General features: G+C 67.1%; 46 protein-coding genes and 1 pseudogene. 25 read left to right on the top strand and 22 right to left on the bottom strand.

Going from position 1 to position 47,455, the window contains the following annotated elements; genetic code table 11:
- A pseudogene (locus ACFQ50_RS16545) lies at positions 1-1,713 on the top strand (pyruvate dehydrogenase (acetyl-transferring), homodimeric type); the annotation flags it as partial.
- Between the two features lie 73 nt (positions 1,714-1,786).
- On the opposite strand, the gene ACFQ50_RS16540 reads toward ACFQ50_RS16545, so the two are convergent.
- Positions 1,787-1,972: a YegP family protein gene (locus ACFQ50_RS16540; RefSeq protein ID WP_377993398.1), complete on the bottom strand. Its 186-nt coding sequence runs from the start codon at positions 1,970-1,972 to the stop codon at positions 1,787-1,789.
- 142 nt (positions 1,973-2,114) lie between these two features.
- Between ACFQ50_RS16540 and nboR the strand changes: the two genes are divergently transcribed.
- Positions 2,115-2,735 carry a nicotine blue oxidoreductase gene (gene nboR / locus ACFQ50_RS16535; protein WP_377996735.1) on the top strand — a complete coding sequence of 207 codons (621 nt, stop codon included), beginning with the start codon at positions 2,115-2,117 and terminating at the stop codon, positions 2,733-2,735.
- Between the two features lie 24 nt (positions 2,736-2,759).
- Here nboR and ACFQ50_RS16530 read toward each other — a convergent pair whose 3' ends face one another.
- The 7 genes from ACFQ50_RS16530 to ACFQ50_RS16500 form a co-directional block, all read right to left on the bottom strand.
- Positions 2,760-3,410, bottom strand: a complete 651-nt coding sequence (locus ACFQ50_RS16530) for a uracil-DNA glycosylase (RefSeq protein ID WP_377996734.1) — start codon at positions 3,408-3,410, stop codon at positions 2,760-2,762.
- Positions 3,410-4,390 carry an aldo/keto reductase gene (locus ACFQ50_RS16525; protein ID WP_377996733.1) on the bottom strand — a complete coding sequence of 327 codons (981 nt, stop codon included), beginning with the start codon at positions 4,388-4,390 and terminating at the stop codon, positions 3,410-3,412. Before ACFQ50_RS16525 ends, ACFQ50_RS16530 begins: the two co-directional genes overlap by 1 nt.
- Before the next feature lie 57 nt (positions 4,391-4,447).
- Positions 4,448-7,318, bottom strand: coding sequence for a molybdopterin-dependent oxidoreductase (locus ACFQ50_RS16520; protein ID WP_377996732.1), 2,871 nt, complete (start codon positions 7,316-7,318; stop codon positions 4,448-4,450).
- A gap of 2 nt (positions 7,319-7,320) precedes the next feature.
- Positions 7,321-8,241, bottom strand: a complete 921-nt coding sequence (locus ACFQ50_RS16515) for an FAD binding domain-containing protein (protein ID WP_377996731.1) — start codon at positions 8,239-8,241, stop codon at positions 7,321-7,323.
- Complete coding sequence (locus ACFQ50_RS16510) at positions 8,232-9,620, bottom strand: XdhC family protein (RefSeq protein ID WP_377996730.1); 1,389 nt, start codon at positions 9,618-9,620, stop codon at positions 8,232-8,234. Before ACFQ50_RS16510 ends, ACFQ50_RS16515 begins: the two co-directional genes overlap by 10 nt.
- Positions 9,621-9,797: 177 nt before the next feature.
- Positions 9,798-11,354, bottom strand: a complete 1,557-nt coding sequence (locus ACFQ50_RS16505; RefSeq protein ID WP_377996736.1) for an NCS2 family permease — start codon at positions 11,352-11,354, stop codon at positions 9,798-9,800.
- Between the two features lie 15 nt (positions 11,355-11,369).
- Positions 11,370-11,864 (bottom strand): nucleoside deaminase, encoded by a 495-nt coding sequence (locus ACFQ50_RS16500; RefSeq protein ID WP_377996729.1) that lies wholly within the window; start codon positions 11,862-11,864, stop codon positions 11,370-11,372.
- A 434-nt stretch (positions 11,865-12,298) separates the two neighbouring features.
- On the opposite strand from ACFQ50_RS16500, the gene ACFQ50_RS16495 reads away from it, so the two are divergent.
- Complete coding sequence (locus ACFQ50_RS16495; RefSeq protein ID WP_377996728.1) at positions 12,299-13,693, top strand: 8-oxoguanine deaminase; 1,395 nt, start codon at positions 12,299-12,301, stop codon at positions 13,691-13,693.
- 101 nt (positions 13,694-13,794) lie between these two features.
- Positions 13,795-15,033 carry a non-homologous end-joining DNA ligase gene (gene ligD / locus ACFQ50_RS16490; RefSeq protein WP_377996727.1) on the top strand — a complete coding sequence of 413 codons (1,239 nt, stop codon included), beginning with the start codon at positions 13,795-13,797 and terminating at the stop codon, positions 15,031-15,033.
- Between the two features lie 97 nt (positions 15,034-15,130).
- Here the strand turns inward: ligD and ACFQ50_RS16485 are convergent, their stop codons facing one another.
- Positions 15,131-15,304, bottom strand: coding sequence for a hypothetical protein (locus ACFQ50_RS16485; protein WP_377996726.1), 174 nt, complete (start codon positions 15,302-15,304; stop codon positions 15,131-15,133).
- A 377-nt stretch (positions 15,305-15,681) separates the two neighbouring features.
- Here ACFQ50_RS16485 and pucL point away from each other — a divergent pair, with 377 nt between their 5' ends.
- The gene (pucL, locus tag ACFQ50_RS16480) at positions 15,682-16,590 is read left to right on the top strand and encodes a factor-independent urate hydroxylase (protein ID WP_377996725.1); all 909 of its coding nucleotides are present in this window, start codon (positions 15,682-15,684) and stop codon (positions 16,588-16,590) included.
- Between the two features lie 256 nt (positions 16,591-16,846).
- Positions 16,847-18,328 carry a nucleobase:cation symporter-2 family protein gene (locus tag ACFQ50_RS16475; RefSeq protein ID WP_377996724.1) on the top strand — a complete coding sequence of 494 codons (1,482 nt, stop codon included), beginning with the start codon at positions 16,847-16,849 and terminating at the stop codon, positions 18,326-18,328.
- Positions 18,329-18,500: 172 nt separating this feature from the next.
- Here ACFQ50_RS16475 and ACFQ50_RS16470 read toward each other — a convergent pair whose 3' ends face one another.
- Complete coding sequence (locus tag ACFQ50_RS16470) at positions 18,501-19,256, bottom strand: IclR family transcriptional regulator (RefSeq protein WP_377996723.1); 756 nt, start codon at positions 19,254-19,256, stop codon at positions 18,501-18,503.
- 212 nt (positions 19,257-19,468) lie between these two features.
- On the opposite strand from ACFQ50_RS16470, the gene ACFQ50_RS16465 reads away from it, so the two are divergent.
- The 6 genes from ACFQ50_RS16465 (at position 19,469) to ACFQ50_RS16440 (ending at position 25,758) form a co-directional block, all read left to right on the top strand.
- Positions 19,469-20,926 carry an NAD-dependent malic enzyme gene (locus ACFQ50_RS16465; RefSeq protein ID WP_377996722.1) on the top strand — a complete coding sequence of 486 codons (1,458 nt, stop codon included), beginning with the start codon at positions 19,469-19,471 and terminating at the stop codon, positions 20,924-20,926.
- Between the two features lie 23 nt (positions 20,927-20,949).
- On the top strand, positions 20,950-22,548 hold the full coding sequence (aceB, locus tag ACFQ50_RS16460; RefSeq protein ID WP_377996721.1) for a malate synthase A: 1,599 nt from the start codon (positions 20,950-20,952) through the stop codon (positions 22,546-22,548).
- Between the two features lie 3 nt (positions 22,549-22,551).
- A complete protein-coding gene (locus ACFQ50_RS16455) occupies positions 22,552-23,826 on the top strand; it encodes a DUF6986 family protein (RefSeq protein ID WP_377996720.1) in 1,275 nt (424 codons plus the stop codon).
- A 10-nt stretch (positions 23,827-23,836) separates the two neighbouring features.
- On the top strand, positions 23,837-24,649 hold the full coding sequence (locus tag ACFQ50_RS16450; RefSeq protein WP_377996719.1) for a bifunctional allantoicase/(S)-ureidoglycine aminohydrolase: 813 nt from the start codon (positions 23,837-23,839) through the stop codon (positions 24,647-24,649).
- Between the two features lie 161 nt (positions 24,650-24,810).
- Positions 24,811-25,167: a VOC family protein gene (locus tag ACFQ50_RS16445; RefSeq protein WP_377996718.1), complete on the top strand. Its 357-nt coding sequence runs from the start codon at positions 24,811-24,813 to the stop codon at positions 25,165-25,167.
- Between the two features lie 318 nt (positions 25,168-25,485).
- Complete coding sequence (locus ACFQ50_RS16440; protein WP_377996717.1) at positions 25,486-25,758, top strand: hypothetical protein; 273 nt, start codon at positions 25,486-25,488, stop codon at positions 25,756-25,758.
- 2 nt (positions 25,759-25,760) lie between these two features.
- Here the strand turns inward: ACFQ50_RS16440 and ACFQ50_RS16435 are convergent, their stop codons facing one another.
- Complete coding sequence (locus ACFQ50_RS16435) at positions 25,761-26,447, bottom strand: HAD family hydrolase (protein WP_377996716.1); 687 nt, start codon at positions 26,445-26,447, stop codon at positions 25,761-25,763.
- Between the two features lie 35 nt (positions 26,448-26,482).
- The gene (locus ACFQ50_RS16430; RefSeq protein WP_377996715.1) at positions 26,483-28,288 is read right to left on the bottom strand and encodes a glycoside hydrolase family 15 protein; all 1,806 of its coding nucleotides are present in this window, start codon (positions 28,286-28,288) and stop codon (positions 26,483-26,485) included.
- A 186-nt stretch (positions 28,289-28,474) separates the two neighbouring features.
- Between ACFQ50_RS16430 and ACFQ50_RS16425 the strand changes: the two genes are divergently transcribed.
- Both ACFQ50_RS16425 and ACFQ50_RS16420 read left to right on the top strand, forming a co-directional pair.
- The gene (locus tag ACFQ50_RS16425; protein WP_377996714.1) at positions 28,475-29,212 is read left to right on the top strand and encodes a DUF72 domain-containing protein; all 738 of its coding nucleotides are present in this window, start codon (positions 28,475-28,477) and stop codon (positions 29,210-29,212) included.
- A 52-nt stretch (positions 29,213-29,264) separates the two neighbouring features.
- Positions 29,265-30,338: an App1 family protein gene (locus tag ACFQ50_RS16420; protein WP_377996713.1), complete on the top strand. Its 1,074-nt coding sequence runs from the start codon at positions 29,265-29,267 to the stop codon at positions 30,336-30,338.
- A gap of 35 nt (positions 30,339-30,373) precedes the next feature.
- On the opposite strand, the gene ACFQ50_RS16415 is transcribed toward ACFQ50_RS16420, so the two are convergent.
- Positions 30,374-31,927, bottom strand: coding sequence for a GH1 family beta-glucosidase (locus ACFQ50_RS16415; protein WP_377996712.1), 1,554 nt, complete (start codon positions 31,925-31,927; stop codon positions 30,374-30,376).
- Positions 31,928-31,986: 59 nt separating this feature from the next.
- Entirely contained in the window at positions 31,987-32,385 is a 399-nt protein-coding gene (locus ACFQ50_RS16410; RefSeq protein WP_377996711.1) for a VOC family protein, read from the bottom strand.
- Between the two features lie 138 nt (positions 32,386-32,523).
- Here ACFQ50_RS16410 and ACFQ50_RS16405 point away from each other — a divergent pair, with 138 nt between their 5' ends.
- Positions 32,524-34,131, top strand: a complete 1,608-nt coding sequence (locus tag ACFQ50_RS16405) for an AAA family ATPase (RefSeq protein WP_377996710.1) — start codon at positions 32,524-32,526, stop codon at positions 34,129-34,131.
- 34 nt (positions 34,132-34,165) lie between these two features.
- Here ACFQ50_RS16405 and ACFQ50_RS16400 read toward each other — a convergent pair whose 3' ends face one another.
- The gene (locus ACFQ50_RS16400) at positions 34,166-34,471 is read right to left on the bottom strand and encodes an MmcQ/YjbR family DNA-binding protein (RefSeq protein WP_377996709.1); all 306 of its coding nucleotides are present in this window, start codon (positions 34,469-34,471) and stop codon (positions 34,166-34,168) included.
- A gap of 5 nt (positions 34,472-34,476) precedes the next feature.
- Positions 34,477-35,253, bottom strand: coding sequence for a phosphatase PAP2 family protein (locus tag ACFQ50_RS16395; RefSeq protein WP_377996708.1), 777 nt, complete (start codon positions 35,251-35,253; stop codon positions 34,477-34,479).
- Between the two features lie 153 nt (positions 35,254-35,406).
- On the opposite strand from ACFQ50_RS16395, the gene ACFQ50_RS16390 reads away from it, so the two are divergent.
- The 3 genes from ACFQ50_RS16390 to ACFQ50_RS16380 all read left to right on the top strand — a co-directional run bounded on the left by ACFQ50_RS16390 (position 35,407) and on the right by ACFQ50_RS16380 (position 37,659).
- Positions 35,407-35,628 carry a hypothetical protein gene (locus ACFQ50_RS16390; RefSeq protein WP_377996707.1) on the top strand — a complete coding sequence of 74 codons (222 nt, stop codon included), beginning with the start codon at positions 35,407-35,409 and terminating at the stop codon, positions 35,626-35,628.
- Between the two features lie 113 nt (positions 35,629-35,741).
- Complete coding sequence (locus tag ACFQ50_RS16385; RefSeq protein ID WP_331575395.1) at positions 35,742-35,939, top strand: hypothetical protein; 198 nt, start codon at positions 35,742-35,744, stop codon at positions 35,937-35,939.
- A gap of 133 nt (positions 35,940-36,072) precedes the next feature.
- Positions 36,073-37,659 (top strand): alkaline phosphatase D family protein, encoded by a 1,587-nt coding sequence (locus tag ACFQ50_RS16380; protein WP_377996706.1) that lies wholly within the window; start codon positions 36,073-36,075, stop codon positions 37,657-37,659.
- A gap of 83 nt (positions 37,660-37,742) precedes the next feature.
- Here the strand turns inward: ACFQ50_RS16380 and ACFQ50_RS16375 are convergent, their stop codons facing one another.
- Complete coding sequence (locus ACFQ50_RS16375; protein WP_377996705.1) at positions 37,743-38,615, bottom strand: NAD-dependent epimerase/dehydratase family protein; 873 nt, start codon at positions 38,613-38,615, stop codon at positions 37,743-37,745.
- Positions 38,616-38,903: 288 nt separating this feature from the next.
- Between ACFQ50_RS16375 and ACFQ50_RS16370 the strand changes: the two genes are divergently transcribed.
- Entirely contained in the window at positions 38,904-39,647 is a 744-nt protein-coding gene (locus ACFQ50_RS16370; protein WP_377996704.1) for an ANTAR domain-containing protein, read from the top strand.
- Between the two features lie 30 nt (positions 39,648-39,677).
- Here the strand turns inward: ACFQ50_RS16370 and ACFQ50_RS16365 are convergent, their stop codons facing one another.
- Complete coding sequence (locus ACFQ50_RS16365) at positions 39,678-40,229, bottom strand: Hsp20/alpha crystallin family protein (protein WP_377996703.1); 552 nt, start codon at positions 40,227-40,229, stop codon at positions 39,678-39,680.
- Between the two features lie 371 nt (positions 40,230-40,600).
- On the opposite strand from ACFQ50_RS16365, the gene ACFQ50_RS16360 reads away from it, so the two are divergent.
- Positions 40,601-41,062: a hypothetical protein gene (locus ACFQ50_RS16360; protein WP_377996702.1), complete on the top strand. Its 462-nt coding sequence runs from the start codon at positions 40,601-40,603 to the stop codon at positions 41,060-41,062.
- Positions 41,063-41,149: 87 nt separating this feature from the next.
- Here ACFQ50_RS16360 and ACFQ50_RS16355 read toward each other — a convergent pair whose 3' ends face one another.
- Positions 41,150-41,764 (bottom strand): TetR/AcrR family transcriptional regulator, encoded by a 615-nt coding sequence (locus ACFQ50_RS16355; RefSeq protein ID WP_377996701.1) that lies wholly within the window; start codon positions 41,762-41,764, stop codon positions 41,150-41,152.
- Positions 41,765-41,906: 142 nt separating this feature from the next.
- On the opposite strand from ACFQ50_RS16355, the gene ACFQ50_RS16350 reads away from it, so the two are divergent.
- From ACFQ50_RS16350 to ACFQ50_RS16340, 3 genes are all read left to right on the top strand, one after another.
- Entirely contained in the window at positions 41,907-42,143 is a 237-nt protein-coding gene (locus tag ACFQ50_RS16350; RefSeq protein ID WP_377996700.1) for a hypothetical protein, read from the top strand.
- Positions 42,144-42,297: 154 nt separating this feature from the next.
- Complete coding sequence (locus ACFQ50_RS16345) at positions 42,298-42,771, top strand: sensor histidine kinase (RefSeq protein WP_377996699.1); 474 nt, start codon at positions 42,298-42,300, stop codon at positions 42,769-42,771.
- Positions 42,772-42,827: 56 nt separating this feature from the next.
- Positions 42,828-43,493 (top strand): nucleoside/nucleotide kinase family protein, encoded by a 666-nt coding sequence (locus ACFQ50_RS16340; RefSeq protein ID WP_377996698.1) that lies wholly within the window; start codon positions 42,828-42,830, stop codon positions 43,491-43,493.
- Here ACFQ50_RS16340 and ACFQ50_RS16335 read toward each other — a convergent pair whose 3' ends face one another.
- The 3 genes from ACFQ50_RS16335 to ACFQ50_RS16325 are packed head-to-tail and all read right to left on the bottom strand — an operon-like array spanning position 43,494 to position 45,592.
- Entirely contained in the window at positions 43,494-43,739 is a 246-nt protein-coding gene (locus tag ACFQ50_RS16335) for a hypothetical protein (RefSeq protein ID WP_377996697.1), read from the bottom strand.
- Positions 43,740-43,790: 51 nt separating this feature from the next.
- Positions 43,791-44,504: a DUF4386 family protein gene (locus ACFQ50_RS16330; protein WP_377996696.1), complete on the bottom strand. Its 714-nt coding sequence runs from the start codon at positions 44,502-44,504 to the stop codon at positions 43,791-43,793.
- Positions 44,505-44,545: 41 nt separating this feature from the next.
- A complete protein-coding gene (locus ACFQ50_RS16325; protein ID WP_377996695.1) occupies positions 44,546-45,592 on the bottom strand; it encodes an LLM class flavin-dependent oxidoreductase in 1,047 nt (348 codons plus the stop codon).
- A gap of 142 nt (positions 45,593-45,734) precedes the next feature.
- On the opposite strand from ACFQ50_RS16325, the gene ACFQ50_RS16320 reads away from it, so the two are divergent.
- Together ACFQ50_RS16320 and ACFQ50_RS16315 are read left to right on the top strand one after the other, a co-directional pair.
- Positions 45,735-46,571, top strand: a complete 837-nt coding sequence (locus tag ACFQ50_RS16320) for an alpha/beta fold hydrolase (RefSeq protein WP_377996694.1) — start codon at positions 45,735-45,737, stop codon at positions 46,569-46,571.
- 323 nt (positions 46,572-46,894) lie between these two features.
- A complete protein-coding gene (locus ACFQ50_RS16315) occupies positions 46,895-47,410 on the top strand; it encodes a hypothetical protein (RefSeq protein WP_377996693.1) in 516 nt (171 codons plus the stop codon).
- Positions 47,411-47,455 lie beyond the last annotated feature (45 nt).

The following is a 47,455-nucleotide window of genomic DNA, read 5'->3' as shown; positions in this document are numbered from 1 at the left end:
CGCGAACACTTCTTCGGGAAAACCCCGCAGACCAAGGACCTCGTCGCGGACCTCTCCGACGACGAGATCTGGAACCTCAAGCGCGGCGGGCACGACTACCGCAAGGTCTACGCCGCGTACAAGGCCGCCACCGAATTCAAGGGCAAACCCACCGTGATCCTGGCCAAAACGGTCAAGGGCTACGGCCTCGGACCGCACTTCGAAGGCCGCAACGCCACCCACCAGATGAAAAAACTCACCCTCGACGACCTGAAGGAATTCAGGGATTACCTCCGGATTCCCATTTCCGACGCCCGGCTCGAAGAGGATCCCTACCGCCCGCCGTACTACCACCCCGGCCCGGACGCACCCGAGATTGCCTACCTCTTGGAGCGGCGGAAGGCTTTGGGCGGCTCCGTACCCGAACGCCGTCCCGGCCACGGTGCAGTGGAAATGCCGGACGCCAAAACGTTCGACGTCGCCAAGCGCGGTTCGGGCAAGCAGCAGGCAGCCACCACCATGGCCTTCGTCCGCCTGCTCAAGGACCTGCTCCGCGACAAGAAGTTCGGACACCGGATTGTCCCCATCGTGCCGGACGAATCGCGGACCTTCGGCATGGACGCGTTCTTCCCCACCGCCAAGATTTACAACCCGGGCGGCCAGAACTACCTGTCCGTGGACCGGGACCTGGTCCTGGCCTACAAGGAATCCGCCCAGGGCCAGCTGATCCACCCCGGCATCAACGAAGCCGGCGCCGTGGCAGCCTTCACCGCCGCCGGCACCGCCTACGCCACCCACGGCGTACCCCTGGTCCCGGTCTACGTGTTCTACTCCATGTTCGGCTTCCAGCGCACCGGCGACGCCTTCTGGGCCGCCGCCGACCAGATGACCCGCGGCTTCATCATCGGCGCCACCGCAGGACGGACCACCCTCACCGGCGAAGGCCTCCAGCACGCCGACGGCCACTCCCCCCTGCTGGCCTCCACCAACCCCGCCGTGGTCACCTACGACCCCGCCTACGGCTACGAAATGGGCCACATCGTCCGCGACGGCCTCGAACGCATGTACGGGCCAGCCTCCGACGGAGACAATGCCGACCGCAACCTGATGTACTACCTCACGGTCTACAACGAGCCGATCGTCCAGCCCGCCGAACCGGAAAACCTCGACGTCGAAGGTGTCCTCAAGGGCATCTACAAGCTTGCGGCCGCCAGCACCGAAGGCCCCAAGAGCCAGATCCTCGCCTCCGGCGTCTCCGTCCCCTGGGCCCTCGAAGCCCAGCGGATCCTCGCCGAAGACTGGGGCGTCTCCGCCGATGTCTGGTCCGTCACCTCCTGGAACGAACTGCGCCGCGACGGCCTCGCCGCCGAAGAGGAAGCCTTCCTCAACCCCGGCAAGGACGCCCGCCAGCCGTTCGTCACCAAACAGCTCGAAGGCGCCCAGGGCCCCGTCGTGGCCGTGTCGGACTACATGAAGGCCGTCCCGGACCAGATCCGGCAGTTCATCCCGAACGAGTTCGCCACCCTCGGCGCCGACGGCTTCGGCTTCTCCGACACCCGCGCCGCCGCCCGCCGGTTCTTCAAAAACGACATCCACTCCATCGTCGTCAAAACCCTCCAATTGCTGGCGGCGAGGGGCGAAGTGCAGGAGGGCGCGCCGTCGTACGCCATGGACCGCTACAAGCTCCTGGACGTCACGGCGGGAACAACAGGAGGAGCCGGCGGCGACGCCTGAGCACCGGAGCACAAAAAACGACGGCGGCCCGCACCTGATGGTGGGGGCCGCCGTCGTGGTTTTTTGGGTTAGGTCAGGGACGCCGGCGGTCGACGACGAAGCCTGTGGCTGCACTCTCCCTGACTGCCGTGATTCCGGCGGTGACTGCCTTGATGTTGGAAAAGCTGGGCGAAACCGCAACCACGGTCCCGTCGTCAGCTGTCAGCCTGAACCGGTACTGTCCTGCGCCCGCCGTCTCGATTACGAATGATCCTGCCATATACGCTCCTTCCGCCAGCTGCACCGTTGCAGCTGCCATTACGACCCCCAATTGCCAACACGACATATCCGAGGTTAGCCGCCATTCACTGGACGAACCACCCCTACTACCGGGTAGCCTTTGCGCCCCTAAGGTGGTGACCATGGTTTCCCTACTTCCGTCCACCACGGGCGTCCTGCTGGCGGCGGGCGCAGGCACCCGCCTGGGCCACGGCCCGAAGGCGCTGCTTCCGTTCCGGGGACGAACCCTCGTGGAGGTACTGGCGGACATACTGCTCGACGGCGGCTGCAGGGAAGTTGTGGTGGTGCTCGGCGCGGGGGCCGGGGACGTCCGCGGCCGGACTGACCTCGCCCGGCACACCGTGGTGGAGAACCCGGGGTGGGCCGGCGGAATGGGCAGTTCGTTCCGGGCGGGGCTGGACCGTGCGCGCCAGGAAGACCATGTGCTGGTGGCGCTCGTGGACCAGCCCGGGCTGACGGCGGAAACCGTCACCCGGCTGCTGCGGGCGCACCGGCCGGGCCGGGTGACGGCCGCCGCTTACCGGGACGCCACCGGGAAGCTCCGGCGCGGCCATCCGCTGCTGCTCGACGCCACGCTGCGCGCGGAAGCAGCGGCGTCGGCGGGTGGCGACGCCGGTGCCAGGCTCTTCCTGCAGGCCAACCCGCAGCTGATCGACCTGGTGGACTGCACTCTGCCACCCGGTTCAGGCCAGTCCGGCGGCGAAGACCTCGACACCCCGGACCAACTGCACCTGCTGGACTAGTTCGGCGGCGGGCGCGGCCGGCACCTACTGAACCATCCCCGCCGCGAGAAGCTCCTGCAGCCCATGTTTGAAGCGGGCCCGCCCGCCGTGGGCCGGGTGCCTGATTTTCGGCACGTCCAGGCCACTGCGGCGGAGGCTGGTGTGCGCCACGTTCCCCACGGCTACCACGGTTTCGATGGGAAAGATCCCGCTGAGGGCCTGCCAGAACGGGGTGCCCAGCACCGCTTCCGCGCGCGTTGGCGTGCGGTTGGACAAAGGCTGTCCCGGCACATGGGTATGCCACGGGCAGGCGCTCCACAGCAACGGGAGGAAGCCGAGCTCGGCCAGGACCTCCCACATCACCGTGGCCGTCGGCTCGGCAGCGACACCGGCGGCCTCCGGCGGCAGCACATACCCCGCCCCGGAACCGAACAGACCGAAGGGGTTGGCAGCCCCCTGGAACATGGTGCGGTTGGTGAAGGGAACGCCGGTAATACGCATGCCCCGGAAGCCGGGCGCCTCCCCCACGAGCAGCACCTTCGGTTCCCGCTCCAGCATGTCGCCGAGATAGGCGGCCAGGTTCTGCCGGCGCAGGGCGTTGGCGGGAACCGAGTGGTCGAAGAAGTTGTTGCATCCTGGAGGCGTTTCCACGGCGGCGAGACGGTCAATGAAGTCTTCGATCGACGGTGAGGTCATTACCAGCGCGGGTGGACAGCCTCGCGGAAGTAGTGGTCGTAGATCCAGCGGACGCCTTCGTCGAATTCCGGCGTGAGCACCGTGCCGGCTGCGGCGGCGTTGGCCCTGGCCTGCTCCACGGAACGGGCACCGGGAATGACCGACGTGACACCGTCCTGCGCGGCGACCCACGCGATGGCAGCCTGCGCGGTTCCCGAGCCTTCGGGCACCAGCTGTTCGAACTCAGCCACGGCCTTGAGCCCCAGCTCGAAGTCCACCCCGGAGAACGTCTCACCGACATCAAAGGCGTCCCCGGCACGGTTGTAGTTGCGGTGGTCGTCTTCGGCGAAGACGGTCGCCTTGGTGTACTTCCCGGACAGCAGCCCGGAGGCGAGCGGAACCCGGGCGATGATGCCCACCCCGGCGCTCTTCGCAGCGGGGAGCACCTCCTCCAGCGGCTTGAGCCGGAAGGCGTTCAGGATGAGCTGCACTGACGCTGTGCCCCCGTGCAGAAGGGCTTCGAGGGCTTCATCCGTTCGCTCGACGCTGACGCCGTAGTTCCGGATGGCACCCTCGGCCACCAGGGTATCCAGGGCGTCGTACACCTCGGCCCGGCTGTACACGGCGGTGGGCGGGCAGTGCAGCTGGACCAGGTCCAAAGTTTCGGTCTGCAGGTTGCGGCGGGACCGGTCCACCCACTCGCGGAAGTTGGCAAGGTTGTAGTTTTCCGGACGCTGCTCCAGCCTGCGGCCCATCTTCGTGGCCACCGTGATGCCCGTGCCCGGGTTCTCGGCGAGGAAAGCCCCGATGGCCTGCTCGCTGCGGCCGTCCCCGTAGACGTCCGCAGTGTCGAAGAAGGTTACGCCGGCCTCCGCGGAGGCGGCGAGGATGGCCTGGGCCTGCGCCGGGTCAACGTTGCCCCAGTCCGCGCCGAGCTGCCAGGTTCCCAGTCCAACGACGGAAACGTTCCGTCCGGTCTTGCCTAAGATGCGCTGTTCCATCCCCCGACTATATGTTGCCAACCCCACGCGGGGTCACTTCACGCCCTCCGTCGCGGTTCACGGGGCGAAAAGTGACTCCGCATTGCCTGGACCTGCAGGAACGCTGTCGGGAACAAGTCCCGCCTCCTTCAGGCCCAGGTAGATCTTGTCCCGGGCGATCGGCAGCTCCGCGAATCGCACGCCGGTGGCATTCCGGATGGCATTGGCCAGCGCGGGCGCCACGGGATTGAAGGGGCTTTCGCTCATGGACTTGGCACCCAGCGGACCCAGGGCGTCGTTGGTGCTGGCGAAGTACACCTCGCTGCGCGGCACGTCCGCGAAGGACGGGACGTGGTACTGCCGGAGGATGTCCGTGGTGACCCGGCCGGCGTCGTCCACCCGCACCTCCTCGTAGAGGGCGGCGCCCAGGGCCTGGGCAATCCCGCCCTCGATCTGGCCCCGGCACTGCCGCGGGTTCACCACCACACCGGCATCGGCTGCCTGCACGCTCTGCAGGATCCGCAGCTCACCGGTCCCGGTGTTCACGGCCACGCGGAAACCGTGGACGTTGAAGGCCACCGAACGCGGCGTTCCGCCCCAGCGCCCCTCGGCCTCAAGTTCGACGCCGGCCCGCCGGGAGGCGTCGAACAGTTCAGTAAGCGGCACCCTGGTTCCCTCACAGACGACGGCATCGCCGTCGAGCAGGCACCCGGAGGCCTGGATCTGCCGGACGCCGGCGGCGAAGGCCCGGATCCGGACGGCCAGTTCCTCGGCGGCGGCCAGCGTGGCCTTCCCGGCCACCACGGTGCCGGCCGAGCCGAAGGCACCGGTGTCGTGCTCGATCAGATCCGTGTCGGACTGCCGGACGGCGACCCGCGCGGCCACGGTGGACAGCGCCGTCGCCGCCAGCTGTGCGTGCACAGTGGTGGTGCCGTTGCCGAATTCGGCGGTTCCGACGTCGGCGGCGTACGTTCCGTCAGCCAGGAGCCGGAGCTTGGAATGGGCGAAGTGGCCCCGCGGCGGGACGGTGTCGATCATGGACAGCGCCGTGCCCTCACCGGTGACCCAGTCCGGTCCCAGGTCGTCGAGGCCGGCGGCCCGGTAGCGTTCGCGGCCCCGTTCCAGTGCGTCCTGCACCAGGCGGGTGCACTGGTCCAGCCCGTAGCTGCCGTAATGGACGTCCTCCTCCGGCTCGGAATGGGTGGAGAGCATGTCGTCGCCCTCGCGGACCATGTTGCGGCGGCGGAACTCCAGCGGGTCCATGCCGATGCCCGTGGCCAGTTCGTCGATGGCCGATTCGATGGCGAAGATCGTCTGGCTCAGCCCGTAGCCGCGGAATGCGCCGGACGGCACGGTGTTCGTGTAGGCCGCCACCGCGTCCACCTTCTTGTTGGCGCACTTGTAGACGGCCAGGGATTCGCCGCAGCCGTGGAACATGACACCCGGGGCGTGGTTGCCGTAGGCGCCGGTGTTGGTAACGACGTCCAGCTGCAGCGCCGTGAGCCTGCCGTCACTGCTGGCGCCCGCCTTGAGCTTGATGGTGAACGGGTGCCTGGTGGTGCTGGCGGTGAACTGCTCGGTCCGGGTGAACTCCAGCTGCACGGGGCGGCGCAGCTTTAGGGCCGCGAGCGCGGCGATGTCCTCCGTCAGCACCTCCTGCTTTCCGCCGAAGCCGCCGCCCACCCGGCCCGCCACCACGTGGACCTGGTCCTCCGGCAGCCCGAACACGCGGCAGAGCGTGCGGCGCACCAGGAACGGGACCTGGCTGGAGGTACGCACCTGCAGGCGGCCGTCGTCGTCGACGGAAGCGATGGAGGCGTGGGTTTCCAGCGCTACGTGCTGGACGCGCTGGGTCCGGTAGGTCTGTTCATGGATGAAGTCGGCGGCCGCGAATCCGTCGCCGGCGCTGCCGAGTTCGGAGTGCAGCTCGGCCACGATGTTCCGCTCCGGCCGGGCGATCCGGGCCGTGCCCGCGTCCTTGTCGCCGTGCAGGGCGGGGGCGCCCGGCAGGATCGCGTCCTGCGGGCTGAACACCGCGGGCAGTTCCTCGTACTCAACGCGGACAGCGCGGACGCCCGCTTCCGCGGCGGCCACCGATTCGGCGACGACGGCGGCCACCCGCTGGCCCCGGAACCTCACCACGGTGTCCAGCAGCCGGGTGTCGTCGGGATCGTCGGTGTAGAGCTCGTGCTGGGCGCTGGAGTACAACTGCTCGGGGGCGTCCTCTGCGGTGAGCACGGCCACGACTCCCGGCACCTCCATCGCCGCCGCGGTGTCGACGGACAGGACCCGGGCGTGGGCATGCGGCGAACGTACGAGCTTCATATGCAGCAGGCCGGGCAGCGCCTCGGCCGGGACGTCCAGCGTGTAGCGTGCCTGCCCCGTGACCACCGCGCGGCTGGCGGGCGCCGGAACGTCGTCACCCAGCCGGCCGGGCTCCGGGGCGGGCTGCCCCTCGCCGGCAACTCCCGAGCCGGGGCCTTCCGGAGCCGGGTGGCCCTCGTGGCCGCAGACCGCATCCGCGATGGCCCGGTACCCGGTGCAGCGGCACAGGTTGCCCTTCAGGTTGCGGGGCAGGTTTTCCTTCTGGGCGTCGTCGAACGTGGCCGCCGTCATCACCATGCCCGCGGTGCAGAAGCCGCACTGGAAGCCCTGGCGGTCCAGGAACTGCTGCTGCACCGGGTGCAGGTCAGCTCCGTCGCCCGTGGCGGCCGGCCGCGTGGCTGCGAGGCCCTCGATCGTGGTGACCGCGTGGCCTTCGGCGCGCACGGCCGGGTAGATGCAGCTGTGCACCGGCGTGCCGTCCACGTGCACGGTGCACGCGCCGCAGTCGCCGCCGTCGCAGCCCTTCTTCACGCCGAAGTTGCCCTGCTCCCGGAGGAACGTGCGCAGGCACTGGCCGGGCCGCGGCTGCGCCTGCACCGGTGCGCCGTTGATTTCCATGGCCATGCTCAGGCCCCTCTCTGCGTGTGCTGTGTCTTTTGCGGCGGCTGCGGCGGCCAGAAATCACCGGAAACCCGTGCCAGCGCTCCGACCGGCAGGCTGAGTTCCGCCCGGATTTCCTCGGCCAGGCGGTGCGTCATGTCACGGCGCCAGTCGGGCAGCCCGTGGATATCGTCGTGGTACAGGCCCGCCGGGATGGCGGTTTCAAGTTCACCGGCCAGCTCCGGCGCGTCGGGCAGCGATGCGAAACGCAGCTGCACGGGCCGTTTGGTGGCGGCGGTGACGGTCAGCGTGAACCGGCCGCCGCCGTCGAGCCTTCCGATCAGCAGCACCCCCGACCTGCCGAGGTTGCTCAGCGAGAGGCGGCGGAACGCCGCCCGGGAGGACAGGGCCGACGCCGGCAGGCTGATGCTGCGGAGCAGCTCGCCGGGTGCCAGGGCGTTTTGCCCGTCCCCGGTAATGAAGTCGGCCACCGGCACCTCCCGGCCGGACCCACCAGGGCCGAGGATGGTGGCCGTGCCGTCCAGTCCGGCGCACAGCGAGATCATGGGGCCGGCGGGCAGGGATGTGCACAGGTTGCCGCCCACGGTGGACATGTTCCAGACCTTGAAGGACGCAACGAAGGAGTCGCAGCAGGGCCGGATCAGATCCAGGCCGCGCCAGTCCGTGCCGTCTTCCGCCAGCTTCTCCGGGAGCGCGTACAGCTCGGCGACGGTGCAGGTGGCGGCGAGCTCGATGCCGTCCGCTGTCACGGTCACGGGCTGCCAGCCGGCAGAGCCGAGATCCAGCAGGCGCCGCAGCGGCTCGGGCCCGAAGGCCGTGCTGCCGTAGGAAAAGAGGACGGTGCCGCCCGCGAGCCAGGCGTCGCCGTCGCGCCAGTCGGCGGGGTCGGTGGTGCGGACCACCGCCTCGATGGTGTTCATGTCCATGCGGTCTCCTGGGATGCCTGTTCTTTACTAAATGCCGGGGAAGTGCCGGCTGCCTTTGTGCCGGCGTTCCCGCCGGCGGGAAGGGTATGAATGGGTCCGGCGCCGTCCCGCAATGGAGTGCAGGCGGCGGCACCGGTGCGGGCCGCGATCAGCTCCGCGGTGATGGAAACCGCCACTTCTGCCGGTGTGACGGCGCCAAGATCCAGGCCGATCGGCGAATGCAGCCGGGCCAGCCGTTCCGGTGCCACGCCGGCCTCGAGGAGCCCGTCGATGCGCTGCCGGTGGCTGCGGCGCGAGCCCAGGGCGCCGACGAACGCAACGTCCAGCTCCAAGGCTTGCTGCAGCAGCGGAATGTCGAACTTGGGGTCATGCGTGAGGACGCAGATGACCGTGCGGGAGTCGGTCCTGCCCGCGGCGGCTTCCGTGGCGAGATACCGGTGCGGCCAGTCGGTGGCCACCTCGTCCGCAGCGGCGAAACGCTCCTGCGCCGAGAACGCGGGCCGGGCATCGCACAGCGTGACGCGGTAGCCAAGCAGCTTCGCGGCCGGAACCACCGCCGCGCCAAAGTCGTTGGCGCCGAACACCAGCAGCCGGGCCGGCGGCAGACGGCTCTCCACCAGCAGGGTCACGGGCTCCGGCCACGTCACCGCGCCCTCGGTACCGTGGGCGCCCCGCTCCGGAATGCCGTTGCATCCCTGCGGCGGCGCCAGCCGGACCAGCCCCGTCCTGCCGCCCCGCAGCAGCGGTTCGAGCTGGGCCGCCGCCGCCAGGAGCGCTTCCCGCCTGCCGTCAGAGTCCAGATCCAGAGCCTCCAGCCCCAGCAGTGCCGCGAGGTCGGCCGATCCCGCAACCTCAAAGGTGCCCGGGTCCGTAACCACGACGACGGAAGCCGGCTGTGAGGCCACAACACCCCGGGTTCCGGCAGCCCCCAATGCGCTGCCGGTCGCCGCCCCGCCCGTCACGGCTCTGCGCGTCACGCCGTCGATGCGCCGGATCAGCGCCAGTGGCCGTTCCGGGTCCCCGGCGGCGAACTTCCGGAGGGCCCCAAGCCCGGCGGCACTGCCGTCCAGCGGCTGGATATGGACCTCCAGCTCACCGCCGCAGGTGAGCCCGACGGCGAACGCGTCCTCGGGACTGAAACCGAACGCCTCAAGGCGGGTGCCGCCGTCGGCCATCACCTCCAGCGCCGAGGCAACCACGGCCCCTTCAACACAGCCGCCGGAGAGGCTGCCGAGGATCTCCCCCGATTCGGACACCAGCATGGAGGTTCCGGGCGGGCGCGGCACGGAGCCGCTGGCGGTGATGATGGTGGCGACGGCGCACCGTTCCCCGGACGCCGCCGGGCGCCAGCCGGCCAGAGAAGGCATCAGATCCAGCATGGCAGCACTCCCTCTTCCCGTGCGATGGTGCCCATATTCTCGTTCCTATCGTTGATGGTGGAAAGCGTACGACGCCGGCCTGGCCGAGCGACGCGCAAACGGTCCGGGGATGCGCGGATTCCCGTGTCCTCCGGCCGTTTGCGCGTCGCGGGGCAGTTTCCGCGTCCTGGCCGGGTCCTACGCCCCGAGCAGTGTGCTGACCGGACCCCGCGCGAAGTAGATCACGAAGCCCACCGTGACCACCCACATCAGCGGGTGGATCTTCTTCGCCTTGCCGGAGGCTGCGCCGATCACCGCCCAGGACACGAAGCCCACGCCGATCCCGTTGGCGATCGAGTAGCTCAGCGGCATGGTGACGATGGTCAGGAAGGCCGGCAGCGCCACCGCGAACTTGGTGAACTTGATCTCGCGGATCTGCGCCATCATCATCGCGCCCACCACCACCAGGGCGGCGGCAGCCACCTCGAGCGGCACCACGCTGGTGAGCGGGGTGAGGAACATGGAGCCCAGGAACAGCGCGCCGGTGACCACCGAGGCCAGGCCGGTGCGCGCTCCCTCACCGATTCCCGCGGCCGAGTCGATGTACACGGTGTTGGAGGAACCGGACGTGGCGCCGCCCACCACCGCGCCCACGCCTTCGACGATGAAGGCGGACTTGAGCCGGGGGAAGGTGCCGTCCTTGTGCGCCACGCCGGCGCTCTTCGCGAGCCCGGTCATGGTGCCCATGGCGTCGAAGAAGTTGGTGAACACGAGCGTGAACACCAGCATCGTCGCGGCCAGGGCGCCGATCCGGCCGAAGGCGCCGAACAGGTCGAACTGGCCCACCAGGCCGAGGTCCGGTGCGGAGACCAGGTGGCCGGACAGCACCGGCGTGTTCAGGTGCCAGCCGCCGGGGTTGGTTTCGCTGGCCGGTCCGATGTGCAGGAATGCCTCGACGACGGCGGCGAGCGCCGTGGTGGCCACGATGCCGATGAGCAGTCCGCCCTGGACTTTCCGTGCCACCAGGATGCCCATGACCAGCAGGCCCACGATGAACACCATGGTGGGGATGGAGGTGATGGAGCCGTTGTCGCCGAGCTGGACCGGCGGCCCGCCGGCGGTGGCCTTGACGAAGCCCGAGTCCACGAAGCCAATGAAGGCGATGAACAGGCCGATGCCCACGGTGATGGCGGCCTTGAGTTCCTTCGGCACGGCCCGGAAGATGGCGGTCCGCGCGCCGGTGACGCCGAACAGGACGATCAGGATTCCGTTGATGACCACCAGGCCCATGGCTTCGGCCCAGGTGACCTCGTGAATAACCGCCACCGCGAGGAAGGAGTTGATGCCCAGTCCCGCTGCCAGGCCAAACGGCAGGTTGGCGATCAGGCCGAACGCGATGGTCATGACGCCGGCGGTCAGCCCGGTGACCGCGCCGACCTGCGCGGCTGAAAGCCAGCCGCCGGCGACGTCCGTCGGTGCGTTGTCCGCGCTGAATCCGCCGAGGATCAGCGGATTCAGGATGACGATGTAGGCCATCGTGAAAAACGTGACCAGTCCGCCGCGCACCTCACGGGCCACGGTGGAACCGCGCCGGGTGATGTGAAAGAAGCGGTCAAGGAAAGAGTTCGACGCCGGGGGCCTGGGCCCGCTGCCCCGCTGCGTTTTGCCGGTCTGCGGGCTCTGTTCGAGTGCCGCTGTCTGCCCTGCGCCCAGAAGCGCAGCCTGCTTTTCAGCGGTATTGTCCAGGATTGTCATCTCAGCCACCGGGCCCTAGTAGTCAATCCTGGAGTCGAGCGTGTTCCAGGTGTTGAACGGTTCCAGGATGGCCGGGGCGTCGGGGTGGCCCAGCTCGAGCTTGGAGACCGGCATCAGGGCGTGCCGGTCCTCGTTGTCGAAGTACTCGTAGAAGACGGCGTCGTCGAAGCCGACGGAGGCGGCGTCGTGCCGGTCCGCGGCGAAGACCACACGGTCGATGCGGGCCCACAGCGCCGAGGCCAGGCACATGGGGCATGGCTCGCAGCTGCTGTAGAGGGTGGCTCCGCGGAGGTCGAAGGTGCCAAGACCGCTGCAGGCGCGGCGAATGGCCGTGACCTCGGCGTGGGCGGTGGGATCGTTGTCGGCGGTGACCCTGTTGACGCCGTCGAACGCCTGACCGTCGGCGGTGACGATCACGGCGCCGAACGGGCCGCCGCTGTTAAGGACGTTGGCGGTTGCCAACTGGATGGACCTGGCCAGGTATGCCTCGGCCGTGACGGTGGTACTCATGATGCGACTCCCTTTGCTGTGGAAGCCGGTACCCCGCGGACGGAACGGAAGGACCAAGTGCGACGGTTACCAGGCTTCAGCATGTGCTTTTGAAGGTTAAGTTGCGCCTGGTAGATAGCTTCCCGGAGTCCGGGTGCCCGCCTTTGGCAGAATCGAGATTAGCACCGGAATGTGGCCCGCGCCATAGTTTTCTGGAAATTTAATTTCGCAATGTGAAATGCGTGTTACCGGTGGCTCACGTCCGGCGTCCACCGCTGCCGGTCACAATCCGCCTCCCTTGACCGCCCTCCCGCGCCCGCCCTACGCTGGTGCCGACTCGCCGCCCGGTCGTTCATGTCACCGGTCGTGCATGTTATAGGGCAGCGTGTCCCCTGGATCAGCAGACAGGACCACTGAGCTGGAAAGTATCAGCACGCTCAGACAAGGACCACCTCATGACCCAGCCCCACAACCTTCCGTCATCATCAACGGCGCCGGCCGGCGAGTCCCGGCTCTGGATCCGCAACCCGCTGGCCGCCTTCACAGCCAACAGCCTCGACGCCTCGGGCGGCCTGGTGGTCAGCGGCGGCACGATCGTGGAGGTACTTGGCGCCGGCCAAACGCCCTCCGCACCCTGCGCACAGACTTTCGACGCCGGCAACCACGTGGTGCTGCCCGGCCTGATCAACACGCATCACCACTTCTACCAAACACTCACCCGCGCCTGGGGTCCGGTGGCCAACGCTCCCCTGTTCCCGTGGCTGCAGAACCTTTACCCGGTCTGGGCCAGGCTCACGCCGCGGGATCTTGAACTCGCAGCCACCGTGGCCCTCGCCGAACTGCTGCTCTCCGGCTGCACCACCGCCGCCGACCACCACTACCTTTTCCCCGCGGGGATGGAGAACGCGGTCGACGTCGAAATCGGCGCCGTCCGGCGCCTCGGCATGCGGGCCACGCTGACCCGCGGCTCCATGACTTTGGGAGAGGACGACGGCGGCCTGCCGCCGCAGTCGACGGTGCAGGCACCGGATGTGGTGCTGGCCGACAGCGAACGGCTGATCCGCGAATACCACGAGCGCGGCGATGGCGCCGTGATCCAGATTGCGCTGGCGCCCTGCTCGCCGTTTTCCGTCACCAAGGAGATCATGGCCGAAAGCGCAGCCGTGGCGGACCGGCACGATGTCCGGCTGCACACGCACCTCGCGGAGACTCTCGACGAGGAGCAGTTCTGCCTCGAGACATTCGGCCTGCGCACCGTTGACTACCTGGACAGCGTGGGCTGGCTGACGGACAGGACCTGGCTGGGCCACGGCATCCATTTCAGCGACGCAGAAATTGCCCGGCTGGGAGCGGCGGGAACCGCCGTCGCCCACTGCCCGACGTCGAACATGCGCCTCGCATCCGGCACCGCCCGCGTGCTCGAGCTGGAGGAAGCGGGAGTGCCCGTGGGGCTGGGAGTGGACGGATCGGCGTCGAACGATGCCTCCAACATGATTCTCGAGGCGCGGCAGGCGCTGTACCTGCAGCGCCTGCGCTACGGCGCTCACGTGCCGGTGGAGCGGGCGCTGGGCTGGGCCACTCGCGGGTCGGCGGCGGTGCTGGGACGGCCGGACCTGGGCCAACTGGCGCCCGGCCTGCAGGCGGACCTGGCCCTGTTCCGGCTGGACGGCCTGCGGTTCTCGGGCAGCCACGATCCGCTCGCCGCGCTGCTGCTGTGCGCCGCCGACCGCGCGGACCGCGTGATGGTGGGCGGCCAGTGGCGCGTGGTGGACGGGCAGATTCCGGGACTGGACGTGGCCGGCCTGGTGGCGGAGCATTCGGCGGCGGCGCGGCGGCTCGTGAACGGCTGACGCCCCGCCGTTTCGATGGTTCCCTGCGCAGACGACGTTCCGCGATGTCGAGTGCGCACGGAACCATCGAAACGGGGCCGGTCAACTGCTAGCGTGGCGGCATGACTCCGTCGAAGACGCCGGCCGAGATCCTGGACATTGCCGGCACCGAGGTCCGCATCTCGAGCCCGGACAAGGTGGTGTTTCCGGAGCCCGGGCTCACGAAGCTCGACCTGGTGCGGTACTACCTGGCGGTCGCGGACGGCGCGCTGCGGGGTGCCGGCGGCCGGCCGATGGTGCTCAAGCGCTTCCCGAAGGGTATCGACGCGGAGCCGTTTTTCCAGAAGCGCGTGCCGGATAACCACCCCGAGTTCATCGACACGACCACGCTGCACTACGCGTCGGGGACGTCGGCGGAGGAGGCGGTCATCCGGGATGCGGCGGGCCTGGCATGGGTGGTGAACCTTGGGTGCCTGGACCTCAACCCGCATCCGGTGCGCGCCGAGGACCTCGAGCACCCGGACGAACTCCGTGTGGACCTGGATCCGATGCCGGGGGTCGACTGGTCGCAGATCGTTGACGTCGCCTATGTCGCGCAGGAGGTGCTCGACGACGTGGGGCTCGTCGGGTGGCCGAAGACGAGCGGCTCTCGGGGGCTCCACATTCTGGTGCGCATCGCCCCGCAGTGGCAGTACCGAGATGTGCGGCTCGCTGCCGAGACGCTGGCACGGGAGGTCGAAAACCGTGCCCCCGGCCTCGCCACTGCGCGGTGGTGGAAGGAGGAGCGCGGCGAGAGCGTGTTCGTCGACTTCAACCAGAACGCGAAGGACCGCACCGTGGCCTCGGCATACTCAGTGCGGCCCTTGCCCGACGCCCGGGTCTCGACGCCGCTCACCTGGGACGAGGTCCGCTTCATCCGGCCGGAACAGTTCACGGTGCTCACAGTGCCGGAGCGGTTCGCCGAGGCGGGTGACCCTCATGCCGGGATCGACGACGCCGCCGGCTCACTCGAGGGGCTGCTCGTCCTGGCCGCCGAACTCGGCCCTGCTGAGAAGGCGCCGCGCGCCGGCAACGGATCCGGCCGCCGCCAGTCGGTGATGCCACTCATTGAGGTGGCCCGCACCAGAACCAAACCCGAGGCACTCGCCGCACTCGACGAGTGGAAGTCCCGGCATGCGGACGTCGTCCCTGCGCTGCACCCGGCCGATATGCTGGTCGACGGCATGCGGGGGTCGAGCTCGCTTTGGTACCGGGTGCGGGTGAATTTGCAGCATGTCCCGGACGCGGAGCGTCCACCGCAGGAGGAGCTTATTGCCGACTACGACCCGTGGGCAGGCAGGGAGTGGCCGGGAACTGCCTGAGGACGCAGAAACTGTCCGGCGACACGGAAATGGTCCGGGGACACCCGAATGTGGGTGTCGCCGGACCATTTGCGCGTCCTGCGGCGAATAATGCGTCTTACGCCCTCCGGCCGAAGACCGGGAGCGCCCGCAGCCAGCGCGACAGGCCGCCGGAGCGCCGGTCGCAGTCGGCGGGGATGTAAAAGTCGGGATCCGTGGCGCCGAACGGCAGGTACAGCTCCTGGCCGGGTGCCGGGAATTCCGCGACGTTGTTCTTATCCTGCGAGTCCATCTGTTCCTCCTCGTTTCTTGCGCTGATCCGCTCAGTAGTTTCGCAAAGCGGAAAATAGTTTTTGATATGTGAAATCTTACGGATGAGCCCCGCGCCGCGTCAAGACCTCCGCAGCCCCGCCACCCGCCGTCGTTGGTCACAATCCGTTTTTTGAATTTGTGATGTACACCACCGGAATGCTGCGCTACGCTTTAAGGCAATTCGTGGCGCACGTCACGTAACCTGGGAGCAGCAGGCAGGGTCGTAATGAGCTGGCATCACAACTGATGTCGGCTCATTTTTTGTTTTGGGTCGACGCCACAGGAAACGCGTGGGAAACACGCACTTAATTTCTATGTGGGACTTTCGTTCCACATACCGGAAGTTGGGAACAGACCATGAGCAACAAGATCGTCCTCGGCCACAACCAGTACGGCAAGGCCGAAGTCCGCGTCGTCAAGATCACCCGCGACACCGACCGCCATGAGATCGAGGACCTGAACGTCACCTCGCAGCTCCGCGGGGACTTCGAAGCCGCCCACCTCGAGGGCGACAACGCCCACGTGGTGGCCACCGACACCCAGAAGAACACCATCTACGCCTTCGCCCGCGAAGGGGTCGGCTCCCCGGAGGCTTTCCTGCTGCGCCTCGGGGAGCACTTCACCTCCAGCTTCGAGTGGGTCACCGGCGGCCGCTGGGAAGCCGAGTCCTACGCCTGGGAGCGCATCCAGGCGCACGGCAGCGCGCACGATCACTCCTTTGTCCGCAAGGGCCAGGAAGTCCGCACCGCCGTCCTGGTCCGCGACGGCGCAGCCACCCACCTGATCTCCGGACTCAAGGACCTGACCGTCCTGAAGTCCACGCAGTCCGGTTTCGTGGGCTACCCGAAGGACAAGTACACCACCCTGCCGGAGACCACGGACCGCATCCTCGCGACCGATGTCTCGGCCCGCTGGCGCTTCAAGTCCGGCACGGACTTCAGCTCGCTGGACTTCAACAAGAGCTATGAGGACGTCAAGGGCCTCCTGCTTGAAGGATTCACCGAGAAGTACTCCCACGCCCTCCAGCAGACCCTGTTCGACATGGGCGCAAAGGTGCTGGAAGCGCACAGCGAGATCGAGGAAATCAAGTTCTCGATGCCCAACAAGCACCACTTCCTCGTGGACCTCTCGCCGTTCGGGCTCGACAACCCCAACGAGGTCTTCTACGCGGCCGACCGCCCGTACGGACTCATTGAGGCCACCGTCCTGCGCGACGACGCCGAAGCAGCCGACGCCGCCTGGTCGGGTATCGCCGGCTTCTGCTAAACCCCAGCCGATAAGGCCCGGCCGGCCCGCGGACGCCACCGCCCGCGGGCCCGCCGGCACCCACAACAGCACCACCACAGAGTTTTTGTCCATGTATCGCGACTTAAACGTCCCTAAGCCCCCAATAAGTGGACAAAAACTCCAAGCCCCGGGGGTCAACAACCGGCCCCGGCCCGAGGCGTCTACAAGACCCAAATTGTTAGCCAGACATTGTTAGCCAGACGAAGGCGTCTGCCATGAACCAAGAAAGTCTGCCATGAACATCACCAAGAAAAGCCGCCCAGCGGCAACCCGCCCGGAAGATCAGCGCCTCTCCCTCGGCAGCACTTTCGCCTACGGATTCCAGCACGTCCTCACCATGTATGGCGGCATCATCGCCCCGCCCCTGATCATCGGCGCCGCGGCCGGCATGTCGTCGCAGGACATCGGCCTCCTGATCGCCGCCTGCCTCTTCGTCGGCGGCCTCGCCACCATCCTCCAGACCGTCGGCATCCGCTTCTTCGGCTCCCAACTCCCGCTTGTCCAGGGCGTCTCCTTCGCCGGCGTCTCCACGATGGTGGCGATTGTCCACGGCGGCGGCGGAATCCAGGCGGTCTTCGGCTCGGTGATCGCGGCATCCCTGATCGGCCTGCTCATCACTCCGCTGTTCTCAAAGATCATCAAGTTCTTCCCGCCGGTTGTCACGGGCACGGTGATCACCACCATCGGCCTCACGCTGATGCCGGTGGCCGCCAACTGGGCCATGGGCGGCAACAAGGCGGCCCCCAATTACGGCAGCATGGCCAACATCGGACTGGCGGCCGCCACCATGGCCATCGTCCTGCTGCTGAGCAAGGTGGGCAACGCCGCCATCTCCCGGCTGTCCATCCTGCTCGCGATGGTCCTTGGGACCGGCATCGCCTTCGCCTTCGGCATGGCTGACTTCTCCAAGGTGGGCACCGGCGAGATCGTCGCGTTCCCCACTCCGTTCGCCTTCGGACCGCCCACGTTTGAGATCGCTGCGATCATCTCCATGCTGATCGTCATCCTGGTGACGCTCACCGAGACCTCCGCCGACATCATTGCCGTGGGCGAGATCGTGGGCACCAAGGTCGACTCCAAGCGGATCGGCGACGGCCTGCGGGCTGACATGCTCTCAAGCGCCATCTCGCCGCTGTTCAACTCATTCACCCAGAGTGCCTTTGCCCAGAACGTGGGCCTTGTGGCCATCACGGGCGTCAAGAGCCGCTTCGTCGTCAGCGCCGGCGGCCTCATCCTCGTCATCCTCGGCCTGCTTCCGGTCCTTGGCCGGGTGGTGGCGGCGGTGCCGACGCCCGTCCTGGGCGGTGCCGGCGTCGTACTCTTTGGAACTGTTGCCGCCAGCGGCATCCGGACACTCTCCAAGGTGGAATACCGCAACAACATGAACCTGATCATCGTGGCCGCGTCCATCGGCTTCGGCATGATCCCGATCGCGGCACCGGCGTTCTACGACCAGTTCCCGTCCTGGTTCAGCACCATCTTCCACTCCGGCATCAGCTCGGCAGCGGTCATGGCCATCCTGCTGAACCTGCTCTTCAACCACCTCAAGGCCGGCAACTCTGAGAACCAGTCCGTGTTCGTGGCCGGCACCGGGCGGGTCGTCAAGGAGGAGGAACTGAAATGCCTGGCCGACGGCGACCGCTTCGAAGGCGGGAAGCTGATCGACTGCGACGGCAAGGAAGTCCCCATCCAGGCGGCATCCAACTCGGACCACTAAGGACCCAGCAAGCGCGAGCGAACACTTAAGGCCCCGTTTCTGCAGAGAAACGGGGCCACAAGTGTACGTTCGCGCTCCAACCAACCGAGTGCGAACTGGCAGCTAATGACCCCAAACGTGACTTTTGAGGTCATTAGCTGCCAGTTCGCGCCAAGAGAACGACGGCGGGAAGTCAGTTTTGGTTGAGCTCGTCCGAGATGGCCTGGGCTGCTTGGCGGAGGAGCGGGACGGCGCGGTCGGCGAAGGCCTGGTCCACACGGGAGACGGGCCCGGAGACGGAGATGGCGGTGGGCGTGGGCGCGTTGGGCACGGCCATCGCGAAGCAGCGCACGCCGAGCTCCTGCTCCTCCTCGTCGATCGAGTAGCCGCGTTCCCGGATCCGGTTCAGGTCTGCGATCAGGGAGTCGAAGTCGCCGATGCTCTTGGCCGTGGGTGTGGGCATGCCGGTGCGGGTCACGATGCCGCGCACCACCTCGTCGTCGAGCTGCGCCAGGATGGCCTTGCCCACGCCGGTGTCGTGGGTGTGGGCGCGGCGGCCAACTTCGGTGAACATGCGCATCGAGTGCAGCGAGGGCACCTGGGCCACGTAGATGACCATGTCCGAGTCCAGCACGGCCATGTTGGAGGTCTCCCCCAGCCGGTCCACGAGAGACTTCAGCTGCGGCCGGGCCAGGGCACCGAGCTGCTTGTTGGCGCCTTCACCCAGGCGGATCAGCCGCGGGCCGAGGGCGTAGCGGCGGTTGGGCAGCTGGCGGATGTACCCCAGCGCCACGAGCGTGCGCAGCAGCCGGTGGATCGTGGGCAGGGGCAGGTCAGTGGAGGAGGAGAGCTCGCTGAGCGTCACGTCGCCGCCGGCGTCGGTGATCAGTTCCAAAAGTTCAAAGACGCGCTCAACTGACTGCACGCCTCCGGAGGCCTTCTCAGCCATGTAGCACTCTCCTGTTGCCTCGAATACGACAACTCTTATCCGCATCGTGAAAAAAGTTGCTTAGACAGCCAAAGATACAGCACAGCGCCGGGCCGCGTCGATGAAAGCAACAAGGGCTTGTATTTCCATAAAGTAGATAATAATATCCATAATACGAAAACATTCAGCCGAAGAGCCCACCCCTGCGATGGGCCCAATCAGGAGGACATTCAATGGCGAACCCGAGCCCCGGAAACTCAATCACCCTGCGCGTGGAGGCCCCGTCGAGCTTCAGTGCCACCAGCGAACTCGCGGCAGCCGTCGGTGCGGCCGGAGCGGCGATCACCGCGCTGGACGTCACCGAGTCCCACCACGAGACGCTGGTTGTCGACGTCACCTGCAACACCACCGACGACGACCACGCCAACCGCGTGAAGGACGCGCTCAACGCGCTCGACGGCGTCACCGTTCGCAACGTCTCGGACCGCACCTTCCTGATGCACCTCGGCGGCAAGCTTGAGGTCGTCCCGAAGGTGGCGCTGCGCAACCGCGACGACCTCTCCCGCGCCTACACGCCCGGCGTCGCCCGCGTCTGCCTTGCCATCGCCGAAAACCCCGACGCCGCCCGGAACCTGACGGTCAAGCGCAACACCATCGCCGTCCTTACCGACGGTTCAGCCGTCCTGGGCCTCGGCAACATCGGCCCCGCAGCTGCCCTGCCCGTCATGGAAGGCAAGGCGGCCCTGTTCAAGCAGTTCGCCAACGTGGACGCCTGGCCGGTCTGCCTGGACACCCAGGACACCGAGGAAATCATCATGATCGCCAAGGCATTGGCCCCCGTGTACGGCGGCATTAACCTTGAGGACATCGCGGCCCCGCGCTGCTTCGAAATCGAAAACCGGCTCCGCGAGGAACTGGACATCCCGGTCTTCCACGACGACCAGCACGGCACCGCCATCGTAACGCTGGCCGCCCTGGTCAACGCCCTGCGCGTCGTGGGCAAGAAGCTCGCGGACGTCCGGATCGTGGTCTCCGGCGTCGGCGCCGCGGGCTCAGCGATCATCCAGCTCCTCAAGGCCCAGGGCGCGCAGCACATCATCGCCGCCGGCCGCTCCGGCGCCATCCACTCGGGTGAGCAGTACGACGACGAGCACCGTTCCTGGATTGCCGCGAACACCAACGAAGAAGGCTTCTCCGGCACGCTGCACGAGGCCCTCAACGGCGCCGACGTGTTCATCGGCGTCAGCGCCCCGCACGTCATCGGCGAGGAACAGGTCGCCTCGATGGCCAAGGACGCCATCGTCTTCGCCATGGCCAACCCCACGCCGGAAATCGACCCGACGGTGGCCTCCAAGCACGCCGCCGTCGTGGCCACCGGCCGCAGCGACTTCCCGAACCAGATCAACAACGTCCTGGCCTTCCCCGGCTTCTTCCGCGGGCTGCTGGACGCCGGGGCATCGGACATCACACCGGAGATGCTGGTGGCCGCTGCCGAGGCGATCGCCAACCGGGTTGCTGACGACGAGCTGAATGCGAGCTACATTATCCCCAGCGTCTTCGATCCCCACGTGGCCGCCGACGTCGCCACTGCGGTCGCAAACGCAGCCCATGCGGCAGCGGGGGTCCGGACCGCACACGCAGCACCCGCCGCTGTTGCCGCGACCGCGGACGCAGCTCTCGCCAACGCCTGAATCAGCCCTGGAAAGGACCCACAATGGCTATCACAGTCACAGACCCCCGGCCGATCGAGCGTGCGGAGGAAATTCTCACCCCGAAGGCCCTCGCGTTCGTGGAGGAGCTCCACAAGCGCTTCGCCGGCCGGCGCGGCGAGCTGCTCACGGCCCGCAAGGCCAAGCGTGAGCAGGTGGCCCGGACCGGCAACCTGGATTTCCTGCCGGAAACCAAGAACGTGCGCGACGGCGACTGGAAGGTTGCGCCGGCACCGGCGGCCCTGCAGGACCGCCGGGTTGAGATGACCGGCCCGGCATCGCCGGCCAAGATGGCCATCAACGCACTGAACTCCGGCGCCAAGGTGTGGCTCGCCGACCTCGAGGACGCCAGCACGCCCACGTGGGGCAACGTCATCGACGCGATCCTCAACCTCCGCGATGCCGCCACCGGGACGCTGGCCTACACCTCCCCAGAGGGCAAGGAATACCGGCTCCGCACCGACGCGCCGCTGGCCGTCGTGGTGGCCCGGCCCCGCGGCTGGCACATGGAAGAGCGGCACCTGCTGCTCGACGGCGAACCTGCCGTCGGCGCCCTGGTGGACTTTGGCCTGCACTTTTTCCACATCGCCAAGCAGCTGGTGCTCAACGGCCACGGCCCGTACTACTACCTGCCGAAGATGGAGAGCCATCTCGAGGCACGGCTGTGGAACGACGTGTTCGTCTATGCCCAGGACTTCCTCGGCCTCGGCCAGGGCACCATCCGCGCCACCGTCCTGATCGAAACCATCCCGGCAGCGTTCGAGATGGACGAGATCCTCTACGAACTGCGGGACCACGCCTCCGGCCTGAACGCCGGCCGCTGGGACTACCTGTTCAGCATCATCAAGTACTTCCGCGACGCCGGTGCCAGCTTCGTGCTGCCGGACCGCGCCACCGTGGCCATGACGGCACCCTTCATGCGGGCCTACACGGAACTGCTCGTGAAGACCTGCCACCACCGCGGTGCCTTCGCCATGGGCGGCATGGCCGCGGTCATCCCCAACCGGCGTGAACCAGAGGTCACCGCGCAGGCCTTCGAGAAGGTCCGCGCGGACAAGACCCGCGAGGCGAACGACGGCTTCGACGGCTCGTGGGTGGCGCACCCGGACCTGGTGCCCGTCTGCCAGGAGGTGTTCGACTCCGTGCTCGGGGCCAAGCCGAATCAGCTGGACAAGCAGCGCCCCGAGGTTTCGGTCACGGCCGGCCAGCTGCTGGACATCGCCTCCGCGGAAGGCCAGGTCACGGAGGCCGGCCTGCGCCTGAACCTCTATGTCGCCGTGGCCTACACCGCCGTCTGGATCTCCGGGAACGGCGCGGTGGCCATCCACAACCTGATGGAGGATGCCGCGACGGCGGAGATCTCCCGTTCGCAGGTCTGGCAGCAGATCCGCAACGAGGTGGTCCTCGCGGACACCGGCAACAAGGTCACCCGCGAGCTGGTCACCCGCATCCTTGCCGAGGAAACGGAGAAGCTGCGCGGCGAGGTGGGCGAGGAGGCGTTCGCGCGCTACTACCAGCCCGCCAGCGCCCTGATCGGCGACATCTGCCTCTCCGAGGACTACACGGACTTCCTCACCACCCCGGCCTACGAACTGGTGGGCTGAGGCATGGCGGTACCCGAAACCTCGCTGACCGCGGCGGACCTGGCCCGGATCGACGGGCAGTTGGCGGACACCGACCGGTTACTCGAGCAGAACTACCCGGGCGACGACGGCTCACGCCAGCCCGTCCACACCGTCTACGTCCCCGCGGACCGTTTCACGCCGTCGCTCGCCGCAGACTGGGGAACCCAGGCGCTGGCGACGGCGGCGGCCCACGGCGGGCCGGCCCGGCTCGGTTCGCTGCTGGGACAGGACGCCGAGCTCGCCGAGGCAGTCGCCTCCCGGGTGGAGACGAAGCTGGGCAGCGAGCCGATCGAGGACCTCCGGCTCGACTTCGAGGACGGGTTCGGAGACCGTGGCGACGACGCGGAGGACGCCGCCGCCGTTGCAGCGGCTGCCACCGTGGCCGCCGCAGTCTCGGCCGGCTCCGCGCCGCCGTTCATCGGGATCCGGTTCAAGTGCTTCGAGGCCGCCACCCGCGCCCGCGGGCTGCGCACCCTGGACCTGTTCGTCTCCGGCCTGGCCGCGGCGGGCGAACTCCCGGAGGGCCTGATTCTGACGCTGCCCAAGGTCACCACCGTGGCGCAGGTGCAGGCGATGGACTACGCGGTCTCGCGCCTTGAGGAGATCCACTCACTTCCGGCCGGCCGGCTCCGGTTCGAGGTGCAGGTGGAGACGCCGCAGCTCATCCTCGGCCCGGAGGGGACGTCCCCGGTGGCACGCCTGCCGCATGCCGTTCCCGGACGAATCAGCGGCCTGCACTACGGCACGTACGACTACTCCGCCTCCCTGCAGATCTCGGCGGAATACCAGTCCATGGAGCACCCGGTGGCCGACTTCGCCAAGGAGGTCATGCAACTGGCGGTAGCCGGGACCGGCATCAGGCTGTCGGACGGCTCCACCAACATCATCCCGGTGGGCGACAACGTGGAAAACGCATGGCAGCTGCACGGCCGCCTGGTGCGGCGGTCCCTGGAGCGCGGCTTCTACCAGGGCTGGGACCTGCACCCGGCCCAGCTGCCCAGCCGTTTCGCGGCAACGTATGCCTTCTACCGCCAGGGCCTGCCGGCTGCGGCGGCCCGGCTGCGGAACTATGTGGAGCAGACGGAGGGCGGTGTGATGGACGAACCGGCCACGGCCCGTGCGCTTGCCGCGTTCGTGCTGCGCGGCGTCCAGTGCGGCGCGGTGGGTGCCGACGAGGTGCTGGCGCTTGCCGGCGTCGCAATCCCAAAACTCACCGGGCTGGCCCACCCACGGCTGGCCCAGACCACTTCAAAGTAAGGATCCAATGATGGGCAAGTACTACTCCCCCCAGGGCGGCCTGCCGCCGCAGACCCACCTGACCACGGAACGGGCCATCGTCACGGAGGCCTACACGGTCATCCCCAGGGGCGTCATGACCGACATCGTGACCAGCAACCTGCCTGGCTTCTCCAACACCCGCTCCTGGATCATTGCCCGCCCCATCGCCGGCTTTGCCACCACGTTCTCGCAGCTGATCGTGGAGATCGGCCCCGGCGGCGGCGCTCCAAAGGCCGAGTTTGAACCCGGCGTTGAGGGCGTTATCTTTGTCACCAAAGGCAAGGTCAACCTGACGCTCGACGGCGAACTGCACCAGCTTGAGGAAGGCGGCTACGCCTACCTGGCCGCCGGCGCCACCTGGGGCCTGGAGAACGTCTCCGACGACGTCGTCTCCTTCCAATGGATCCGCAAGGCCTACGAGCGGCTTGAGGGTTACGAGGCAAAGTCCTTCGTCACCAGTGATGCCGAGGTGGAACCCACCGCGATGCCGGATACCAACGGCGCCTGGAAGACCACCCGCTTCACGGATTCCAGCGACCTGGCCCACGACATGCAGGTGAACATTGTGACGTTCCAGCCGGGCGGCGTGATCCCGTTCCCGGAGACCCACGTCATGGAGCACGGCCTGTACGTCCTGGAGGGCAAGGCCATGTACCTGCTCAACAACGACTGGGTGGAGGTGGAGGCCGGCGACTTCATGTGGCTGCGCGCCTTCTGCCCGCAGGCCTGCTACGCCGGCGGTCCCGGCGAGTTCCGCTACCTGCTGTACAAGGACATGAACCGCCAGGTCCGCCTGACGTAGACCCTTCCCGGACCGCCCGACGCCGAGATCGCCGGAAGCCTGACACACAGGGAGCTTCCGGCGATCTCGCACGTTTCCGGCGATTTCGCGTCGAATGCCACTCACCCGGCCAACGCGACCACCCCTTGCATCGAAAGTGGGCGCAGGGAAGCATGGGGGGCATGCTGACGATCGGAACGACAGTCCTTGGTGTCAACGACGTCGCCCGCGCCACCGCTTTCTGGTGCGACGCGCTCGGCTACATCCCGCGGGAGGACGGCGACGAAACGTGGGTGGTACTGGTCCCGCAAAAAGGCGACGGCGCCCGCCTCGCCCTCATGCTCAGCGAGACCCCCGTGCAGTCCCATCCGCGCCTTCACCTCGATCTCTACGCCGATGACCAGGCCGCCGAGGTGGAGCGCCTCGTCGATCTGGGGGCATCCCGCGTGGACTGGGATTCTTATCCGGATGACCCGGATTTCATCGTGCTGGAAGACCCGGACGGAAACCGCTTCTGCGTGGTGGATGCGGCAGCCTGAGGGCCTGACTTGGACCGCTTAACGGAAAGCGGCTGACGGGTGAGTCGCCCGCCAGCCGCCGTCCCGGACCCCGCTGCTAAAGCCCGGCGTCTCTAAACTTCAGTGTCCATAGAGATCAGGTGACGGGATGCCGTCCTGTCGCTGCACGTCACGTTCTTTCGACCGTAACGTGCCCGGGCTCCAATGTGAAGATCAGTATGCTTATCAATTTTTCGGAATTCAAGACGGGAAAGTAAGCATCCTTGCCTTTCTCTTGTTTAGGCCGGAAAACGCTCCTAGCGTAGGAACTGATCCTGCCCCCTAGGAAAGGCGTCCATCATGTCGCTCTACCAGCCCGAACCGGTGGAAATCTCCACGCGCATGCGTCCAGGCGAATGGACTGAGGCCAGCCTCGAGGAGCTGGTGACCACCTACCGCGCGAAGATCCTCGCCATGGGGGCGGCGGTTTCGGAAGTGCTCACCGACGTGGTCAGGAACGACGACGGCTCCGTTGCGGTTGCGGTGTCGTGGAACAAGGGCGCCTACGCCGACGAGCCCGAGGGCGGCGGGTTTACGAACAGCGGATCCAGGGTGGACACGGCCGAAGCCTGAGCCTAGCCCTCGAGCAGCTTTCCGATCGCGCTGCGGCCCAGGTTCTCCAGCAGCTGGCGTGGACCGTCGTAGACCTCAACTGCCCCTGCATCGCGCAATTCTGCCTCGCTGGTGCCGCCGCACGTGAAGGCGATGGTGGGCATGCCGAGCCTGCTGGCGGCCATAACGTCCCACACCGCATCCCCCACATAGACCGCTTCGGAGGCCTGAACTCCCACGGCCTCCAGCGCCGCAATCAGGATGTCCGGCTCGGGCTTGCTGTTCTCCGCATCGTTGGAGCTCGTTGCGGCGTCGATGAAGTCATCCGCCGACAGGGCCGACCGCAGCGCCTTGAGATCCTGCTCCCTCGCGGACGAGGCCAGCGCCACCGCCAAACCGCTCTGGCTGCATGCGGCCAGCAGGTCCCGGGCGCCGTCGAGGGCCCGAAGCGACGGCCAGTAGGTGCCGAAAACCCCGGAATGGGCCGACAGTATGGCCTCGTCAACTTCCTTGTCCCGGGACTCCGGCAGCAGATTGTCCACCAGGCGCGCCCCGCCCATCCCCACACAGCGGTGGATCCGGGCCATGGGCACGTCGAAACCCGACTGGCGGAACGCCTGCCACCAGGCGAGCGTGTGGATGTAGGCGGAGTCGATCAGCGTCCCGTCAACATCGAACAGGACACCTTTATCCCTGCGCCGCCCAGACATTATTGCCTCTCCTTCTGCTCCACCGATCGTCCCGCTCACCCGGTAGCGGCCTTCGAGCGGAGCGGTTTGTCGCTTCGACGGGGCCTGCGCTGGTTCAGTTCCAGGGCGCTGGTCACCAGCGCGAAGTGGCTGAAGGCCTGCGGCGTGTTCCCCAGGTGCCGACCGCTCTGGACACCCCATTCCTCGCTCAGCAGGCCGACGTCGTTGCGCAGCGAAAGCAACCGCTCGAACAGTTCCGTGGCCTCCCTGCGCCGGCCTGCCCCGAGCAGCGCCTCCACGAGCCAGAAGGAACAGGCGAGGAACACGCCCTCTCCCCCCGGCAGTCCGTCGTCGCTCACCTGGGGCCGGTAGCGGAGCACGAACCCGTCCTCGGTCAGCTCACGCTGGATGGCGTCGATTGTGCCGATGACCCGTGGATCGTCCGGCGGCAGGAAGCCCACGCGGGGAATCAGGAGCAGGCTGGCATCGAGCTCGGGCCGGCCATAGCTTTGCGTGAAGGTGTTCCGGCCTGCGTCGAATCCGTTGGCCATGACCTCGGCGTGGATGGTGTCGCGGAGCGCTTCCCACCGGTCAGCGGGACCCGGAAGCCCCGAATCCCGCACGCCTTTGACCATCCGGTCCGCCGCCACCCATGCCATCACCTTGGAGTGGGTGAAATGGCGGCGCGGGCCGCGCATCTCCCACAGCCCGTTATCCGGCTGGTCCCAGGCACCTTCGAGGTATTCCATCAGCGCCACCTGGACGTCCCAGGCCTCGTCCGTGTGCTTCAGCAACGAGTTGCGGGTCAGGGCAAGGCAGTCCAGCACCTCACCCCACACATCCAACTGCAACTGGCCGGCGGCTGCGTTGCCCACCCTGACCGGCGCCGAATTCTCGTAGCCGGCCAGCCAGGGCAGTTCCAGCTCCGGCAGCCTGCGTTCGCCGTGGATTCCGTACATGATCTGCAGGTCGGCCGGGTCCCCTGCCACGGCCCGCAGCAGCCAGTCACGCCAGGCCGCCGCCTCGGAGGTGTAGCCGGCGGCGAGCAGTGCCTGCAACGTCAGGGTGGCGTCGCGGAGCCAGCAGAAGCGGTAGTCCCAGTTCCGCGGACCGCCCAGCTGCTCCGGCAGCGACGTGGTCACGGCCGCAACGATCCCTCCGGTGGGCGCGTAGGTAAGGGCTTTGAGCGTGATCAGCGAGCGCTGGACAGCATCCTTATACGGCCCGGACACCTTGCATTTATCCGTCCATTCCTGCCAGAACCGTTCGGTGGAATCGAGGACTTCCTCGGCGTCCACGGACCGGGGCCTGCGGACATGGCTGGGCGCCCACGTCAGCACGAACGGCACCCGTTCGCCGGCCTTCACGGTGAAGTCGCTGACGGTGTGCATGCGTTCGCCGCGCAGCGGGGCGGTGGTCACCAGGTAGGCAGAGTCCGGTCCGGCGATGGCGTGGAGGCCGTGGCTATCCCGGCGCACCCAGGGCATGATGTGGCCGTAGTCGAAGCGCAGGGCGAGTTCGCTTCTCATCCGGACGTGTCCGTGCAGCCCCACGACGATCCGCACAATGTCCGCCACCTCGTCGCGGGGCGGCATGAAATCAATGACCCGGACGGCGCCGTCGTCGGTTTCCCACTCCGTTTCCAGGATGAGGGTGTGCCGGCGGTAGCGGCGGCGCGTGCAGCCGCCCCCGGCTGCCGGGGCCAGGAGCCAGCGGCCCGCTTCGGGGGTGTCGAGGAGTGCATTGAAGCAGGCCGGCGAATCGAACCGCGGCAGGCACAGCCAGTCAATCGACCCTTCAGTGCTGACCAGGGCCGCCGTGTGCAGATCCCCGACCACCGCATAATCCTCGATGCGTACCATGCCCTTACAGTGCCACAGCAGGACCCGCTGCACGAGGGGTGGCCGGGTGTAGCCTGAAGTTGGGCGGAGCGGCCGCCGGAGACTTGACCAGTGGGCATTGCCCAGTCGGCATTACCCAATCAGCTGCCCAGCCACCCGGCGTTGCCGGCGCGACGGGCGGAAGTGGAGCCCTTTGTGGATAGTCGGGTGAACATCCACATCGGCACGTCCGGTTGGAGCTACGACCACTGGGAAAATGTGCTGTACCCGCCCGGGCTTCCCACTAGGGACAGGCTGCAGCGCTACGTGGCACGCTTCAGCACGGTGGAGCTGAACGCCAGCTTCTACCGCTGGCCGCGGGACACCACGTTCGCCGGCTGGCGGACCAGGCTGCCGCCCGGTTTTGCCCTGTCCGTCAAAGCCCCGCGCGGGCTCACCCACGCCAAGAAGCTGTACGGCCCGGAAGTCTGGATCGAACGGATCTCGCGGTGCTGGCACGAGCTCGGCGACAAGCGCGCGGTGCTGCTGGTCCAGCTGCCGCCCGGCATGGCGAGGGATGACGCCCGTCTGGACTATTTCCTCGGCGCCATGCCCGAGTGGGTCCGGGTGGCCGTGGAGTTCCGGCATCCGAGCTGGGAGCAGCCGGAGGTGTACAGCCTGCTGGAACGTCACCGGGCCGCATATACCGTCATGAGCGGCGCCAATCTGCCCTGCAACCTGCAGGCCACCGCCCCGTTCGTCTACGTCAGGCTGCACGGGCCCGACCACCAGTACCTTTACGGCGGCTCCTACTCGGACGGGGAACTGGGCTGGTGGGCGGACAGGATCCGGGAGTGGCGCAGTTCGGCACGGGAAGTGTTCGCGTATTTCAACAACGACGGTGGCGGCAACGCCGTGCGTAATGCCGCCACCCTGCGCGGCATGCTGGGAGACGGCGGCGAGTAACAGAGCGCAGGCGGGCAGCCCGTGGGCTGCTGCCCTGTGGCAGAGTGAAGGCATGGACATGGCGTCACAGGAATCACCGTTGTCGGGGACGAGTTTGTCAGGGACGCGCGTCTTCCGGCTGGCCCACCGGCTCTCGGATGCGATCAACACGGCGCGACTGAAGGTCGCCCGGCGCTGGAAGTTCGAACCCAAGACCATCGCCTACCAGGGCTACGGGTCCACAGAGTGGGTCCGGGTCCTGGGCCGTGTGGTCCTGGCCAGCAAGCCCGTGCCCGGCAGCCGCGCCGATCATGCCGCCCGGAACGGCACCGAGAATGTGCGCGGCTGGCGCGCCTTCACCAGCGTTCCCATTCCCGGCTCCGACTTGGAGATCGAGATCGGCGGAACAGTGACGAAGGTCAAGGCCGACCGCGGCGGGCTGGTGGACATCGATATCCCGGTGTCCCTCCCCCCGGGCCGGCACACCGCCGTCCTCCGCTCCGCGGGCACCGAAGCGGTGGAAGCCAGCATTTTTGTCATCGCCCCGGACACAAAGTTCGGCATCGTCTCCGACATCGACGACACCGTCATGGTCACGGCACTGCCCCGGCCGTTCCTGGCGCTCTGGAACACGTTTGTGCTGAGTGAGCGGGCCAGGATGGCCACCCCGGGCATGGCAGTGCTGCTGGACCGGCTCACCGTCGAGCATCCCGACGCGCCGGTCATCTATCTTTCTACGGGCCCCTGGAACGCAGCCCCCACCCTGGCACGGTTCCTGACCCGGAACATGTATCCGGCCGGACCGCTGCTGCTGACGGACTGGGGGCTGACACAGGACCGCTGGTTCCGCAGCGGCCAGGAACACAAGCGCCGCAACCTTGAAAGGCTGGCTGCGGAATTCCCGCACGTGCGCTGGCTGCTGATTGGCGACAACGGCCAGCACGACGAGCAGATCTACTCGCAGTTCACGCAGCACAACGCGGACAAGGTCGCGGCCATCGCCATCCGGCAGCTGTCCGTCAGTGAGGCCGTCTTCGCCGGCGGCCACTCCGAAGACGGCGACCACAGCGCCTCGACGGTGCCCTGGATCTACTCGCCCGACGGCGCGGGCATAGCCCGCCAGCTCCGGGAGCTCGAACTGCTTTAGGGGCCTGGGCTGCCCCCGGGAACCTAACTGCCGCCCTAGGTGACCGGACCGCCGTCGGACATGCCGCCGTCGGACATCCCTGCGTCCGTCAGCGGGCCGTCCGGCCCCGCTGCCGCTGCGGCGACGGCGGCATCCGCCGAGGCTGCCAGCTTCCGTTCTTCCTGCAGTTCCTGGAACCAGTAGAAGGAGGCCTTCGGCGTGCGCACTTGCGTCTCGAAATCCACGTGCACCAGGCCGAACGGCTGCTTGTAGCCGCCGGACCACTCGAAGTTGTCCATGAAAGTCCAGACGTAATAGCCGCGCAGGTCGATCTTCTCGGCCGCGCCGCCGGGGGCCGTGACCCGAAGGGCCGTTTCAATGTGGTCCGAAAGGTACCTGAGCCGCCGCTCATCGGGAACAAAGACCCGCTTCGTCGACTTGTCCCGGACTATGACGTCGACAAAGCTCGCCCCGCCCTCCGTGATGATCACCGGCGGAAGATTCGGGTACCGCTCGGCCATTTCCTTAAGCGCCACGGCCATATACTCGGGCTTCACGGGCCACCCGTAGGCAGTGGTTTCGGTGTCCGGCCACGGCTCAATGTGCAGCGGGGCTCCGGGCGTGGCGTCCCTGAGGTCATCCCCCATCGCCTCAGCCATGGCCGCCGGAACGGGGCTGTCACCGCCGCCGGCAGCCACGCGGGTGGGCATGTAGTAGTTGAGCCCGTAGAAGTCCAGCGGCTGGGAGATGATGGCCATGTCCTCGTCGGGGTGGTCGAAGGACGAGAAGAACTTCCCGAGGCGAATGAGGTCCGGATATTTCCCGGTGAGCACGGGGTCCGCGTAAAGCCGGTTCTGCGCAATGTCCATCGCTCCAGCGCTCATCCAGTCGAGGGGGTTGCCTGAGTGGGGCACCACGGGCGAGTACACGTTGGTCATGCCGATTTCGCCGGGCACCTTGGCGGTCCGCAGAGCCTGCAGGGCAAGGCCATGGCCCAGCAGCTGGTGGTGCACGGTGGGCAGGCCGTTGGCAAAGTCGGCCTTCCCCGGGGAGTGGATGCCAAGGGCGTAGCCGTTGGTGGTCACGGTGGCGGGTTCGTTGATGGTTACCCAGCGCGCCACCCGGTCGCCATACGCGGCCGCGGCGATGGCGGCGAACTCCCCCAACCGGTAGGCGGTGTCCCGGTTGAGCCAGCCGCCGTCCTCTTCGAGAGCCAGCGGCGTGTCCCAGTGGTAGAGCGTGACCATAGGCGAAATCCCATTGGCCAGCAGTTCATCCAGCAGGCGGTCGTAGAAGTCCAGTCCGGCCCGGTTCACCGCTCCGCGCCCGTCCGGCTGGATCCGGGGCCACGCCAGCGAGAACCGGTAGGAATCGATGCCCAGTTCCTTCATCAGGGCCACGTCCTGGGGCATGCGGTGGTAGTGGTCGCACGCCACCGCGGGGCTGTGGCCGTCAACAATGGTCCCGGGCCGCGCCGCGAAGACGTCCCAGCCGGCAGGTCCGCGGCCGTCCTCGTCGAGCGCCCCTTCAATCTGAAACGCGGCCATAGCCACCCCCAGGGTGAATCCCGTCGGAACCATGGCGGCCAATTCTTTGGCGGAACGATGCATCGCTGGACCTCTGTGATGTTGTCAGCGGCCGGTGGGCCGAAACTTCAGATTGCCGAATTCTACTCCCCGGGTGCTGCGCTGCCCGGGTTGATCACGGAAATCACGTTGCCGGCCGGGTCCTTGAACCAGGCGATGTCCGGGCCCATCCCCCGGGCTATTCCTTTTTCGTCCGTAGGCAGGTTGGGATCGTCGTAGATCCTGGTCTGGACGCCTGCCGCGTTGAGCTCATCAACGGCAGCCTCGACGTCGTCCACCACCAGGTTCAGGACGGTGAACGTGGCCGGCTCGTGGTTGTCTTTGGGGTAGACAAAAATCGTGTGCCCCTCGGGCATGGACAGCTCCAGCGTGCCCATCGCACCGTCGGACACGGCCAGGCCCAGCGTCTGCCCGTAGAAGTCCCTGGCGCGCGCCACGTCGTCGACGCTGAAGCTGGAAAACGAACCCTTGGGCGCAAACATGGCCTTCTCCTTCGATGGCTCGAGTCCTCCGGCAGGCCTGGCGGGCTGCGGCACCTCCGGACTGCGGTACCTCCCAGAATGGCACACGCCGGGGCCGCTGACGAGGGCCCCTTGACCACCGCTGGTAGGGTCTGCGGCATGGATGAAAAATTGGGGAAGTTCATCGACGATTTCGCGCAGCTGGTGGAGATCGCGCAGTCCGGCCAGCACCGCGTCAAGGCCGGCACGCAGCTGCTCACGACCATCACCGAGCATCTGGCGGTGCCGGCCGAATCACTCGCGGTGGTGGTGGAAGAGGTGCCGGCGCACCGTTTCGTGGACGCCGACATCCTGATGGCCGAACTCGCCGGCGAGGATCCGGAGTTCCGGCTGGTGGGCATCGGCGGCGGCGACCAGCGCCACCACCAGTCGCTGAGCGACATGCTGCAGCAGTCGCAGTTTTTCCCGCAGTTCCCGTTGTCCCAGCCTGATTACATCAACCTTGCCGTGGGCCCTGACGAACAGCGGCAGGCCGTGGCGCTGGGTCTGTGGCTGTTCCGGCACGCGGGCGGCCCTGTTGCGGTCCTGCAGCGTGACGCGGCCCCGCGCTACGGGCGGCAAACGGCGTGCCTCGAGGTCCTGGCTGCAGACGCGAACAACGCGGCGGACTTCCTGGCGGAGTTCGGCAGGCGAATGCAGCGCGGCAGCATCCTGAAAGGCCAGGTCATTTCCCTGGTCATGGGCGAGTACGGTCCCAGCAGCGGCGGCGTGACGTTCCACGCGCGGCCCGAACTCACAGCCACCGACGTCATCCTGCCGCAAGGGCTGCTCCAGAAGGTGGCCGATCACGCCCTTGGCATCGCCGAGCACCGGGAGTCGCTGAAAGAGTACGGCCAGCACCTCAAACGGGGCATTCTGCTGTACGGCCAACCCGGCACGGGCAAGACCCATACGGTGCGCTACCTGCTGAGCCAGAGCGCGGGCATCACAGCGGTGCTGCTGTCCGGAGGTTCCCTGGCCAGGATTTCCGAGGCGGCCGCCATGGCCCGGGCACTGCAGCCTTCCATCGTGGTGCTTGAGGACTGCGACCTGATCGCCGAGGACCGGAGCTTCGGGCACGGGCCGCAGCCGCTGCTGTTCGAGGTGCTCGATGCCATGGACGGCCTGGACCACGATGCCGACGTCGCCTTCGTCCTCACCACCAACCGCGTGGACATGCTCGAGCGGGCCCTCGCCCAGCGCCCTGGCCGCGTTGACCTTGCCGTGGACATTCCGCTGCCAGCCCTGGACGAACGCATCGGACTCGTGACGCTGTATGCGCGCGGGATTCCGTTCAGCACGGACGCCGTCCGGGACGCCGCCGCCCGCACCGAAGGAACCACGGCCTCGTTCGCGCGCGAACTCGTCCGCCGGGCCGTCGTGCGTGCCGCTTTGGAGGGCACCCCTGTCTCGGACAGCCACCTTCTCGAGGCGGTGGAAGAACTGATGGCCGACGGCGAGACGCTCACCAGGAGCCTGCTGGGCAGCGGCCCCGCCGGCGGCGGGGACGGGCAGGGCGGACTCGGCGGCCCCGGCTTCCCGGAGCATGGGTTTGGCGGACACGGCATCTTCCCTGGGCCGGGCTTCTTCCCTGGGCAGGGCTTTCCCGGGCCCGGTTTCCCCGGCCACGGTTTCCCCGGCCACGGATCGGACGGCCACGGATCGGACGGCCCCGGATCAGACGGCCAAGACTTTGGCAGCGTCGGCTTCGACGGTCCGGGCACCTAAGGGCAGCGCACGCGCGGAGGACTAAAACGGCCCGCTAAAGCCGGCCGCCTGCGAGCACGAAGGAGTCCTCGAGCAGCTCGGCGAGTTCATCGCCGTCGACCCTTGAAAGCCGGACCAGGACCAACTGCGGCGACCGCTCATGGTGCGGTGTCCAGAAGTACGTCTCCGGATCCGTTCCAGCCAAAGCCTCGCGCTCCGCGGTCTTGACCGTAAGCACGCCCGTCTCCCACATACGGGCCATCAGGGTCTTGGCGAACCAGGCCGGCTGGTTCCAGCTGGCCCGCTCGGTCACGCCCGGCAGCGCAAGGCAGATCCTGCGGACATCGGCTTCGGAGGCCACGGAGGTCAGTCCGGTGAATCTGCTTTGGACAGCTCTCCGGTAACCCGCTCGCCGGGCACGCGGGCGGTGCGCCAGGTGTCCACGGCAATCACAGCACCGAGCACCACCAGCGAGAGCGCAACGGAAGCCACGGCATCGCTCACCCAGTGGTAGCCGAGGTACAGCCGGCTGACGGAGGCCAGGATTACTCCGATGATGGCGCAGACAAAACCAATCGCCGTTGTCTTTGGTTTCCGGCGGCGGGAAAAGATCAGGAACGCCGTTATCAGCAGGAAGTCAGACGCGCCCAGGACGTGGCCCGACGGAAAGGAAAAGGTGTGGTCCGCGCCGAACAGCATCTGGTCCACCGGAGGGCGGTGCCTGTCGACCGCCCTGCCGATGAGCTGCGCCAGTCCCACGCCGGTCAACATTGCCGCCGCCAGCAGAATCGGCCGCCAGGCATGCTTCGCCAGGATGCCCCATGCCACCGTGACAACTAGGACGATGATGGGCAGCGCTATGGGCCCGAAGATGACAGCCAGGACAATCATCACCACAGTCAGCAGCTGTGTGCGCGTGGTCAGGAGCCACCTCCATGACGCGTCATCAGCACTGGCCAGCCCGTCATGACCCTGAACACCTGCGAGAGCCAGGAAGAAGACGCCAGCCCCTACCGCAGCCAGGACGATCGCCGTCACGTACAGGCCCTTCCTGGCGCCGGGTTCCATGTAGCGCTCTTCGACCACAAACTTGTCGTGGAAAACCCGCCACCGGCTCTGCTTGCCTGCTGATTCTGCTGCCACCTGAAAGCCCGCCTGTGCGCTGAGGGAAACTGCCTAGAACTGAAGGTTATCCCCGTTCCGGGTCCGGCGGCGGAAAATCCTAAGCCCCCTTACGGATGCCATCCCCCGCTGTTACGGTAAAACTTCCAGCCCCACTAGGTCCCAGGAGACAGCATGAGCACTGAAGAAACCGGCCATGACCGTCAGCAGACCGGCGACGGCGTCCCAAACGCGGACAAAGGCGTTGCCGTGGGGGCCGGCGAACCGAACACCTTCGAACCGGAGGAGGGGACGGGCAGCCTGGGTGCCACCGCCCCGAGCGACGATCAGATAGCCACCGCCGAGGACACCCCGGACGTCGAGGAAACTCCGGTGGACACCACCGAACCCAGCTGACCGGGGCCGCCCGGCAGAACCGATAGACCCGTTCCGGTAGCCCTGTCCGGAATGACAGGCACGGTGGATAATTAGTCACACATTGAAGTGGCAACGGGGCTACGGAGGCTGCCGTGAGGATCATCGGAACGCTTGTGGTCATCTGGCTCATCGTCGGCGTGTTCGCCGCGTTTCAGCGGGGCTACTTCAGCGGCTCTCCGGACTCCTGCACGGAGGCCGGAACCGTGGCGATCACCATCGCCGCCGGACCGCTGAACTACATGGGCGCCAACCCGAAGCTGACCTGCGAAGTGCCCCAGCCATCCAAGTAGTTACCAGGTAAGCGCGCCTGTCCAGGCCGCGGCCCTCTGCCGCACGGCCCTTCGCCTGACGGCGTGTTACCGTTCACTCGCGATTCACGCGCGCGTCCTCGCCTGTCCAAGCTGCCCCGTTAGGTTCGGGGCCATGGACATCACCCGCAGAACACTCATCACCAGCAGCCTCGGTGCCGGCCTCGTTATCGCACTGCCCGGCACCGCCGTCGCCGATCCCCGGACAGCAGAAGCGAGCCTCCCCACCGACCCCTTCACCCTCGGAGTCGCGTCCGGTGACCCCTGGCCCGACGGCTTTGTCATCTGGACGCGCCTGGCCCTCAACCCGCTCGCGGACGACGGACTGGGCGGCATGCCCTCGCGCGTGGTCACCGTGGCCTGGGAGGTGGCGGAGGACCCCGCCATGCGCAGGGTGGTCCAGCGCGGTGTGGAGCGGGCGGTACCGGAGGGCGCCCACTCAGTGCACGCCGAACTCCGCGGTCTGAAGCCGGGCCGCGAGTACTTCTACCGCTTCCGCGCCGGCCGCCACATCAGCGCTGTTGGCCGCACCCTGACCAGCCCGGCCTGGTACGAGACGCCAGCCACGCTGGCCATGTCCTTCGCCAGCTGCGCCCAGTACGAGCACGGCTACTTCACGGCCTACCGCCGCCTCGCCGAGGACCAGCCGGACCTGGTCCTCCACCTGGGCGACTACCAGTACGAGTACAAGAAGGGGTCCTACGTGACCGGTGGCGGTAACGTCCGCGACCATGAGGGCCCGGAGACGGTGACGCTGGAGAACTACCGCCAGCGCCACGCACAGTACAAGGCCGACGCCGACCTCCAGGCGGCGCACGCCGCCGCGCCGTGGCTGGTGGTCTGGGACGACCACGAGGTGGACAACAACTGGGCGGACGAGGTGCCGGAGAATGCGGACCCGGCCCAGCTGAACGACACGGCGGCCAACTTCAGGAAGCGCCGGGCTGCCGCGTTCCAGGCGTACTACGAGAACATGCCGCTTCGCGCGCCGTCCATGCCCTCGGGCGCGGACATGAAGATCTACCGCACGGTGCAGTGGGGCCAGCTCGCCAACTTCCACATGATGGACACGCGGCAGTACCGGGACGACCAGCTGGCCGGGGACGGCTGGCGGAAAAACGTCCAGGAGCGCCTGGCCGAGGACCGGACCATCACGGGAGCCCAGCAGGAGCAGTGGCTGCTGGACGGCTTCCGGAAGTCCAAAGCGCGCTGGGACCTCCTGGGCCAGCAGGTGTTCTTCGCCGAGCGCGACCGCGACCAGGCTGCCGATATCGACGACATGTCCATGGACGGCTGGGACGGCTACGCGTCCTCCCGCCGTCGGATCACCCAGGGCTGGGTGGACGCGAAGGTGCGCAACGCCGTCGTGCTGACCGGTGACGTCCACCGCAACTGGGCCAACGACGTCAAAGTGGACTACAAGAACCCGGACGCACCGGTTGTCGGTTCGGAACTGGTGTGCACCTCCGTCACGTCCACCGGAAACGGGACTGGCTCCGTCACCGATCCCACCATGGCCTGGAACAAGCACCTGAAGTTCTACAACGACCAGCGCGGCTACGTCCGGACCACGATCACCAAGGACTCCCTGTCGGCTGACTTCCGCGTGCTGGACTACGTCAACACGCCGGGGTCGGCGGTCAGCACCAAGGCGTCCTTCCGGATCGACGACGGCGTGCCCGGCCTGCAGCCCCGCGCCTAACAACCCGGCTTCGTCGGCTGAGCGCGAACGCACACTTAAGCCCCGGCCTCAAGTGTTCGTTCGCGCTCAGCGTCGGTGGGTGGTCAGTCCTCGGTGGGCGTCGTCCGGTTGGAGTGGTAGTTCCGCCAGCTGTGTTCCGGCGCGTAGCCGAGGAGCCGCTTGGCCTTGTCAATGGACAGCAGTGTCTCGTGCTCGCCCAGCTCCCTGGTCACCTTCACCCGCGGGAACACCTCCTCCGCCAGGCTGGCACTGGAGCGGCTCATGACGGTGTCCTCGTTGGCGACGATGAAGGCCTCGAACCCTGGCGCGCCGTATTCCAGCGCGCGTGCCACCGCCTGGGCACCGTCTCGCGCGTCGATGTAGCCCCAGAGGTTCCACTTGCGCAGGGCGGCGTCCGAGTCAAAGGATGGAAACTCCTCGTAGTCCTCCGGATCCATGACGTTGGAGAACCGGAGGCCAACGATACTCAGCTCCGGGTCCCAGCGCGTCATCTGGATCGCCATCTGCTCCTCCAGATGCTTCACCAGCGAGTAGGTGCTCTCCGGGCGGGCCGGATATTCCTCGTCCACCGGGATATAGGGAGGGTCGACGTCGAACGGCAGTCCCAGCACCGTCTCGCTGGAGGCGTAGACGATTTTCTTGATGCCGGCCCTGCGGGCCGCCTGGAACACGTTGTAGGTGGAGAGCATGTTGTTTTCGAACGTTGCGGCGTCCGGCACCAGGCCCGGAGCCGGGATGGCGCCCAGATGGACGATCGCGTCAAAGCCCTGGTGCCGGTCATCCAGGCCCAGGATGACGTCGGCAACCTGCCCATAATTACGCAGATCCACGGTGGCGAACTGTGGGCTCCGGCTGCCTGTCCGGTCCAGGTTGAGGACAGCATGCCCGTCCGCCACAAGCCTGCGGACCACGTTCCGTCCGAGCTTTCCACTGCCTCCCGTTACGGCAATTCTCACCGCGGCCTCCTCCTGTTGATTGGCCGGCCCTGGCCCGGGCGGCCGTGCTCCGATGGCCAGAGCGGCTTCCGCCGCCCGCCACCTTTCCCCCAGCCTAGGGCCCGCGCCTGTAACCGCGGTCATGGCGCGAGCCGAACTGGTGTATATTTTCCCGGTACGGTTTAGCAGAAGGCCGTTGGATTGTTGTTCGATCCGGCACCATGCTTGCTGCTACCGCCCCGGCCACGGGGTCGCCTGCGCTGCGCCCGCCGGTTCGTCTTGACCTGAGCGAAACGGTACCGAAAGATCGTGGCCAGCGAGTCGACCGCAAAACCTGAAACCTCATTCACGGAGCACCTCAACGAGCTTGTGCTCACCAGCTCCGACGTGGGCGAATTCCTCCACGAACTTGCCCGGATTTCCGCACGCAGCCTGTCCGAACCCGGCGACGAAGTCCTCTGCGGCGTGACCCTGCTGCGGCACCGCAAGGCAGCAACCGTGGCGAGCAGCAGCCCCGAGGCGCAGGCCATGGACGAAATCCAGTACGACTTCGGCGACGGCCCCTGCATGACGGCGTCGCGCGACCAGGTCACCATCCACATCACCGACCTCAAAAAGCACGACCGCTGGAACAGCTACGCGGAGAAGGTACTGGGGCAGGGCGTCCGCTCCATCCTCGCCATCCCGTTCGTCCTCGAAGGCGAAACCAAGGCTGCCCTGAACCTTTACTCGCACCGTCCGGGCCGTTTCGAGGGCCGCGTCCTGGAACTGGCGCAGGACTTCGTCAGCCAGACCTCCATGGCCCTGCGTCTGGCCGTGCGCTTCGCCCACTACAGCGACGCTGCCGCCAACCTCAAGGCCACGCTGGAAACCCGGACCGTCATCGACGTCGCCGTCGGGGTGATCATGGCCCAGAACCGGTGCAGCCAGGAGGAAGCCTTCGACCTGCTCAAGGCAGCGTCGAGTACCCGCAACATCAAGCTGCACAGCATTGCGACGTCGATCGTTGACTCCCTCGGCCAGGGCCCGGCGAGGACGCACTACGAGGGCTGAGCCCGCCGCCGGACCAGGGGCCAGCAGAGCCTAGGGGCCACCAAAACTCTGCCCTTCGGGCTCCTGCCCCATAGTCCGCGCAGTCCCCTCGGTTCCGGCACCGCTGGTTCCGGCATCGCTGGTTCCGGCGCCGCTGGTTCCGGCACCGCCCGATCCGGCACCGCCCGATCCGGCACCGCGGGAGACGCGGATCTTGTGGCCACCCGCAGCGTGCTCCTCGGCCAACGGAACGCGCACTTCCAGAACGCCGTCGGTGTACGACGCCCGGATATCCTCCTGGTTCACCGGGGCAGGGAGGCTTACGGTCCGCGAAAACGTGCCGAAGCGGAATTCCGAGCGGTACCCTTCCTTTTCCTTGCGCTCAGGCTGTTCTTCACGGCGGACCGTTATCTGCAACTGGCTTCCGGCGAGGGTGATGTCGACGTCATTGTCAGGATCGATACCCGGCGCTTCTGCCCTTACCACCAAGGAGCCGGCCTCGCGGTATTCCTCCACGCGCAGCCAGGCGTCAAGATCCCCCTCGAGGAAACGGCGGAAGGGCTCCGGGATGTCGACGCCGGCACGCCTGAATATGTTGGTCATCGCTGTTACCTCCTGTCAGCTTCCGGCCCCATTGCAGGATGCGGAGGACCGGAACGCGTCCCAACACCAACAAAGCTACGCTCTTGCAGAACGCATGTTAAGGCGCTGGTCACTTCCCTGCCGCGGCACGAATCAACCGGCTTCCGGCACCCCACCCCAACGAATCCTGAGAGTTTCCTTGTGAAAAACCGGGAACGGACCCCCCTATTTCCGCCCGTAGCGTTCCCATCGAGGGGTCCCCGGGCCGAGCTTTTCACAGGAGGCCTGCCGCACATTGGCACCATGCAAGAATCATGCCGCCAATGGAGGACCCGCGATGAAGAACGCAGTGAAGAAGCTGGAGGAAAACGCGAACTTTTCCGGAGGTTCCGATGGGCGCTGACGTCCCCACCCCTGCTGAGCCCGAATGGCTGACGACTGCCACCGAGCCGGCAAGATGCACCCAGGATTCAGCGGATGCGCTGGAGGTCTTCTGCACTGATTCCCTGAGGTCGATTGACCGGACCGTGATGCGCGCCCAGGTCATCGAACTCATCCTGGACATCCTCGCCACCACGGATATCCAATCGGAAGCCCGGGGCCGGCTGCTGCAGCACCTGGCCTCGAATCCGGGGTCCCCCGAGCAGGCCCTGCTGTGCCACCTGAGCGAGAACGCCTGCCTGCCGGCAACGGGCGCCGGCAACCCTCCGGCGGGTGACTGCCTCCCGGCGGGCGGAGACTACTTCGCGGCCGGCACCGCGGAGCCATTCATGGAGGGTGGTGAAAACAACGACGGCGGGCCGAGCCCGAAGTGGCTCCCGGCTCCGCTGCGGAACCTTCTGCGGCTCGACTGAAGAAGTCCGACGGCGGCCGGGGACCTGTGCGGCAGTTGTGGCCACCGACGGCGTCGGCTTAGGCGGCCGTTAGCTCAACAGGCCGGGTCAGCTCCGGTGGTGCGCGATCAGCCAGCCGGCCATCTGCTGCGCCCGCTTATTGGCGAGGAAGTCGCCTTCGGTCGCCGAAATGATGGAGCCCTTCATCAGGATGTGCCAGGAGCGGGCGAATTCGTCGGGGCGGTCCAGGCCCGCCTCCTCGGCGAGCGCCTGGATATGGCCGCGGATCCTGGCGAGGTAGCCGATGCTGGCCTCACCCAGCGGATGCCCGGGACCCATCTCAAGGAGGACATTGATGAAGGTGCACGCCTCGAAATCGTCCCGCTGGAACCAGTCGCCGAAGACGTCGAAGATGGCCAGCAGGCGCCCTTCGGGCGTGGTTCCCCGGCGCCTGGCCTCGGAGACAATCAGGTCCACGGTCCATACCTGGTCGCGGAGTGCCAGGAATGCCAGAACCAATGCGTCCTTGGACGGGAAGTGACGGTAAAACGTGGACTTAGCCACTCCGGACCGCTCGATCAGCTCGTTGATTCCGACGTCGCGGACACCGCGGTGGGAGAAAAGCTCGTAGGCAGTGGCCAGGATCCGGTCAACTGGTTCACTATGGCCGGTACGCACCTCTTCAGGCAGCAAGGCATCCCCGGTTGCATCAGGAGCACTCATTAGAGAATCAGTGTACCTTGGGACTGGCAGAGACAGACCTGTCTGTCTTATTGTTTTAGGAACATGACACTTCGTCCGGGGAGCAGTTGCAGCTCCCAGAGCCAAGGCGTCACTGCAATGGAGCAGAAACAGGAGGGTACCGATGGACGACGACATCCGCGCCGTGGAAGAGGCCGCAGCTACGCTGGAATCCGCAGCAGTAGAGCATGACCCCGCGGCCGCAAGCCTGCAGAGTGCAGTTGCGGCGGCCGTAACCCACGGCAAGCCGATCCGTGAAGTCGCGGCGGCCGCGCACATGACCGCGCTGGAGGTGCTCGACGCCGCCGACGCCGTGACGTATCCGCAGCACTCACTCCAGCCGTGGACAATGGTCCAGTAGTTTTCGCAACATCTTGCGGAAACTTGATTGGATCCCGGGGTAAATCTGCGGCAAGCCTGATCGGCCGGCGCCACCCTTAATGCATCAGCCCCTGGAGGAGCGATCCTTCCAGGGAAAGCATGCAACGAGGACCGCAAGGAAGCGGGGGGCCGCCATGAACCAGTCAGCAACTCTCGAGGAAGTCGTCGAAGTCGGCGGTGTCATCACCGACCGTCAGCCGCTGGACTTTTACCGGCTGGGGCTGGCCGGCTGCATCGACCGGCTCACGGTCCCCCTGCGCCGCCAGGGTACGTGCGTCCGCTGGGAGACGCCCCACCACGGCGTGGAGATCTCATCCGGCTGCGCTTCCCTGCTCTACCAGTCAGCGCGGGAAGCCCTGAGCAACACGTTCAAGCATGCGGACGCCACGGATGTGACTGTCCGGCTTGCCGCTGTCTTCCACGGCATCCGCCTCATGGTCGCGGACAACGGCACCGGCTTCGAGTCGGACTCGCAGGCGCCGGGAGAAGTCAACGGCCACGGACTGCGGACCATTTCACAGGCGGTCCAGGAGGCGGGCGGGACCGTGGACATCACCTCGGCTCCCGGCACCGGCACGGCGATCACCATCACCATTCCGCTCGACTGATTCTCCGCGTATCGCCGCACACGCCTGCACCACCGGGTTCGCCTAGGATGCTGTGCATGACCCTTCCAAACGTTGAGCCGCTGTCCGTCCGGGCTTTCGAATCCGCGGAAATCCAGCAGGCCGTCGCCCAGCTGCGCAGCCGGCTGACCTCCGGCAGGCGGCTTCTCCTCGGCGTGGCTGGCTCCCCCGGGTCCGGCAAGTCCACCTTCTCGGCCTGCCTCGCGGACGCCCTCGGCTCCGATACCGCCCTCGTGGTGCCCATGGACGGCTTCCACCTGGGCAATGCCATCATTGACGGCACTCCGCTGCGGCAGCGCAAGGGCGCACCGGACACGTTCGACGTCGGCGGTTACCTTTCGCTCCTTCAGCGGCTTGCGCGCCGGGACGAGGACGTTGTGTACGCGCCGGACTTCCGGCGGGCAATCGATGAGCCGGTGGCCGCATCGCTGGCCGTTCCGGCCGCAGTCCCCATCATCATCACCGAGGGCAACTACCTCCTCAACGACGGTCCACGCTGGCGGCAGGTGCGGGCACAACTGGACGAAGTGTGGTTCATCGACACACCGCATGAGTTGCGCCTTGCCCGCCTGATTGAACGGCACGTGGTCTTCGGCATGGACCGTGCTGCGGCCGAGGCCTGGGCCAACGGACCGGACGCGGCCAATGCGCGCCTGATCGAAGTCACGCGTTCCCGCGCCGACAGGATCATCCCCTGGCTTTAGCTATCTGTCCCCGGCGTCCCACAGCCCGGATTCGCCGGCGGCTTCTTCGGGCTTGGGTTCGCCCTCCGGTGTTCCGCTGCCCACGTAGCTGGCGGGCACTGTGCCGCCCGCCTGTGTCATTTGTTCCTCACGGATGTTGCGTGCCGTGCCAGCCTGGGGCTGAGGCTGCTCCTGTTCGACGGCGTCCGGGTCGCCAGGGCCCCGAAGGTCGCCGGGCTCTTCCGCATTGCGTTTGCTGTCGGTCATGCCGCTGCCTCTCACTGGGAAATGCCGGTCGGTCCCAGTCTAGGCACACGCCTAGGATCGCCGCAGCGAGCTCGCCAGAAGCCAGAGCGTCCAGACCAGGACGAGCGCGATGCCGGCAAGCGTGGGCACGGTGTTGCTGCCGGAGAAGCCTTCTGCTCCGATGATCCACCCCTGCGCGAGGTAGGCGGCCCCGGACAGGCCCATGAGGTAACCCACCGGCCGCGGAAACCCGCGCGAGCTGCCCACCGCGGCGCCAATCAGGATGAGGGCCGCACCCAGCACGAAACTTTGGTAACTGCGCATCCCCCATTCCAGCCAGCGCATGTCCTCCGCGGCCGCAAAGCGAACGGCTTTTCCGGCCCCCTCGGCAGCAGCCCAGGCATCGACGGAATGCTTCAGCGCCACGCCGTCCACCGCCTGCAGCGCCCCATAGAGTGCCAGCGAAGCGACTGCCGCCCATTTGCCAAACCGCGCCGCCCAGGCGGAGCGTCCGGGCACACCGCCGGCCACGGTTCCCAGCACCAGCAGCCCGCCGATGAGGACTGCCATGCCCACAAACTGCCCCAGGTGCACGCCGATCCACAGGTCGCTGCGGGCGTATTCGGCGAAAGAGGCAGCATGGTCGTTGGCATTCGCCCCTTCGGGATGCAGTGCCCCGGCGGCGAAGGACACCACGACGCCGGTCACCAGCAGGACGGCAGCCAGCCGACGGACGCCCGGGCCGCCGTCGTAATTCTGGCCTGCAGGAACGTGATTCGTGTCCATGGAAACCGCCGCCTTGGGAGGAGCCGTTCAATGCCAGTAGGTTACGCCTGTTCCCGCATATCGCGCGGCGCCCATCCCAGGGGCGGGGCTACGTGGCGGGCGATGTTTCCCAGCAGGTTGGCGTTGTACTCCACGCCAAGCTGGTTCGGGACGGTGAGCAGGAGTGTGTCCGCCGCCTGCACCGCAGCGTCGGCTGCGAGCTCCGCTGCAATGACGTCCGGCTCACCGATGTAGCTCTTGCCGAAGCGGGCCAGGGTGCCGTCAAGGGCGCCCACCTGGTCGCGGCCCTCGCGGAGGGCGCTCAGCCCGAAGTACTGCCGGTCCTCGTCATCGGTCAGCGGCAGGACGCTGCGGCTGACCGAAACCCGCGGCTCGCGGCCGTGCCCGGCCGCCGCCCATGCCTCACGGAACATCGCGATTTGCTCGGCCTGGAGCTCGTGGAACGGCACCCCGGTATCCTCGGTCAGCAGGGTGGAACTCATGAGGTTCATCCCGCGCTCGGCCGCCCAGACCGCCGTCTTCCGGGTGCCGGCGCCCCACCAGATCCGCTCGGGCAGGCCCTCGGAGCGTGGCTGGACAGGCAGCAGCCCGGTGGCCCCTCCGGCATACCGCGGATCGGCTTCGACCACGCCGGCGCCGGCGATGGCCCGCCGGAACTCCTCGGCATGCCGGCGTGCCATGTCGGCATCCGTCTCGCCCTCCCGCGGCGCATAGCCGAAGGCCCCTGCGCCGTTGCGTGCGGGCTCGGGTGAACCGCGGCTGATGCCAAGCTGGAGCCGGCCACCGCTGATGAGGTCCGTGGCCGCTGCCTCCTCGGCCATGTACAGCGGATTCTCGTAGCGCATGTCGATGACCCCGGTGCCGAGCTCAATCCGGCTGGTGCGCGCTGCGGCCGCCGCGAGCAGCGGGAACGGCGACGCCTGCTGACGCGCGAAATGGTGCACGCGGAAGAACGCGCCGTCGATCCCCAGCTCCTCCGCGGCCACGGCCAGTTCTATCCCCTGCAGCAGCGCATCACGCGCCGTCCTGGTGCGGGAACCCTGCACCGGGCCATAGTGGCCGAACGACAGAAAGCCAATTCGTTTCATGCCCTGCACAACATCCCGGTCCCTGCTGCCATTCCTGCAGGCTACGCCCTGTGACAGGCCGCGCGCACCGGACCGCGATCCCGATAGGTTGGTAACACCGTTTGAGGACGTCCGTTCTCACGAGACCGAAGGGAATGCTGACATGGCTTACATCACCGTTGGACAGGAAAACAGCACCGACATCGAGCTCTACTACGAAGACCACGGAACCGGGCAGGCTGTTGTCCTCATCCACGGCTACCCCCTGGACGGATCCTCCTGGGAGAAGCAGACCGCCGCCCTGCTGGACGCCGGCTACCGCGTCATCACGTACGACCGCCGCGGCTTCGGCAAGTCCAGCAAACCCACCACCGGCTATGACTACGACACCTTCGCGGGCGACCTCAACACCGTCCTTAGCACCCTGGACCTCAACGACGCCGTGCTGGTTGGCTTCTCGATGGGAACCGGCGAGGTGGCCCGGTACCTTTCCACGTTCGGGTCTGCCCGCGTGGCCAAGGCCGCCTTCCTCGGATCGCTGGAACCGTACCTCCTGCAGACCGACGACAACCCCACGGGAGTGCCGCAGTCCGTTTTCGACGGCCTTGCCGAAGCAGTGAAAGCCGACCGTTACGCCTTCTTCACAGAGTTCTTCAAGAACTTCTACAACAGCGACACGTTCCTGGGCACGCCCCGGCTCAGCGAGGAGTCCGTCCGGGCCAGCTGGAACCTCGCCGCCGGCTCCGGCGCGTTCGCCTCGGTGGCCGCGCAGCCCACCTGGATCACCGACTTCCGCGCCGATATCCCGAAGATCGACGTCCCGGCACTGATCGTGCACGGTACGGCGGACAACATCCTGCCGATCGACGCCACCGGCCGGGAGTTCAGCAGGGCCCTGCCGGAGGCTGACTACGTGGAGATCGACGGCGCCCCGCACGGCCTGCTCTGGACCCACGGGGCAGAGGTCAACGAGGCCCTGCTCGCCTTCCTGGGCAAGTAGCCCGGCGCAACAGGAGCGCAGCCGGCGTCGGGCCGCCCCGACGCCAGCCGCTCCGCCGGGCTACTTTCGCTACCGTTCAAGGGCTTGAAAGCAACCACGACCGGTTGACAATTTTTGAAAGTAAGTGTTGACACGCACTTCCAGGGGTAAAATTTGAACACCGGATCCCGGCTGTTGCAGTCGAAAAAGGATCCGGTTCCAGGCCCACCCGGCAAGTCCGGGTGGACGATCATAAAGCGGACATAAGTGGTTGATGGGTCTCCACGCGTCACGTGATCGGCCAGTGATGCCCGAACACACACAACGCGGGAGCAACAATGACTATGACTCCGCCAACAAAGTCCCGCCTGTCGGCCCGGCTTGCGTTGGTTTCCACTGTTTCGCTGGGCCTGCTAGCCGGCCCGATCGCCATGGCCTCCCCGGCCTCAGCTGCAGAGACCTCAAAGCGGGACAACTGCAGCGTCACGGCCTATAAGCCGCACGCTGACAACGGGAGGGGCTGGAAGAACGACCGCAAGTCCGTCCGTGTCAACTTCGCATTCAAGATCCACTGCGACAAGGGCACGCGCGTCTACTTCAACCAGAAGATGTTCCAGGAAAAGGGTCGCTGGGATGTCAAGCGCATCGGACACGTCGACGACTCTGTATGGGTCGACGGGACCGAGTACATCGTCAACGACGAGAGGGTGTCTGCGGACCGCCACGACAAGTTTGTAAAGGTGTTCCATACGGTCAGGATCGAATTCAAGGACAATGACAGGTCCAAGAGGTCCTCCTGGTCGTCCGACTTCGACAAGAGTCCCACCGCCTACATCCGCGTCGACAACGGGCACAAGTAAAGATTGAACATCGCTATAAGCAGACCCCCTAGGTAACAGGAGGCC

This window comes from Arthrobacter sp. NPDC056493, from assembly GCF_042795115.1.
In the GTDB taxonomy this organism is placed as follows: Bacteria; Actinomycetota; Actinomycetes; order Actinomycetales; family Micrococcaceae; genus Arthrobacter.
Note: the sequence above shows the minus strand (reverse complement) of the source record. Positions and strands in the feature narration are given on the sequence as shown.

What these genes read in the sequence shown, in the direction of transcription:
- ACFQ50_RS16530 (WP_377996734.1), bottom strand. Translation starts at nt 3,410, where the DNA reads ATGACCTCACCGTCGATCGAAGACTTCATTGACCGTCTCGCCGCCGTG.
- ACFQ50_RS16485 (WP_377996726.1), bottom strand. Translation starts at nt 15,304, where the DNA reads ATGGACTCGCAGGATAAGAACAACGTCGCGGAATTCCCGGCACCCGGC.
- ACFQ50_RS16440 (WP_377996717.1), top strand. Translation starts at nt 25,486, where the DNA reads ATGTCGCTCTACCAGCCCGAACCGGTGGAAATCTCCACGCGCATGCGT.
- ACFQ50_RS16355 (WP_377996701.1), bottom strand. Translation starts at nt 41,764, where the DNA reads ATGAGTGCTCCTGATGCAACCGGGGATGCCTTGCTGCCTGAAGAGGTG.
- ACFQ50_RS16315 (WP_377996693.1), top strand. Translation starts at nt 46,895, where the DNA reads ATGACTCCGCCAACAAAGTCCCGCCTGTCGGCCCGGCTTGCGTTGGTT.
- ACFQ50_RS16445 (WP_377996718.1), top strand. Translation starts at nt 24,811, where the DNA reads ATGCTGACGATCGGAACGACAGTCCTTGGTGTCAACGACGTCGCCCGC.
- ACFQ50_RS16500 (WP_377996729.1), bottom strand. Translation starts at nt 11,864, where the DNA reads ATGAGTACCACCGTCACGGCCGAGGCATACCTGGCCAGGTCCATCCAG.
- ACFQ50_RS16465 (WP_377996722.1), top strand. Translation starts at nt 19,469, where the DNA reads ATGGCGAACCCGAGCCCCGGAAACTCAATCACCCTGCGCGTGGAGGCC.
- ACFQ50_RS16320 (WP_377996694.1), top strand. Translation starts at nt 45,735, where the DNA reads ATGGCTTACATCACCGTTGGACAGGAAAACAGCACCGACATCGAGCTC.
- pucL (WP_377996725.1), top strand. Translation starts at nt 15,682, where the DNA reads ATGAGCAACAAGATCGTCCTCGGCCACAACCAGTACGGCAAGGCCGAA.
- ACFQ50_RS16475 (WP_377996724.1), top strand. Translation starts at nt 16,847, where the DNA reads ATGAACATCACCAAGAAAAGCCGCCCAGCGGCAACCCGCCCGGAAGAT.
- ACFQ50_RS16350 (WP_377996700.1), top strand. Translation starts at nt 41,907, where the DNA reads ATGGACGACGACATCCGCGCCGTGGAAGAGGCCGCAGCTACGCTGGAA.
- ACFQ50_RS16450 (WP_377996719.1), top strand. Translation starts at nt 23,837, where the DNA reads ATGGGCAAGTACTACTCCCCCCAGGGCGGCCTGCCGCCGCAGACCCAC.
- ACFQ50_RS16495 (WP_377996728.1), top strand. Translation starts at nt 12,299, where the DNA reads ATGACCCAGCCCCACAACCTTCCGTCATCATCAACGGCGCCGGCCGGC.
- ACFQ50_RS16520 (WP_377996732.1), bottom strand. Translation starts at nt 7,318, where the DNA reads ATGGCCATGGAAATCAACGGCGCACCGGTGCAGGCGCAGCCGCGGCCC.
- ACFQ50_RS16340 (WP_377996698.1), top strand. Translation starts at nt 42,828, where the DNA reads ATGACCCTTCCAAACGTTGAGCCGCTGTCCGTCCGGGCTTTCGAATCC.
- ACFQ50_RS16335 (WP_377996697.1), bottom strand. Translation starts at nt 43,739, where the DNA reads ATGACCGACAGCAAACGCAATGCGGAAGAGCCCGGCGACCTTCGGGGC.
- ACFQ50_RS16435 (WP_377996716.1), bottom strand. Translation starts at nt 26,447, where the DNA reads ATGTCTGGGCGGCGCAGGGATAAAGGTGTCCTGTTCGATGTTGACGGG.
- ACFQ50_RS16410 (WP_377996711.1), bottom strand. Translation starts at nt 32,385, where the DNA reads ATGTTTGCGCCCAAGGGTTCGTTTTCCAGCTTCAGCGTCGACGACGTG.
- ACFQ50_RS16390 (WP_377996707.1), top strand. Translation starts at nt 35,407, where the DNA reads ATGAGCACTGAAGAAACCGGCCATGACCGTCAGCAGACCGGCGACGGC.
- ACFQ50_RS16515 (WP_377996731.1), bottom strand. Translation starts at nt 8,241, where the DNA reads ATGGACATGAACACCATCGAGGCGGTGGTCCGCACCACCGACCCCGCC.
- ACFQ50_RS16505 (WP_377996736.1), bottom strand. Translation starts at nt 11,354, where the DNA reads ATGACAATCCTGGACAATACCGCTGAAAAGCAGGCTGCGCTTCTGGGC.
- ACFQ50_RS16330 (WP_377996696.1), bottom strand. Translation starts at nt 44,504, where the DNA reads ATGGACACGAATCACGTTCCTGCAGGCCAGAATTACGACGGCGGCCCG.
- ACFQ50_RS16415 (WP_377996712.1), bottom strand. Translation starts at nt 31,927, where the DNA reads ATGCATCGTTCCGCCAAAGAATTGGCCGCCATGGTTCCGACGGGATTC.
- nboR (WP_377996735.1), top strand. Translation starts at nt 2,115, where the DNA reads ATGGTTTCCCTACTTCCGTCCACCACGGGCGTCCTGCTGGCGGCGGGC.
- ACFQ50_RS16510 (WP_377996730.1), bottom strand. Translation starts at nt 9,620, where the DNA reads ATGCTGGATCTGATGCCTTCTCTGGCCGGCTGGCGCCCGGCGGCGTCC.
- ACFQ50_RS16455 (WP_377996720.1), top strand. Translation starts at nt 22,552, where the DNA reads ATGGCGGTACCCGAAACCTCGCTGACCGCGGCGGACCTGGCCCGGATC.
- ACFQ50_RS16345 (WP_377996699.1), top strand. Translation starts at nt 42,298, where the DNA reads ATGAACCAGTCAGCAACTCTCGAGGAAGTCGTCGAAGTCGGCGGTGTC.
- ACFQ50_RS16540 (WP_377993398.1), bottom strand. Translation starts at nt 1,972, where the DNA reads ATGGCAGGATCATTCGTAATCGAGACGGCGGGCGCAGGACAGTACCGG.
- ACFQ50_RS16405 (WP_377996710.1), top strand. Translation starts at nt 32,524, where the DNA reads ATGGATGAAAAATTGGGGAAGTTCATCGACGATTTCGCGCAGCTGGTG.
- ACFQ50_RS16360 (WP_377996702.1), top strand. Translation starts at nt 40,601, where the DNA reads ATGGGCGCTGACGTCCCCACCCCTGCTGAGCCCGAATGGCTGACGACT.
- ACFQ50_RS16365 (WP_377996703.1), bottom strand. Translation starts at nt 40,229, where the DNA reads ATGACCAACATATTCAGGCGTGCCGGCGTCGACATCCCGGAGCCCTTC.
- ACFQ50_RS16420 (WP_377996713.1), top strand. Translation starts at nt 29,265, where the DNA reads ATGGACATGGCGTCACAGGAATCACCGTTGTCGGGGACGAGTTTGTCA.
- ligD (WP_377996727.1), top strand. Translation starts at nt 13,795, where the DNA reads ATGACTCCGTCGAAGACGCCGGCCGAGATCCTGGACATTGCCGGCACC.
- ACFQ50_RS16380 (WP_377996706.1), top strand. Translation starts at nt 36,073, where the DNA reads ATGGACATCACCCGCAGAACACTCATCACCAGCAGCCTCGGTGCCGGC.
- ACFQ50_RS16470 (WP_377996723.1), bottom strand. Translation starts at nt 19,256, where the DNA reads ATGGCTGAGAAGGCCTCCGGAGGCGTGCAGTCAGTTGAGCGCGTCTTT.
- ACFQ50_RS16430 (WP_377996715.1), bottom strand. Translation starts at nt 28,288, where the DNA reads ATGGTACGCATCGAGGATTATGCGGTGGTCGGGGATCTGCACACGGCG.
- ACFQ50_RS16325 (WP_377996695.1), bottom strand. Translation starts at nt 45,592, where the DNA reads ATGAAACGAATTGGCTTTCTGTCGTTCGGCCACTATGGCCCGGTGCAG.
- ACFQ50_RS16525 (WP_377996733.1), bottom strand. Translation starts at nt 4,390, where the DNA reads ATGGAACAGCGCATCTTAGGCAAGACCGGACGGAACGTTTCCGTCGTT.
- aceB (WP_377996721.1), top strand. Translation starts at nt 20,950, where the DNA reads ATGGCTATCACAGTCACAGACCCCCGGCCGATCGAGCGTGCGGAGGAA.